This is a genomic window from Microbacterium sp. P5_E9 (assembly GCF_054049175.1).
Map to the genome: position 1 here is coordinate 1 of NZ_JBFUMV010000007.1, position 55162 is coordinate 55162.

A 55162-nucleotide genomic window follows, 5' to 3' on the forward strand; every position below is an offset into this window, starting at 1 on the left:
CCTCGAAGCACTCGACGCGATGATGGCTGAGGTCGTATCCGAGGCTGTGACGGGCGGCGCTTTGAGGATCGCCGACGAGGCTGATCTGGTGTCTCTGCTCTCGGCCGCGAGCCGCGTCGGCCGGCGGCTGGATGCGGTGCTGATCGACGCGGTGGGTGAGGTCGAGAAGCGTTCGTCTTCGGGTGATCGGGATGATCGGATGACGACCCGGTTCGGCTGCCATGACGTCAGCGAGTTGGTGGAGCGGGCGACGCTGTGTTCCCGGTCGTCGGTCTCGCGGCTGCGCCGCGCATCGACTGCGGTGCAGCGTGAGGTGTCGATCACCACCGGTGAACTGCTCGAGCCGGCGCTCCCGGGCATGCGCGCGGCAATGTGCGAAGGGCTCGTCGGCGTCGACGGGCTGGTCGCGGTCGCCGGTCCGCTGCTGTCCGCGGGGTCGCGGATCACCCGAGAGGCGCTGCTCGCCGCCGACGCGGCACTGGCCGCAGAAGTGCGCGGCGACGGTCCGGATGGTGGGCCGCCGATGGGTGCCGATCTGCTGCGGGTGCAGGCGCAGGCGTGGTCGATCGCGCTCGATCAGGACGGCGCCGAACCACGGGAGCGGATGACCGAGCGCAAACGCTCCTTCACGCTCGGCGCCCCGACCGACGGGGGCGTCCCGTGCCGGGGGAACCTCATGCCCGAGGTCGCCGCGCAACTGCAGATGATCTTCGACGCGCACAGCAACCCGGCCTACCACGGCGTCCGGTTCGCAGAAGAGTTCCCCGGCGGCGGGGAACCCGATGACGCGGTGGTTCCGCGCGACTTCCGGACGCGCGCGCAGCAGCAGCACGATGCGCTCGCGAGCGCCCTGTCGGTCGCGGCGTCCAGTGGGCTGCTGCCCACGATCGGCGGCGCCGCCCCCACCCTGATCGTGTCCGTCCGGGAAGAAGACGCCCAACGCGGGGAGGGGTACGCGCACGCGCAGGGCTGCGACCTGCCGCTCGGAATGGCCGCGGCGCAGCACATCGGGTGCGCCGGCACCATCCAGCGGATCACGTCCCGCGACGACGGCCGCATCGTCCGGATCGGCATCGAGGAACGCGTCTTCAACCGGCACCAGCGCCGCGCGATCGCCCTCCGCGACGGCGGGTGCATCATCCCCGGCTGCGGCATCCCCGCCGGCTGGTGCGAAATCCACCACGTTCTCGAGCACGTCAACGGCGGACCCACCCACACCGACAACGGGGTGCTGCTCTGCTGGTTCCACCACCGCTTCATCGACTGGCACGGATGGAAGATCCGGATGAACCACGGCGTCCCCGAAGTACGCGCACCCAGCTGGTGCGACGCCACCCTCCGATGGCGCCCCGTCACCAGCTCGAAAACCCGACTCCACGACGCCGTCCTCCGGCAATGAGCCCGGCCGGTGCTCCGATCGCCCTGGTCCGAACTCGCCGCGGAATGCGTCGCCGATTCCGCGGCCCCGGCCGGAATCCGCGCCTATCGAATGCGGCCGTGGCTGTCAGGGCTTTCGTGCAGCGGGCTCGGCGCCGTCCGGCCGTGTGGCGGCCGCGCCCGTCATCCGCAGCAGCGTCGTGGCGGTGAGCGCGCCGGCCGCCAGGATCCCGGCGAGCACCACGAGCTGGAACCGGCCCGCCTCGAAGGGCGACGCGCCCGCGAAGATCGCGCCGACGAACGCACCGGGCAGCACGACGATCCCGGTCGTGCGGGTCTGGTCGATCGAGGGCAGCAGCGAGGTGCGGATCGCCCCCCGGGCGAGGTCGCGCGTGGACTCCCATGGTGTCGCGCCGAGGGCCAGCCAGCCCTCGACCTCGTCCCAGTGATCGTGCACGGCTGCGCGGTGGATCCGCTGGGTGAGGATGGCGACGGTCATCGTGTTGCCGATGATGATCCCGCCGATCGCCAGGGCGTAGCGGGGCGAGAGCTCGATAGCCCCGCTGGCGAACGCGACAGTCATGACCACGAGCGGACCGAGGAGCATCGAGAGGGCGAGCGGGCCCACGGCCCGCAGCGGCGTCGCCGCCCGTCTGGCCGCGGTCCAGATGGCGGCGACGAGCATCACGACCAGCCCGAGCGCCACCCACAGCGGATCCTGGATGATCCCGGTCAGCACGAGGCTCAGTGCCGTGAGCTGCAGCGCCGCCCGCGCGACCGCCCACACCCCTGACCATGGACTCGGCACCCGCATGATCACGAGTGCCGTAGTGGCGATGCCCGAGAGCGCGGCGACGGCGATCAGCGTCGTCAGCCACGGCGGAAGGGCGTCCATGGACCCGACCTTAGATCACGCGCCGACCCCAGATCACCGTCGACGCTGTGCCGCGGCATCCGGTGTCAGTCGTCGATGAGGTGATAGACGACTGTGCGGTGGATGCTGTCGACCGACTCCACCTGGTACCCTCGCGCGATCAGGAACGCGACATCGTCGGGAACAGCGGATGTCGCGGGCAGCTCGATCGCCCACACATCGGTGGAGCCGAGTCGGGCGCCGATGTCCCGGTTCGGGTAGACGGCATCCCACAGTCCGCGGCGCTCCACATACGGCGTCTTGAGGGCGACATCATCAAGGCCGGCGAAGTCGGACGGGTACAGATTCAGCGCCAGCCGAGGATCGCGGGAGGGTTTGGTGGACTGGTCGAACAGCACCACGTCGCTGAGGGCCGCATGGTCGTGCACGAACGCCGCCGCGCCCCGCAGGTCGCTGCCGCCGTCCTTGGCCCACGGCGTGCGCTGGCCGACGTAGACCGGCAGGCAGAGCGCGATCAGCAGTACGACCAGTAGGCCGCCGACCAGCGTCTGGCGCGCCGGAGCGAAGAGGGCCATCACCGCAGAGATCCCGAGTGCGATGAGGATCGCAGCCGCGGGTGTGCTGAACGAGAGGTACCGCACGTTGTAGAGCGGAGCGACGAACGCGTTGCCGATCAGCACCAGCCCGGTCGGGACCACGAGCCAGAGGAGCGTGAGGATCGTCAGCGCTCCGCGGGCGCCCGCGTGCGTGCGGCGCCGGGTCGCCGTCGCGGCGAACCACAGTGCCGCGACGAGGATGAGCGCCCAGGCCAGGATCGCCGCGGGCGCTGCGCCGAACCACTGACTGGTGAGGACGTGGGCGACGGTCGCGTAGTCGCGGTGCTCGAGGAAGCGGATCTGTTTGCGCTCGAGGTAGGCGACCAGCACGATCGGGGCGGCGAGTGCAAGCGCCCGGGCGGCCGCGAGCGCCCAGCCCCGCACGTACGCCCTCGAACGCCGGTGCAGCAGTGCGACGTACCCGCCGTGCACGATCAGCAGCAGCCCGAGGTAGAGGAAGAGGTAGATGCCTGCGGCGATCGCCGCGGTGTAGGCCCACCACCACCGCGAGCCGCTGCCTTCTCGGAGGGCACGCACGAGCAGCACCGTCAGCCACACCGCCGCCGCGGCGGCGAAGGCGTACGAGCGGGCCTCCGTCGCCAGATAGGTCGAGCGGGGGAGCACGATGCAGACGATGCCGGCGAGGATCGCGAGCCGCGGTCCCGCGAACTCCCGCGCGAGCATCACGGTGCCCGCCACCATCAGCCCGACGGCGATCGCGCTCGGCAGTCGCGTCGCGAGCTCGGAGGTGCCGAACAGCGAGATCCAGACGTGCAGCAGGGCGTAGTAGACGCCGTGCACCGCATCGACCCTGGACAGTTCGGTCACCAGGCCGTCGAGCGGACGGGACGCCGACATGACGCTGGCCGCCTCGTCGCCCCAGTAGGAGGGGATCCACGAACCGGTGAAGCCGACGACCACTCCGATGGCCCCGAGGGTCAGCGCCGGATCTGCTTTCCGCATGCGGGATCGCGTGGTGGTGGGAGTGCGCGGGAGGTGAAGTTCCAGCATCCGTCCTCCTCCCCTCGGCCGAAGTCCTGCGCTCACGATGACCCCGAAAGTTATGAGCCTCCTGGAGGAGACACGTCGGGGGATGAGAAGAAGTTCAGGAACGCCGATTACCTCAACGAGGGCGTCGGGCTCGGCCTCACCGAGGACGAGACCCGCGAAGTGATGGACGGCGAGCCCGGCGTGCAGGCCGGGATCTTCGTCTACGACACGCATCCCACGCGCAGCTTCCCCGGCGACGCGCTTCCGGCGTAAAGCGGCACGTCGATCAGGCGTGCACGGCGGCGTCGTCGGCTCCTTCCTTGGCCCAGTCGGTGGCGCCGAACCAGTCGACCACCACGACGTTCTCGTCGCCGACCACCCAGGCGTCGTGACCCTGCGGCAGGCTCGTGACATCGCCCGGCCCGGCGATGAACTCGGTGCCGTCCGCCATCCGGATCCCCAGTCGGCCGTGCACGTGGTACTGGAAGTGCGCGGCCTCGCACAGATCGGTGCCGGCGATCGGCTTGACGTCGTTCGACCAGCGCCACCCGGGCTCGAGGACCAGGCGCCCGATGACGGAGTCGCCGACGTTCAGGATGTCGGCGTGTCCGTGCGGGAACTCCCGGACCTCCGATGGCGAGCGGAAGCTCTCGTGCTCCACTGTCTGCATGACTCCTCCTTGAATCAACTGTCTACCTACTAGTAGACAGAGAGATTGTCTACCTATCTGCAGGTAGGCGCAAGGGCGGGGTCGCGACTATCGTGGAGACGTGGCAGCGACAGCGACCGTCGACACGGCGACCAGGATCCTCGACGTGGCCGAGGAGCTCGTGCAGACGCGCGGCCTCAACGCCATGAGCTACGGGCACGTGTCGGCCCGGGTGGGCATCACCAACGCCTCGCTGCACTACCACTTCCCTGCGAAAGCGGATCTGACGACCGCCCTGGTCGTGCGCTACTCCGAGCGCTTCTTCGCGGCTCTCGACGAGATCGAGCGGACGAAGCCCGATGTCGGCGACCGCCTGCGCGCCTATGCCCACGTCTACGCCGCGGTGCTCGCCAGTGGGCGGATGTGCCTCTGCGGCATGCTCGCGTCCGACTTCGAGACGCTCTCGCCTACGGTTCGGGATCACGTGTCGGCGTTCTTCGAGCACAGCTACGCCTGGCTCGAGCGCATCATCGACGAGGGAGTGGCCGGAGGGGGGCTGCCGGCTCCGGTGTCGTCCCGGGCGACGGCCGAGGCGCTGGTCGCCGGGCTCGAAGGAGCAATGCTGGTCTCCCGCCCGTCCAGCGAGCCGGGCAGGTTCGAGGGGATCGCTGACGCGCTGCTTGCCTCGATCGGCGTTCCGGCGCGCAGCTGAGTCAAACGACAGAAGAGCCCACGCCGGCCGGCTGCGCCTTGGTCGGTGCCGCCCAGGTGTCCCCCTGGCCTGGCACGATCGCGATCTCATCCGGCTCGACGATGCGACCGTCCGCCCCGCGGAACGCCAGATCGAGAGCGGCGCCGTCGCTCGCATCGACGATCCTCGAGCCAGGGCCGGTGGGCGCGGCGTCGAACCGGTCGTTCCATTCGAGGATGGCCGCGATCACGACCTGCAGCCCACGCCCAGCCTCGGTCAGGTGATAGCTGGACCGCTCACGGCTGCCGGCCTCGCGGTAGGCGCGCTTCTCCAGGATCCCCGACTCGACGAGGGAGGCGAGGCGTGCCGTCAGGATGTCGGTGGGCGCGCCGAGCGACTCGCGGAATTCTGAGAAGCGCGTGCGGCCGCGCAGAGCGTCGCGCACGATCAGCAGCGCCCACTTCTCGCCCACGATGTCGAGCGTGCGCACGACCTGGCAGCGGGGCTCGGGGGTGATGTGGCGCGGACTCAGCCGCCCACCCTTCGCTCGCGTCCGGGGCGCCGGGCGCTTCTCGCGTCGCGGGGCACGTTCTGGTCGGCCGCTGCCGTGCTGGCGCTGTGCCTGTGGTCGAGCGGCGCGCCGAGCGTCCTTTACCCGCTGTACGCGCAGCGCTGGGCGCTCACTCCCACGGTCACGACCGCGGTCTTCGGCACTTACCCGCTCGCGCTGATCGTCACGCTCGTGCTCTTCGGCGGGATTTCGGATGTCGTCGGCCGGCGCCGCGCCATGATGTTCGGGGTGGCCCTGATCGCGGCATCCGCCGTCGTGTTCGCCTCGGCGAGCGGCGTGGGCTTCCTCTTCATCGGCCGTGTGCTGCAGGGCGCGGGCACCGGACTCGCGCTGAGCGCGGCCAGCGCAGCGCTCGTCGAGCACAACATCTCGAGCAACCCGAGGGTCGCCAGTTCGCTCGCGACGGCCTCGACCTCGACGGGCCTCACACTCGCACTCATCGTCTCGGGCATCCTGGCCCAGCTCACCCCGCTGCCGCTGGTCTGGAGCTATCTCGTGCTGCTCGGCCTCGGCCTCGTCGTGCTCGCCGCACTCTGGGCGACACCGGACGACCGGCCGAGTGACGCCGCCCCGTGGCGCCCCCAGCCTCTTCGGGTTCCCGCCGGCATCCGTCGAGTGTTCGTCATCGCCACCATCTCCGTGTCGATCGCCTACTGCGTCGGAGCGATCTTCCTCTCGCTCGGCGCGCTGATGGTGCGCCAGTTCGCGCACACCACCGACATGATCGTCATCGGCGGGCTCCTGGGCGTGTCATCGCTCGCGATCGGCGTCACCGCGCTCCTGCTCTCACGGGTGCCCGCCCACGTGGCGGTCTGGGTGGGGGCGGGGCTCTCGCTCGTGGGGCTCACGATCATGGCCGCCGTCGCCGCGACCGGGTCGATCGCACTCTTCCTGGTGTGGTGCCTCGTGGGCGGCGTCGCCTACTCCTTCGCGTTCACCGGGGGGCTCGGCTTGATCAACCGCTTCGCTCCGGCTCACCACCGTGGGGCGACGCTGTCGCTGCTCTACCTCTTCGCGTACCTCCTCCAAGCGCTCACCGCTATCGGAGCGGGCGCGCTCGCGACCGCCCTCGGCCTCGGGACTGCAGTGGACATCATGGCGCCCATGCTCGGCATGCTGTGCGTCGCCGCGCTCGTTCTGGCGACGGTCGACGTCGTGGTCGTGCGTCGCGTCGCCCGGGTCGGCTGAGCGACCGGCGGCCGATCGCGGTCAGTGCTCGGTGCGCGACGGTGCGGTGCCCCGGCCGCGTTCGGCAGCCCAGATCGCCAGCTCCACCCGGTTGCGGGCGCCGATCTTGGTCATGATGCTCGCGATGTGCGTCTTGACGGTGCTGAGCGAGATGTGCAGCTCTCGGCCGACCTCGGTGTTGCCGAGCCCGCGGGCGACTGCTGCCAGCACATCCTCCTCGCGGTCGGTGAGGGGCGTCGCAGGCGGCGCGCCGGCGGGCGCGGACCGGGTGAAGGCCGCGATGAGCCGCAGCGTGACATTCGGGTCGATGAGGGCGTCGCCGCGCGCGGCGGCATGGACCGCCTCGCGCAGGAGCGTCGCGCCGGCGTTCTTCAAGAGGAATCCGCGGGCCCCGGCGCGCAGCGCCTCGTACACGTACTCGTCGAGGTCGAAGGTCGTGATGACGACGACGGGAATCGGATCCGCCACGCCAGGGCCGGCGAGCATGCGCGTCGCCGCGAGGCCGTCGAGCACCGGCATCCGGATGTCCATGAGGCAGACGTCGGGTCTGAGTGTGCGCGCGAGCGCCACGGCCTCCGCCCCGTCGGCGGCCTCACCGGCCACTTCGATGTCGGGCTGCGCGTCGAGGATCATCCGCAGCCCCGTGCGCACGAGTTCCTGATCGTCGGCGATCAGCACGCGCACGCTCACGATGAGCGCACGACCAGGGGGAGCACCGCCGTGACCACCCACCCACCGCCTTCGAGGGGGCCGGCCTCGCAGGTGCCGCCGAGGAGTGCGGCGCGCTCGCGCATGCCGGTGGTGCCGTAGCCGGCTTTCGCGGATGCCGCCGGCCCGCCATCGTCGCGGACCTCGAGGCGCACCTGCTCGGCGTCGACCCGCACGAGCACATCCACCCGGGTGGCGTGGCGGGCGTGGCGACGCGCGTTGGTGACCGCCTCCTGGGCGAGCCGGAAGAGGGCCGTGGCAACCGACCGTGGCACGGCCGTGACATCGCCCTGAACCTGCACGTCGACGACGAGGTAGCCGTTCGGCTGCGCCAGCCCGCGCACATCGTCGATGCCCGGGCTCGGCATCCGCTCCGCCAGGTCGGTGTCATCGTCGCGGCGCAGGACGCGCACCATCGCCCGCATCTCGTCGAGCGTGCGGGATGCCTCGCTCTCGATGACCTGCAGCATCGCTGCGGCCGCAGCCGGGTCGTCGGGGGCCACCGCCGTGCCCGCCTGCGCCTGGATCGCGATCGCGGAGACGTGGTGGGCGACGGTGTCGTGCAGGTCGCGCGCGAACTGCTCGCGCTCGAGCAGGCGCATGCGGTCGAGCTCGCGGCCGCGGGCGCTCGCCCGCCACCGGAAGGTGAGGCCGAGGGTGCTCGTCGCGACCAGCACGGCGAGGCCGCCGATCACGTCGCCGGCCGTCGGGCTCTCGATGATGAAGGTGACCGCGGTCCCGGCGAGGAGGATCGCACCGCCGATCACCATCGCCCGGCCGTCGCCCCAGCGCATGAGCGCGTAGATCAGGATCAGGAAGTACGCAGTGGTGAACAGCTGCGGGTCGCCGCCGGTCACGAGACCCACGACCGATTCGGTCACGAAGGCGACCGCCAGCATCGTGAGCGGCCGGGTGCGACGCCACAGCAGGGTCGGCACGAGCACGATCAGCACCGCCGCCCACAGCCACCGCCATGGCACCTCCGCGCGACTGGCCGCCTCGAGCACGACGAGCGGGGGCAGCACCCCGACGAGCGCCCAGTCCCGCCACACCCGTCGGGGCGGCGCAGGGGACGCCGCCGGCGCATCCCACAGCGCGCGCACCGGGCTGGTCATGCCCTCATGATAGGCGCGCACGTCGGGCCGGCCGGGGGCTGCGGGCAAGCGCGGATCCGCCGCTGCGCCGGGCGCGACGCCGGATGACGACCTCGGCCACGGCGAGGTTGACGACCCAGCCCGCGCCCATGAGCACCGCATGCATCGCCTGGCCGGGCTCTCCGAAGAAGAGCGTCCATGGGAGGAAGGTGAAGACCTGGGTGCCTGCCCCCAGCCCGATCGCATAGGCGCGGGTCATCCAGGCGCTGTGCGTACGCACGTCGCCGCGCCGGATCGCCAGGACGGCGACCACGATGGCGATCGCCATGGTCGTGGCGAAGCCGATCCGCATGACGAACAGCGCGGGCCCGTTCGACGCCGGCAGCTGGTAGAAGAGGGTCATCCAGAGTGCGGACAAGGCGGATGCCAGCCCCGCCGGTGCGACGATCCGCCCGGCGATCCGGTGCCAGCGGCGCCGCCGCAGCGACGGTGCGAATTGGAGCGCGCCGAGCAGCAGGAACGTGCTCGAGCCGATGATGTGGATCACCACGGGGACGGGCGAATCGAAGAATCGGGCGTTCGCGGCGGTGACCGCAGCCCCACTGGCGAGCTCCGTGACGCGCATCGCGCCAGCCAGGATCGGCACGAGGCTGAGCGCGATCAGCCCGGCCGGCGCGAGCCATTCGGGGCGGCCCTTGCGTTGCACGGTGTCTGGGGACGCGGGCTCGAAGGGCGGTGCGGAGAGAGCGGATGCCTCGGTCATAGGCCCAGGCTCACGGCATCCGAATCCCGCCACATCGGCCGTTCGGCTCGATCTGCCTCGCCCGATCGGCCGACCCGCCGGCAGGTCAGAGGACACCCCCCGCGGAGTGCCATAATCGTGTCTGCCGCTCGGCATCTCATGTCGCGCTCAGGCGCCGGAACGGGGCCACGATGTCCGTATCTTCACTCGAGGCACTGCCGCCGGATCTGACCACCACGAGGGCCCAGCGCGCCAAGCGCTGGCTGCTGGATGGGCTCGTCGACGCCAAGGGAACCCATGAGGGCCCGCATGCGCGCGAGACGGGCAGAACGCATTCGTGGTGGCAGGTGATGTGCCTGACCGGTGTCGACTACTTCTCGACGCTCGGGTATCAGCCGGCGATCGCCGCCCTCGCGGCAGGGCTGCTTTCGCCGTTCGCTACGATCGTGCTCATTCTGCTGACCCTGTTCGGGGCGCTGCCGGTGTATCGCCGCGTGGCCCGCGAGAGCTTCAACGGGTCGGGGTCGATCGCCATGCTGGAGCACCTGCTGCCGTGGTGGGCGGGCAAGGTGTTCGTCCTCGTCCTGCTGGGGTTCGCGGCGACGGACTTCATGATCACCATCACGCTGTCGGCTGCGGACGCGACCGCGCATGCCGTCGAGAACCCGTTCGCTCCGGAATGGTTCGATGGTGCCCAGGTGCCCCTCACCCTGTTCCTGGTCGCACTGCTCGGAGCCGTCTTCCTGAAGGGATTCAAGGAGGCGATCGGCATCGCCGTGGTGCTGGTCGGGGTGTTCCTCGCGCTCAACCTCGTGGTGATCGTGGTGGCGCTCGTGCACGTGGGGGAGCATCCGATCGTGGCCGCCGACTGGTGGGGAGCGCTGAACACGCAGTACGGCAGTCCGTGGATGATGATCGGGATCTCGCTGATCGTGTTCCCGAAGCTCGCCCTGGGCCTGTCCGGCTTCGAGACCGGTGTCGCGGTGATGCCGCAGATCAAGGGGAGCGACACCGACACCCCGGCGAACCCCGCGGGACGGATCCGAGGCGCCAATCGGCTGCTGACGACGGCGGCGCTCATCATGAGCTCGTTCCTGATCACTTCCAGCATCGTCACCACCTTCCTCATCCCGCAGGAGGAGTTCCAGCCGGGGGGCAGCGCCAATGGACGAGCTCTTGCATACCTCGCTCACGAATATCTCGGGGAAGTGTTCGGGACGGTCTACGACATCAGCACGATCTGCATCCTCTGGTTCGCCGGAGCCTCCGCGATGGCGGGACTGCTGAACCTGGTGCCGCGGTACCTTCCCCGCTACGGCATGGCTCCGCACTGGGCGCGTGCGGTGCGTCCGCTGGTGCTCGTCTTCACCGCGATCGCCTTCCTCATCACTATCGTGTTCGACGCGGATGTCGATGCGCAGGGCGGCGCCTACGCGACGGGCGTGCTCGTCCTGATCACGTCGGCGTCGGTTGCGGTCGCTCTGTCGGCGCGCCGCAAGAAGGAGCGGGCACTCACTGTCGGCTTCGCGGTCATCACCCTCGTCTTCCTCTATACGACGGTGCTCAACGTGATCGAGCGGCCTGACGGGATTCGCATCGCAGCCCTGTTCATCGTCGGAATCATGACGATCTCAGCGGTGTCGCGCGTTCAGCGGTCGTTCCAGATCCGCGCGACGACCGTCACTCTCGACGCGACCGCACTGCGATTCGTCGACGAGGATGCCGAGCGTGGTGAGATCCGGATCGTCGCGAACGAGCCCGACGACGGAAGCCTCGCGGAGTACCGCGAGAAGGACGCCGACGAACGCCGTTACTCGCACATCCCCCGCAAGGCGAAGATCATCTTCCTCGAGGTGCATCCGACCGACTCGTCGGAATTCGAAGAGGACCTCGTCGTCGAAGGGGTCGAGAAGCATGGGTACCGCGTGCTCACGGTGCGCAGCGCGAACGTCCCGAACACCCTCGCGGCGGTCCTCCTCGAAATCCGCGATCGCACCGGCGTGATGCCCAGCGCCTACTTCGAATGGACCGAAGGCAACCCGGTCTCCAACATGCTGAAGTTCCTGCTCTTCGGCTCAGGCGAGGTCGCCCCCGTCACCCGCGAGGTGCTCCGCGAGGCGGAGCGGGACGCCAAACGGCGCCCGATCATCCACGTGAGCTGACTGCGGCAGCCCTCAGCGCTCGACGAGCGCGGCGAGCTGGCCGGTGACGGCACCCCACCCCTCGAAGAAGCCGAGCGTTTCGTGGCGGTCGCGCGACGCCTCGTCGGGGTGCCGCACGACCACTCGGTAATCGGTGCCGTCGGGGTGATCCAGCATCCGGATCTCCGCCGTCATCGCGACCGGCGCGGGCGTGGCCGGTCGCCACGTGCTGTCGATCGCATTCGTGAAGACGATGCGCTCGCCCCATTCCGCAGCGAGGAAGCAGGCGTCCATGTGCGGGACGAAGGCGACGCCGTCCTCGCTCATCGAGGTGACGAACGCGCCACCCCCCGCGACGACGAGGTGCTCGACCCGGCACACCAGGGGCGCGGGCAGCCACCACTTGGCGAGGCTCTTCGGGTCGGTCCATGCCGCCCACACGTCGGCGCGCGGGGCGCGGATGACGCGGTCGAAGCTGAGGTCCAGGTCGGTGTTCATTGCTCCTCCTTCAGAGCCTTCCGAGGCCCATCCCGACGATGACGACGCCGATCACTACCCCGATGATGCTCGTGATCGCCTCCCCGTTGCGGATCAGCCAGTCGCGCCCGGACACCAGCTTGGGCTCGGTGCGCTCGGGGGCCGCGATCGTTGCGATGATCGGCACGGCGACGGTGGATGCCGCGATCACGGTGTAGATGGCGAGGGCGATGAGCGCATCGGTCAGTGTGTCCGCGTCGGCCCGCACCGTCAGGCCGGCAGCCACGGCGATGAGCAGGGCCTTGGGGCGGATGTTCAAGACGAGCGCGAGACCGAGGGATGACCACGGACCGAGCGACCCGCTCGACTTCAGCCAGTTCGGAATCGGGGTGGCCGCCCGCTTGCGTGCGCGCCGGAACGAGAAGATCGCCAGGACGATCAGCGCCGCGCCGATGATGATCTCGAGGGCGCCGATGACGGTGTCGGGCCGCCGGGGCGAGCGCGCGGCGGGCACTGCCTGGGCGACGAGCGTGCAGAGCGCCGCCACGACGAAGATCCCCGCGACCCAGCCGATCAGGAAGGGCATGGCCGAGCGTGACCGGTTCGGCGAGAGCAGGATGAACAGGGTCGCGAGGATCGGCACCGCGCTGAGCGCGAGCGCCACCGCGAAGGGGAGCAGATGGCCGATGGCCTGCATCCGATCCTCCTCTCACGCTCTCGGCTAGTCTGCCMGATCGCGGCCTCAGCCGTGCGCGCGGCTAAGGGAGAAGGGGGATCCGCTTCCGTGCGGACTGGACGTGGTCGAGCATGTGGGCCGCCGCCGCGTTCTTCTGGCCCGCGATGATCGCCTCGGCGACGCGGGCGTGCTCGGCGATCGTGATCAGGCCGCGCTCCCGCTCCATCGCCACGCGGAGTTCGGTATCGCCGATATCAGACCCCTCCGCCGCGCGGAGGTGGGCGAGCCCCACCTGGGTCACGCGATAGACATGCAGCTGGAAGTGGGCGCGGGTGTACGCATCGCTGACGAAGGGGCTCCGCGCCATCTGCGCGATCATGTGGTGGAACCGCTCGTCGTGCCGGGAGAGCCCGCCGTACGTCTGGTCGAGGTCGAGGTCGAGGGAGTCTCGTCCACGCTCGATCTCGGCCATCAGTGCGGTGGAGTCGTCGTCGGTCCGCTGCTCCGCGGCCCGCGCCGACATCCAGGGTTCCAAGAGCTCGCGGAACCGGAAGAGGTCGTCGACCTCGTCGGCCGTCAGCAGCTCGGTGGCGCTGTAGCCGCGCAGTGGCTGCTTGACGACCAGAGCGTCAGACTCGAGTCGGGCGAGTGCCTCGCGAACCGGAGTCTGGGAGACATCGAGTTCGCGTGCGATGGAGTCGATGTTGATGCGCTGCCCGGGCGGAATCGTGTGATCGAGCAGCATGGCTCGAATCGAATCGTAGGTTCCGTCGGAGAGGACAGACCGCGCAGGACGTCTCGACCCGCTCTCCGCGGCGGATGCGGTGCTCGCCATCATCATCTCGATTCACTCTCGCGGGAGCGGCCGATTGACCCCCGGATAGATCGCCCCCAAAAGCGATGCCGTATTTCCCATAGTATTCGGCGGCTCTGAAACGGCGAGGCATCCGGCTTCGGAAGAATTACTTCCTATTTCGCTCGAATCCTATACTATAGGATCGTGCAGATCACCTCGGTCGAAGTTGTCAGAGTTCGCGTCCCGGCGCAGGACCCGCCGTTCTTGTGGCGGGACGGGCTGCCCGGTTCGGATCCGGCAGTCGAAGGCGCATGGCTCGTATTGCGCACCGACGATGGGATCGTCGGGTTGAGCTTCAGCAACCGCGGGGTGATCCTCGAAGACCTGGTCGACCGCCGGCTCCGCGCCGAGCTCATCGGACAGGACCCGCTGGCCCGCGAGTACCTCTGGCACCGGCTCTGGGAGCTCGACCGCATCGAGCGCTTCCCTGTGCACGTCATGGGTGTCGTCGATGTGGCGATCTGGGACATCGGCGCGAAGGCCGCGCGCCTCCCGCTGTTCCAGCTGCTCGGCTCCTTCCGCTCCGCCATCCCCGCCTACGCGTCGACTGTCACCTTCGGCTCCATCGAGGAGTACCTGGATGTCGCGGACCAGTGCCTCGAGCTGGGATTCCCCGCGATCAAGCTGCATGCCTGGGGTGACGCTCGCCGCGACGCACGCCTCTCGGAGGCGCTCCGGGAGCACGTCGGCCCTGATATTCCGCTGATGTACGACGGTTCGGCGGGATTCGACCTGCTCGATGCGACCTACCTCGGCCGCGCACTGACCGACGCGGACTACCTCTGGTACGAGGAGCCGATGAAGGAGTTCAACATCGGCGCCTACAAGGCGCTCGGCGAGCGGGTCGGCATTCCCCTCCTCGTCTGCGAGGTGGCCGAAGGCGCGCACATGACCGCCGCGGACTTCATCGCGAGCGGGTGCGCCTCGGCCGTCCGCACGAGCGCCGCCCTGCGCGGGGGCGTGACCGGCGCGATGCGCATCGCCCACCTCGCCGACGCGCACCTGCTGCGTGCCGAGGTGCACGGCGGCGGCGTCGTCGCACAGCACCTGTGCATGGCCATCAAGAACAACACGTACTACGAGGCGCTCGTGGTCTCGAACCCGGTGACCCGGCCGCGCGAAGTCGGGCCGGATGGCCTCGTCCACGCGCCGCTCACGCCGGGCGTCGGATGGGAGAGCGAGTGGGAGCTGGACGGCCCCCCGCGCGAGCTCCTGGACATCGATGCGGTCGCAGCTTCGTGGTCCGACACTGTCAGCGAGGAGGAAATCGCCCATAGGATATAGGAAACGGTAGTCCCAGGCATCCGTCCCACAGTCCCTTCAACGACGAAGGCGCTCGACCTTCGTCGTCCACAGCCCAGCATGAATGGAACGACATGAAGAAACGACTTGCAATCTCGATGGCGCTCATCGCGGCCATCGGTCTGACCGGATGCGCGGCCGGCGATGACGCCCCCGCCGCCGGCGAAACCCCCAAGCTCCTGGTCTGGGTGGACTCCGTCCGCGAGCCCGCCGGCAAGGCCTACCAGGAATCGGTGAAGGGTGACGTCGATGTCACCGTCGAGGTGTTCGACACCGCGGAGCTCCTCACCAAGATCGCCCTGTTCAACACGACCGGAAGCGGCTGGCCCGACGTGGTGTTCGCCGGGGCGCCCAACGATGTGGCCATCCTCGCCGAGCCGAACAACGGCTACGCGGCCAACCTCTCCAAGACCGTCGACAAGTCCGTCTTCGACGACTACAACGGCGCCAACGACTGGTGCCTCATCGACGGCAGCTACTACTGCCTGAAGAACGACCTGGCGCAGACCGTGCTCTGGTACGACAAGCCCGTGTTCGAGGAGCTCGGACTCACCGTGCCCACGACGATGGAGGAGTTCGCCACCGAGGCGATGAAGCTCAAGGGCACCGGGTACGTCGCCGGCGCCATCGGCGACGCGAACTACTACGCCTCGTACCTCTGGCCGAGTGGCTGCCCGATGACTTCCACGGAGGACAGCACCACGGTGCGCATCGATCCCGATGCGGAGGAGTGCACGCGGGTGTCCGAGCTGGTGCAGCCGCTCGTCGATGCGGGAGTCCTCGACATCCGCTCGTCATTCGACGCCGGCTTCCTCGCCGACGTGGCGCAGAAGGGCAAGGTCGCCATGACCTTCGGTCCGTCCTGGTTCGGTGAGTTCGTCCTCCGTCCCGAGAGCTCGTGGGCGATCCCCGCGGGTCACGTCGCCGCGGCGCCGATGCCCAAGTGGGACGGCAACGACAAGGCGTACTCGGGCGAATGGGGCGGCGGCGTCTGGATGGCGTCCTCGCACTCGAAGTTCCCGGAGGCAGCGGCCGAGGCGGTCACCTTCCTCGCGACCGACCCCACGATGATGACCGACTCGGTCACGTTCCCGGGCTCGGAGCCGGCGTTCAAGGCATGGTCGGGCCGCGTCAGCGGTGACGAGTACTACGCCGAAGACCCGATCCCCGCGATGGTGCAGCAGGCCACGCTGATCAACCCGGGCGAGAACGCGGTCCGGTACGACATCCAGGGCCAGATCGGCTCGGTGCTGCAGACGGAGATCAACGCCGGTACGCCGCTCGCCGATGCCGTGCGCAAGTTCCAGGAGTCGCTCATCCAGCTCGCACCCGGTGCCGGCTACAAGGTCGTCCAGTAACACGCTGGTCACCGTATCCGCCCCTGCAGGGCCGGCGCCGCAAGGTGCCGGCCCTGCATGGGCAACGTAGAAAGGCTCGGTAACGCAATGGCGCGTTCGCGCATACAACGGAGAGGTGCCCTGGCGGGGGCCCTCATGTTCGCCCCGTATCTCGTCCTGCTCATCGCCTTCGGCATCGTCCCGGTGGTGATGGCGTTCTTCACCGCACTCAAGCCATCGCTCGCCAACCCGGCCGGCGGCTTCCTGAACTACCTCCTCGTGATCCAGGACTTCCGGTTCCTGCCGGCGCTGACGAACGTCGCCACGTTCCTGGTGATCTACGTTCCGCTCATGGTCTTCGCCGTCGCCGCGATGTCGCTGCTGCTCGACGCGATCCGCTCGAAGTGGACAGTCTCGCTGCGCGCCGCGTACATCGTGCCCGCCTCGATCTCCGGCGCGGTCGCGATCCTCGTCTGGTACTTCATGCTCGAGCCGACCTACAGCCCCTACTCCGACCTGCTGGCCGCGCTCGGGATCACCTCGGGCAGCCAGATCTGGAACACCGGCAACCTGGTCTGGATCTTCGTGCTGATGGCGTTCTTCACCGGTGCGGGCAACTGGATCATCGTGCAGTACGGGTCGCTGCAGTCGATCCCGGACGAGATCCTCGAGGCCGCGCGCATCGACGGGGCGAACGCCTTCCAGATCGGCGTGCAGATCAAGCTGCCGCTCATCCGGCGCTACCTCATCTACATGGCGATCCTGACCTTCGCGGCCGGACTCCAGATCTTCGTCGAGCCGTACCTGATCTCTTCCACGGTCTATCCCGGACTCGCCGACAACTGGTCGCTCAACCAGCTGAGCTACTCCTTCGCCTTCCAATCCGCGAACCTCGGGGCATCCGCCGCGCTGTCGCTCATGCTGCTGGTCGTGTGCATCATCGCGGCGCTCGTCGCGATCTTCCGCACCGACTTCTTCGACGAAGGCCGAACCGCGACCAAGAGACCGAACCGAGCTGAACGGCGTGCCGCCGTGCAGGTGGGGAGCGCGATATGACCATCACCCGCACCATCGTCACGCCCAAGACCGGCGGCGACCCCGTGGCCAGGCGACGCTCGCCGGCGGTGAACGTCCGTGGACTGCCTGGGCGGATCATCACGTGGCTCCTGCTCATCGCGTTCGCCGTGTTCAGCGTGGTTCCGATGATCTGGCTGATCCTCGCTCCCTCCAAGAGCGCCGACCAGCTGACCTCGATGTCGCCGTTCGCGTTCGGATCCTTCGAGCAGTACGCCATCGCCTGGAACAACCTCATGCTGTTCCAGGACGGCCGACTCTTGACCTGGGTCTGGAACTCGGTCTGGTACACCGCGCTGATCGTCCTGTTCTCGTGCGCGACGGCGATCCTCGCGGGCTACGCCCTGGCCGCCACCCCGATCCCATTCCGCCGGTCCCTGCTGATCACGACCCTCGTCGCGATGATCGTGCCGCCGGTCGCGCTCGTGCTGCCGCTGTTCATCGAGGTCAACGCGCTCCGGATCTACAACACGCCGTGGGCGATCATCCTGACGAGCTCGTTCTATCCGTTCGGCGTCTTCCTCGCGTACATCTACTTCTCGACCTCGATTCCCAAGGAGCTGTACGAGGCCGCGCGCATCGATGGATCGGGGGAGTTCGGCACCTTCTGGCGCGTGGCGCTCCCGCTGTCGAAGGGGCTGCTCGGCATGCTCGCGTTCTTCAGCTTCACGGCGACGTGGGTGAACTACTTCCTCCCCTATGTCATGGTGAACTCCGGCGAGCTGCTGACACTTCCGGTGGGGCTCGGGGTGCTGTTCAGCGCGACGCCGGCGCTGAACCCCGGCATCGGCGCCAGCATCCTGCCCATCCGTCAACCCGAGATCGCGCTCGCCGGTTTGATCGTCGCGATCCCGATCCTGATCGTCTTCATCGCGTCATCGAGGCTGCTGGTGCGCGGTGTGCTCGCCGGGTCGGTGAAGAGTTAACGATCCGGCCGGAGTCGTCGCGGTCGACCTGGGCAAGACCACCTGCCGGGTGCGCATCGTCGCCGGCGGCTCGCAGAGCGAGCTGTCCGGCCCGGGCGCGCCCGGCTTCGGCTCCCACCTCGGCAGTGAGCGCGCGTTCGAGGCCATCACGAAGGTGCTGGCGGATGCCGATCCCGGCCGGCTCGCCGGGGTGGGCGTGCTGGGAATCGGGGCGGCAGGTGCCGACGGCGACGACGCCGGCATCCGGCGCCTGGCCGCGCTCGTGCGCGAGCGATGGGGCTGGGATGCCGCGATCACGAGCGATGTGGTCACCGCGCACATCGGCGCGTTCGCCGGCGGAGCCGGCACGATCCTCGTCGCGGGCACCGGAGCGGTGGCGGGCCGCGTGGACCCGGACGGCTCCTGGACCCGCTCCGACGGGTGGGGCCCCTGGCTCGGCGATGAGGGCAGCGGCCGCTGGCTCGGGCAGACGGGGCTCATCGCCGCAGTGCGCAGCGCCGACGGTCGTGGCCCGAGCACCCTGCTCGAGGACGACGCGCGCGGTATCGCGTCCGACCTGGTGAATCTTCCTCGCGCGGTGGCGTCGGGCACGGATGTCGCCCGTTCGCTGGCGGGCTTCGCGCCCGTCGTCCTTACCCGCGCCTTCGAGGGCGACCGAGTGGCCGGGCGAATCGTCGACCGGGCCGTGCGCCGCCTCGCGCGCACTGCCGCGTCCGTGGCGCCGGCCGGCGGCGCGGTGAGCGTCGTCGGCGGGCTGGCGCAGCATCCGTCCTTCCTCGCCCTGCTCGTCGCTCGCCTCACCGCGCTGGGGCTCGCGCCTCGGCGGCCGGCCGGGTCGGCGCTCGACGGCGCGGTGCTGCTCGCCCAGCGGCTCGATCTTCTCCACGAAAGGAACGTCCTCCGTGACTCCACCAGCTGACTTTGACGACCACGCCCTCGCGAGCGAGCTCGCCGGCCTGACCACGGAATCGGGACGCCCCGAGCTGATCGACCTGGACACGCTGCCCACCGACCAGATCGCGGCCCTCATGAACGGGCTGGACCACGATGTCCCTGCTGCGGTGGCTGCGGCGCTCCCGGAGATCTCGGCCGCGATCGACGCGATAGCCGACCGCATGCGCGCGGGCGGCCGACTCGTCTACGTGGGGGCGGGTACGCCGGGACGGCTCGGGATCGTCGACGCGAGCGAGTGCGCACCGACGTTCAACACGGCGCCGGGGCTGGTGGTCGCGATCACCGCAGGCGGCGACGCGGCGATCCGGGACGAGATCGATGGGGCGGAGGATGACGCGGCCGCCGGTGCGGTCGATCTCGCCGAGCTCGGCCTGACGAGTGCCGACTCCGTGGTCGGCATCTCCGCCTCCGGGCGGACGCCGTATGTGGTGGGCGCGCTCGAATTCGCACGTGCGGAGGGTGCGCTCACCGTCGCGCTGGCGTGCAACCCCGGCTCGCGGATCGGCCAGGTCGCCGACCATGCGATCGAGACCGTCATCGGCCCGGAGTTCATCGCCGGCTCGACTCGGCTGCGGTCGGGGACGGCGCAGAAGCTCGTGCTGAACATGATTTCAACGATCGTCATGGTGCGGCTGGGCAAGACCTACGGCAACCTCATGGTCGACGTGCAGGCATCGAACGAGAAGCTGCGCGATCGCGCCCGGCGCGTGGTCGAGCAGGTCACCGGGGCCACGCCTGAGCGCGCGGCCGGGACGCTGGAAGACGCGGGCGGGTCGGCGAAGACCGCGATCCTGATGCTCGAGGCCGGCCGGTCGGCGGAGGAGGCCGCGGCCCTCCTCGCCGAGGCCACGAGCCTGCGAGAAGCGCTCCGGCGGGCGCGCGGCTGACACCGCGGCCTCAACCGGCGGGGTGCGCCTCCAGCTCGACCCACCAGGTCAGCGGCACGCCGGGCTCGAGCACGGGTGCACGCTGGAGCCGCACCGCCAGCTCCAGCGAGTCGTAGTACGCGGTCGCCGGCTCCAGTGCGATCACGGGCACTGCACTGTAGGCCCCGGCGTCGAACCAGATTCCGAGGTACGGGCACTCCGGCGACCAGCGGATGTCGAGGGTCGACCCGTCCGGGCGCACCAGGCGGGCCCGCTCCACTCGGGTCTCCGGCGCGACATAGACCTTGCGGCATCCGCCCTCCGGCACGGTGTCGATGCTCGCGAGGGCCGGCGTCCACGGCTGGCGGGGCGTTGCGGCGTCCATCACATCCACGACCTCCTCGACGGACGAAGGCAGCTCGACGCGCGTTTCCGGCGGCGCCGCGAACTGCGGATGCGCGGCCCAGAGGAACGGGAGGGCGGACTCGAGCGCCTCGGCCGAGTAGTCGAGCCGCAGCCCGGTCGCCGTGGCGGAGATGCGCCGTTCGAACCGGTAGGGCACGGAGGGACCCGTAGCGCTCACGCGGTCGCCCTCCGCCTCGAACTCGATGTCCCACAGGTCGCCGTGATCGGGGAGGGCGCGCCCGTCCACGACGCACGCGTTGATCGTGGGGGCGCATTCGTCCCAGCCCCGCATCTCGGCCTCGACGAAGGGCAGCCCCGGCCCGGTCGAGGCATCCGCTGCCCCCTGCGAGAGCCACTCCGTGCCCGCCACGTCGATCAGTGAGGTGATCTTCGCCCCGCGCCGCGGATCGATGGTCGCCGCGAGACCGGCGCCGGCGACCCGCATCAGGAGGTTCCGGCGGCCCGCGCCGCGGCGATGGCGTCCAGCAGGGCGCGGACGGTGACGCCGGGGTTCTCGGCACGGGTGAGGGTCGAGCCCACCCCGACGGCCAGGGCGCCGGCGCGGATCCACTCCGGTGCGCTGGTCAGCGACACGCCCCCGGTCGGCACCACCTGCAGCCACGGGAGCGCGGTGCGCACCTCGCGCAGGACGTCCGGCCGCCACAGGCTGGCCGGGAAGAGCTTGACCGCCGGCGCACCGGCGGCTGCGGCATCCACCGCCTCGGTCGGTGTCGCGACTCCGGGCAGGACGAGCATCCCGAGGGCGGCGGCCTCCGCGACGACGCCCCGGTCGAACGCCGGCGAGACGATGAAGCGGGCTCCGGCATCCGCCGACGCCTTGGCCTGCGCCACAGTCAGCACCGTGCCGACGCCGATGACGGCATCCTGCGGCGCATGCGCTGCCGCGTCGCGGACGACGTCGAGCGCCCCGGGGGTGACGAGCGACACCTCGACCGCGCGCAGCCCGGCGTCCAGGAGCGTCGCGACAGCGGTCGCGGCCTCCTCGGGAGTCGCCGATCGCACGATCGCGACGACGCCCTGAGCGCCGATGATCTGCAGTGCGTTCATCGCACGCCCTCCGTGGTCGGGATGTCGCCGCGGGTGCGGACGACGGTGGCGGCGCGGCGCGAGCCGCGAGCGAGCGCGGCATCGGGGGACTGACCGTCGAGGATCGAGGCGATCAGCCCCGCGGTGAAGGCGTCGCCCGCTCCGATGGTGTCCACGACCTCAGCCGGACCGACCAGAGAGACCGTTTGGTAGGCGTTTCCGAGGTTGTCGACGGCGGTCGCGCCGGCCGCACCGAGCTTGGTGACGACGAGCCGGCACCCGGCATCCAGCAGGGCCGCCACCGCATCGGCAGTGTCGGTACCCGCCAGCACGGCGAGCTCCTCCGGGTCGCCGACGGCGATGTCGATGCGGCCGCGCAGCGGAGCGAGGGCCGTTGCGAAGGCGGCGCGATCTGCCAGCGCGGGGCGAAGGTTGGGGTCGACCACGACGAGCGCCCCGGTCGCGCGGGCACGTGCGACGGTGTGCTCCACGGCGGCGGCCGCGGACGCCGATCGCACCATGGTGATGCCGGTCGCGAAGACGGCGGCGATGTCGTCCGACCAGGCGGCGTCGACGTCGCCCGCGGTCAGTCCCTCGATGGCCGCGCCCCGGCGCAGGTGCACCGCCTCGCCGCGATCCGCTCCCCCGACGGTGCGCACGAGCACCCCGGTCGGCCGGGTCTCGTCGCGCGTCATGCGGGCATCGACGCCCCAGTCCGTCAGCTGCCGGACGATGCCGCGACCGAGCGCGTCATCACCCACCCGGCCGGCGAGCCGCGCGCGGTGACCCTCCTGGACCAGTCCGACGGCGACGTTGACCTCGGCCCCCGACACGATGCGGTCGAACTCGACCGAGGAATCGAGAGGACCGTCGTCCCTGGCCAGGAACACCGCGAGGGCCTCGCCCAGCGTCAGGACGAGCCGGCTCATCTCGCCACCGTCGTGGTCAGGCCGCCGTCGACCGGCAGCGCGACGCCGGTCACGTACGAGGCGCCCGCGCTTGCGAGGAACACGATGACGGATGCCACCTCCTCCGCGCGCCCCAAGCGCCCGAGCGTGGTCTTCCGCCGCGCCGCCTCATGCCCTTCGGCGTCGACGCCGTCCCAGACGCGCGTCTCGATCGACCCGGGCAGCACCGCGTTGACCCGCACGTGCGGGGCGTACTCGAGCGAAAGCTGGCGGGTCAGGGCGACGACGCCGCCCTTCGCTGCGGCATAGGCGGGATGCCCCGGCCACGCCAGCAGCGCGTGGACGCTCGCGACGTTGACGACGGCTCCGCGGGCCTCGGTGAGGGTGTCGTGGAAGGTGCGGATCGAGCGGTACACGCTCCCCAGCGTGACGTCGAGGATCCCGGCCCACGCAGCCTCCTCGAGCAGATGGGCGGGCGCGACGGTGTTGCGGAACGCGTTGTTCACGATCACAGCCGGCGGCCGGCCTTGCGCCCGGAGCGCTGTCGACAGCGCCTCCCACTCCGCGTCGGAGGAGACGTCGAGGCGATGCGCCGTCGCCGTCAACCCGGCGGCGCGGAGCGCGTCGACGGTCTGTGCCGCCGCGTCGGCATCGACATCCGTCACGACGACGTCGTCTCCGCCCCGCGCGAAGGCCTCCGCCGTCGCGGCGCCGATCCCGTGGCCCGCGCCGGTGATGAGGACGACTCGACTCACGCGTGAACCCCTTCGGACAGGAGGGCCAGCAGGGCCGGACCCTGCCCCCACGGTACGACGTATCCGCGCGGCACCGCCGCATAGTGCGCAGGCACCGTGCTGGCGTAGACCGCCGCGGACACTCCGCGCAGCTGTGCGTCGGCATCCAGCGACTGCACCACCGCGGTGCGGGCCGCATGCGCGGCAGGCGCCAGGCGCGACGCATCGCCGATCCCCGCGTGCACGGCCTCGGACATCGCCCAGGCCATGAACGCGGCCGTGGAGTTCTCGTCGCCGGTGCCGGGGCGATCGACGACGACCTCCCAGTGACCGTCCGGCCGCTGCAGCTGCGTCATCCGCGTCAAGAGCCGATCGACGGATGCCGCGAGCTCGCCGCGCCGCGCAGCGAAACGCTCATCGCCCAGCCGGTCGAGCTCTGCGATCACCTCGAGCAGGCCGAGAGCCGCCCAGCCCTGGCCGCGGCCCCAGCCCGGCCCGAAGGTCTCGGGCTCGCCGCGGAGTGCGAAATGGTCGAACAGACCATCCGCGCGCTGCAGCAGCTCGACGTACCCGAGGGCCTGGGCGACAGCATCCTGAATCAGCTCGTCGTTCGCCGTGACGCGTCCGAGGGCGGCGAAGAAGGGCGGATCGAAGTGCAGGCAGTCGACGAACACCCCGGACGGCGGATCGGCGAGCAGGCTCCGATCGCGCTCGGTCATCGGCGGGTCGCCGTACGGGGCGAGAAGGGGCGACGCCTCCCAGGTCTCGTAGACCCCGGCGAAGGTCGGCCGCTTCCGCAGGAACGCGGCCAGGTCGGTGAGGGCGGCCAGGAGGATCCGGTCATCCAGGCGCTCGGCGAGGAGGGTGAGAGCACGCCCTGGGACGGTGCAGTCCAGCCGCGCGAATGGACGTGACCGAGTCGCCCACGCCCTGCCCCAGCCGTGCGCGAAACGCTCCCAGCGGTCGAGGCGGAGTCTCTCGCTGGCGCAGAGCAGCGCCTCGAAGGCGACCGAGTCGCCGAAGTCCCAGGTGCGGAACGGGAGGCGCAGCAGGGCGTCGGCGACCTTCTCGGCGAGGGCGGGAGTGTCCTCGTGCGCGACGGCCGCCCCCGATCGTGGGGAGTTCCGCAGTGCCTCATCGGCATGCTCGTCGGCGACGTAGTCGACGCCCCAGGCGACACCGGTCATCGCAGCGTCCAGACGGCGGCACCGTCCCGGGCGCCGATCGCCGTGACCCGGCCTTGCGCGACGAGCCGCTCGAGGTGGCCGGCGACCGGGAAGGCCAGAGCGCCTTCGGTGCCTTCAGCCGGCCAGGCGCCGGCGCTCGGGTTGAGGCGGGCCAGCAGCTCGGCGAGCGTCAGCCCGGCCGGTTCCGCCGCGAGCTCGGCGACGACGAGGCCGTCGAGGCGCTCCACGAACGCGGCGCTCTGTGCGAGGAACGCTCGTGCGTCGTCGCCCTGCAGCTGGGGGTAGTGCGCGGTGAGCAGCAGGTCGTGATCCCAGGCGGAGAGGCGCGCGATCGTCGCGAGGTACTCGTCGACATAGCGGTACGTCGGGGGAAACGCGGGCGTGCCGTCGGCGAGGTTGACCGAGGCGCCGAGCACCGCGTCGGCGACGAGCACGGCATCCGCCCAGGGCGCTTCGACGGCAAGATGACCGTGGGAGTGGCCGGGCACTGCGCGGATGACCGCGGTTCGCCCGCCCCCGAGTTCGACGACGTCGCCGTCGACGGCGGCGCCGTCCAGACGGCCCTCGCGGGTGACCGAGCGACACCACGCCAGCACGTCGGGATCCTCGTCCCAGCCGTACACCTCGACGAAGCCTCGGGCGCGCTCGGCGACGTAGCGCTCGTAGTCCTCGATCAGCGGCACATCGCCGGCCCCGGCGACGATCCGGGCGTTCCGGAACGCGGCTCGGGCGTCGGCCACGCCGCCGAAGTGGTCGACATCCGCGTGCGACACCACGACGGTCGAGACGGCATCGGGGCTGACGCCGAGCTGCGCAAGCGCAGGCAGCGCGTGGGCAGGGATCGTGCCGTCCACCCCCGTGTCGAACAGCAGGGCGGCGTCGTCGCCGATGAGCAGGTACAGGCTCGCGAAGCGGTCGCCGAGCGGCGTGTCGATGCGATGGACCCCTGGTGCGACCTCGACAGCCGGTGCGGCACCCATGCTCAGCGCCCCTTGAAGACGGGTGCGCGCTTCTCGGCGAACGCCGCCTGGCCCTCCGCGGCATCCTCGGTCATCATGAGGTACGCGAAGGAGTCGTTCTCGACCATGAGGGCGGTGTCGAGCGGCAGGCTCTGGGCGAGGCGGACCATGTGCTTGGTGCGCTGGGTGGCGATCGGTCCTCGTTCGGAGATCGTGACGGCGAGCTGCTCGGCGGTTTCGAGGAGCTGCTCGTGAGGGACCAGCTGCTGCACGAGGCCGATCCGATGCGCCTCTTCGGCGTCGATCCGGTCGCCGGTGAGGAGTATCCGCGAGGCGTGGCCCGGGCCGATGAGGTGGGTGAGGAGCTGGGTCTGTCCTGAGCCGCCGTGCCAGCCCCAGCGGATCTCGCCGGCGCCGAAGGATGCGTCCGGGCTCGCGATGCGGATGTCGCAGGCGCTGGCCATCTCGAGTCCCCCGCCGATGCAGTAGCCCTGCACGGCGGCGACCGCCGGCTTGCGGATGAGCCACACCGCGCGCGCATAGTCGGTCCGGTTGTCGAACCTGTTGCGGTAGCTCCAGTTGTCGCCGTACTCACCGAGGTCGGTGATGTCGCTGCCGGCGCTGAAGGCCCGGTCGCCCGCGCCGTAGAGCAGGACAGAGCKGATTTCGGGATCGTTGTTGATCTCGAAGACCAGGTCGTTCATGGTGTGGTCCATGGCGACGGTCATGGCGTTGAGTTTCGCCGGGCGATCGAGGATGAGGTGGCCGACGTGGCCGTGGCGCTCGAGGCGCACGGCGCCGTCCGTGTGTCCGCTCATGGTGATGCTCCAGAGTTTCAGGGGTTGAGGGGGGATCAGGCCGGCAGGCCGACGGCGCGCTGGCCGCTGCGACGCTGCTGGATGACGATGGCGACGACGAGGAGGGCGCCCTTGGCGACGTTCTGCCAGAACGGATTGACCCCGAGAACCGTGAGGCCGTTGGACAGCACGCCGAGGAGGATGACGGCGAGCACCGTGCCGGTGATCGTGCCCTTGCCGCCGGTCAGCGCTGCGCCACCGAGCGCAGCGGCCGTGATGGCCTCGAGCTCGAGACCCTCGCTGCCGGAGACGGGCTGGCCGCTGCCGGTGCGTGCGGTCAGCAGCACGCCGGCGAGACCGGCGACCGTGCCCACGATGAGGTAGACGCCGATGATGTACCGGTTGAGGTTCATGCCGGACAGGCGCGCCGCGGTCGGGTTGCCGCCGATGGCGTAGATGTTCCGGCCGATGTCGGTGTACTTCAGCACCAGACCGGTGACGAGCGCGACGCCCGCGAAGATCCAGATCAGCACCGGGATGCCGATGAACGTGCCGCGGGCGAGGGCGGTGAAGACCGAGTCGTTGCCCGTGTAGCCCTGGGATCGCCCGCCGGAGAGGATCTGCGCGAGCCCCTTGTACGCGGCAAGGGTCGCGAGCGTCGCGATGACGGCGTTGACGCGACCGTAGATGATGATGACGCCGTTGAGCAGACCGCACGCGAGCCCGGCCACGAGGGCGGCGATGATGCCGGCACCGGACGACCCCGTCGCGGTGAAGACCATCGCGGTGACGACAGAGGTGAGGCCCGCCACGCTGCCGACCGAGATGTCGAGCGCGCCCAGCAGGATCACCAGCGTCTGCACGATGGCGAGGATGCCGAAGACCGTGATCGAGGTGCCGATCGCGATCAGGTTCTGCACCCGGAAGAAGTTCGGGTCCTGGCTGCCGATGATCGCGACGAGAACGATCAGCGCGATGATCAGGCTGAGATTCTGCACCCCGATCCAGGCGATGAACCGGCGCCAGGCGCTCGGACGCTTGGGGGTGGCGGGCGCCGGTTCTTCGACGCGCGCGGGCTGGGTGGTGGTGGACACGCGGGGCTCCTTCGCTGCGGTCATGCTGTGTGAAGTGGTTCGGACTGGGGCAGTGCGAGGGCGAGGACGGCTTCCTCGGTGGCCTTCGCGTGGTCGAGTTCGCCGACGAGGCGACCTCCCTGCATGACGAGGATGCGATCGGCGAGGCCGATCACCTCCGGAAGCTCCGAGGAGATGACGAGGACCGCAACGCCGGACTGTGCGAGCTCGTCGATGAGGGCGTAGATCTCCGCCTTGGCGCCGACGTCGACGCCGCGGGTCGGCTCATCGAGGATCAGCACCTTCGGGCGGCGGGCGAGCCACCGCGCGAGGACGACCTTCTGCTGGTTGCCGCCGGACAGGGTGCGCACCTCGGTCTCGATGCTCGGAGTGCGCACCCGCATGCGCTCGACGAGCGCGTTCACGATCTTGCGCTCCTCGCTGCGTCGCACGACTCGCAGCCGTGAGATGCGACGGAGGATGGCGAGACTCACGTTGTCGCGGACGGTCCGCTGCATCAGCAGGGCCTGGGCCTTGCGCTCTTCGGGGGCGAGGCCGATCCCGGCGCGGATCGCGTCGGCGGGGCTGCGCAGCACCACCGGCTGACCGTCCACCGAGACCGTGCCGGCGCGGTGGGGCAGGTCTCCGATGATCGTGCGAGCGAGTTCAGAGCGTCCGGCGCCGATGAGCCCGGCGATCGCGACGACCTCGCCGGCGCGCACGGTGAGCGAGGCGTCGTGGACGTGGTCGTTCTCGAGACCCTCGACGCGCAGCATCACCGGTCCGCCCGGCACGCGGTTGCGCGCGAAGAGGCTGCCGAGGTCGCGCCCGACCATCAGTCGCACGAGTTCGGACTCGTCGGTCTCGGCGAGTGTGCGCACCCCGGCGAGCGCGCCGTCGCGGAGCACCGCCACGCGATCGGCGATCTCGAAGATCTCGTGCATGCGGTGCGAGACGTAGACGATCGCGACGCCGTCGGCGCGGAGGCGCCGGATGAGCCGGAACACCGCTGCCACCTCGTTCTCGGTGAGCGAGGAGGTCGGCTCGTCGAAGGCGATGACCTTCGGCCGGGCGACGAGCCCGCGCATGATCTCCACGACCTGCCGCTGGGCAGGGGAGAGCGTGGAGCCGAGGGCTGCGGCATCCAGGACTTCGTCGAAGCCGAACTCGACGAGCGCCGCGCGCGCGGCCTTGATCACGGCCGACGCGGAGTAGAGGCGGCCGCGGTGCGGCAGGCTGCCGACGAAGATGTTCTCGGCGACCGACACGTGGGTGAGGATCTCGGGCTCCTGTGCGATGACACGCATGCCGCGGCGGCGGGCGTCGGTCGCCGAATGGAATTCGACCGCCTCGCCGTTGAGCTCGATCGTGCCGTCATCCGGGGCGTAATCGCCGCTGAGGATCTTCAGGAACGTGGACTTGCCTGCGCCGTTCTCACCCAGCAGGGCGAGCACTTCGCCGGCGCGGACCTCCACATCGATGCCGCGCAGCGCGCGGACGCCGGTGAAGGACTTCGTGAGTCCGGTGACCGTGACCGTCGTGGTCATGTGACGACTCCTCGTCGAATCGTGTCGGGGATGTGGGGCTTTCGGGCGAGATGTGGGGCGGGCCGCGACCGGCCCGCCCCACATCAGAGATGGATCAGGTGCAGACGACGCCTTCGGCTTCCCAGTTGTCGGGTCCGACGATCTTCGTGTCCGCGATCGTGTTCGCCGGCAGCTCCTTGCCATCCTTCACGTTGTCGACGAGCACCTGGACGGCGGCCTTGCCGACATCGACGCCGCTGATGAACAGCGCGGCCTTGTTGCCGGACTCGATGCCCGCCTTCCAGTCCTTGCACGTCAGGTATGCGCCGAGGCCCACGCCGAGGATGTGGTCGGGGGTGTAGCCGGCGTTCTGCAGTGCGGTGACGGCACCGGTCTCGGACTCGTCGTTGCAGCCCCAGACCACCCAGTTCGTCACACCGGGGTTGGCCGTGACGACAGCAGCAGTCTTGTCCTGGGCGTCGATCGTGCTGGCGTCGGTGCCGACCTTGACCACGTCGAGCGTCACACCGGTGTCCTTGGTGAAGACATCGAGGGCACCCTCGTTGCGGTCTTCACAGGTCTGGAGGTCTTCCTTCGAGACGCGGATGATCTTGGTGTCCGCGTCGGTCCAGGTGGTCTCCCCGAAGAGGCGGGCGGCTTCGCCGCCGACCTTCTCGCCCATCGCCGTGCCGTTGAAGCCGACGAACGGGGCGGGGTTGCCGTCGGCGTCCGAGATGGCGTCGTCGGTCGCGACGAGCGGGATTCCGGCCTTCTTGGCGGCGTCGATGACCTGCGGACCGATCTTCTGGTCGGGGACGACGATCGCGACGGCGTCGTAGCCCTGCGCGATGACGGTGTCGAGCTGGCTGATGGCCTCGTTCGCGTCGTCGCCGACGTTGATCGCGGTGACCTCGGCGCCCAGCTCCTTCGCCATGTCGGCTGCACCTTGCGCCTGGTCGATGAAGTACTGCTGGTCGCCCTGCTTCTGGATGTAGGCGATGCGGATCACGCCGTCATCTGAGCCGCTGTCGGCGGACGACGTGTCGTCGACCGACCCGCAGCCGGCGAGCGCGACGCTCAGGCCGAGAATGGTGGTGGCCGCGAGGATCGACGTCCTCCGCGCGACCTTGTGCTGTGACTTCATGGTGCTCCTTTGCGACATGGGATCTGGCAGGCGGATCTTCGCTCCGCCGAGCCATTCATACTATAAACATATAATATGGCTCATATCAACCCCGCACGCCATCGCGTGGTTGCTCGACGAATTCAGCGTCGAGCTGGCAGTCGCTCACCATTCCGCGAATGACCCGTCGTCGTGACGCCAGCGCGGAGAGCGCCACGAATGACCGCGACGGTCGGCCGCGCGCACCGCGGCCTCGTCGACGTCGACCCCGAGGCCGGGAGCGGCGCTGCGGCGGAAGTGCCCGTCGACGATGTCGAAGGGCGCGGGGTCGACGACGTAGTCGAGGAGGTCGGCGCCCTCGTTGTAGTGGATCCCCATGCTGTGCTCCTGGATGAGCATGTTCGGACTGGCGAAGCCGACCTGCAGGCTCGAGGCGAGCGCCAGGGGACCGAGGGGGCAGTGCGGAGCCAGGTGCGCGTCGAAGGTCTCGGCGAGGGCGGCGATCCGTCGCATCTCGGACACGCCGCCCGCGTGGGAGACGTCGGGCTGCACGATGGCGATGCCCTGCTGCAGCACCGGCAGGAACTCCTGTCGCGAGTAGAGGCGCTCGCCGGTGGCGATCGGCACCGTCGTGGCGTCGACGACGCGGTGCAGATGAGCGGATGCCTCGGGCACCACGGGCTCCTCCACGAAGAGCGGGTGCGAGGGCTCGAGCAGCGGAAGCACCCGGCGGCTGGCGGCGAGCGAGAGCCGGCCGTGGAAGTCGAGGGCGAAATCGCGCTCCTGGCCGAGGATGGTGCGCGCCGCCTCGGCCCGCGCCACGATCGCGGCGGTGTCCGCGGCGGATCCCAGCGGTGGCGTCTTCCCGGAGGCGTTGAGCTTGACCGCGGTCAAGCCCTGCCCGATCCTGGCGAGGATCCCGTCCTCGAGCTCCGCGGGGTCGTCGCCGCCGACCCACGCGTACGCGCGCACCCGATCGCGGACGTGCCCGCCGAGGAGCTCGTGCACCGGGACGCCGAGGCGCTTGCCGGCGATGTCCCAGAGTGCCTGGTCGATGCCGGCCACCGCGCTGCCGAACACCGGCCCGCCGCGATAGAAGCCGCCCTTGGTCATCGTGAGCCACAGATCCTCGATCCGGCGCTCGTCGGCGCCGATCAGGAATTCGGCGAAGGACTCCACCGCGGAGCGCACGACTTCGGCGTGCCCTTCCAGCAGCGGCTCGCCCCAGCCCACGATCCCGTCCGCCGTCTCGATCCGTACGAACTGCCATCGAGGCGGAAGGAGAAACGTCTCGATCCGCGCAATCGTCATCGACTTGCCTTTCGTCCGTTCGTAGTCTAATAGTATTATCGTACTTATCAAAGGAGATGCACGTGGTCGATGAGAACACCGCTGGGGCGCTGGATGGGATCCGGGTCCTTGACGCTACGCAGATGCTCGCCGGACCCCTCGCCGCCACGCGGCTCGGCGACCTCGGCGCGGATGTCATCAAGATCGAGTCCCCGAAGGGCGGTGAGTTCAACCGCACCCACGGGTTCGACGACATCCGCGTGCACGGCGAGATGACGACGTTCATGGCGGTCAATCGCAACAAGCGGTCGCTCGCCGTCGACCTGAAGGACCCCGCGTCCCGCGAGGTCATCGAGGACCTCGTCCGCAGCGCCGACGTCTTCATCCAGAACTTCCGCCACGGCACCGCTGAGCGGCTCGGCGTCGGGTACGAGCAGCTGCGCGAAATCAACCCGCGCCTGGTCTACTGCTCGATCTCCGGCTACGGCTCGACCGGACCGTACCGGGATCGGCCGGGGCAGGACCTCGTCGTGCAGGGCTACTCCGGATCGATGTTCTCGGTGGGCAGCGCCGGGGACGCCCCGGAACCCGGAGCCCTCTGGGCGGCCGACGTCATGACCGGCTACCAGGCGGCGATCGGGATCCTCGCGGCGCTCACCGCCCGCGACCGGATCGGCCAAGGGCAGAAGGTGGAGGTCGACATGTTCTCCATCGTGCTCGATGCCCAGCTGCAGGAGGTGGTGACCTACCTCAACACCGGCCGCCAGCCCGAGCGATCGGTCGAAGCATCCGCTCATGCGTTCATTCCGGCGCCGTACGGCGTCTACCGGACGAGCGACGGGTGGCTCACCCTGGCGATGGCGCCGCTGTCCTCCCTGGGCGAGGTGCTCGACGACGACTGGCTGCGATCACTGACGGATTACAACGACGGACACACCTATCGCGACGAGGTCTACGCGCATATCCGCCCGGCGTTCGAAGGCGAGACCACCGCACACTGGCTCGCACGCTGCGATGCGGTGAACGTCTGGGCCGGCCCCGTCTACGACTACGAGGATGTCGCGAACGATCCGCACGTGCTCGCGACGGGCATGATCGTCGAGCAGCCCTATGGGAGCGACGGCGCGAGCGTGCGAACGGTGCGGCCGCCGCTGACGCTCTCCGAGACGCCGCCGGCCATCCGTCGCGGAGCGCCCCAGCTCGGCGCGGACACCGCCCAGATCCTCGCCGACCTGGGCTGGACCGACGAGCGCGTCGCCGCGGCAGCCGCGAGCGGTGCGATCGGTGTGTCGGATGCCTCGTCCGCAGTGGGCGCGCAGGCGCAGGACGGGACGGCCGTCGGCGCGGAGCCGGACGCACTCGCGCGGGCCTGACTAGGCTCGGCGTCGTGAGCACCTTCAAAGGGCGCGGCCTGCACGGCCAGGTCGTCAACGAGCTTGGCACGCGCATCATGCGCGGCGAGCTGCCCCCGGGCACGCTCCTCGACCCGGACGGCCTCGCTCACGAGATGGAGGTCAGCCGCACGGTGATGCGCGAAGCGCTCAAGGTGCTGACGGCCAAGGGCTTCATCGACGCGCGCCCCCGGGTCGGCACGTCCATCACCGACCGCTCGCATTGGCAGCTCCTCGACGCCGAGGTCATGTCGTGGCGCGCCGCCGGCCGGCCCGACCCCCGGCTCGTCCTCGAGCTCGACGAAGTGCGGCTCGTCATCGAGCCCGCCGCGGCGCGCATGGCCGCCCTCCGGCACACGAAGGAGCAGGCCGAGCGCCTCCGGGTGGCGATCGACGAACTCGAGCGCTCCTACAAGAGCGACGACCCCGGTCGGCCCGACCATGCGATCGCCGACGTCGATTTCCACCGTGCCGTGCTCGCGGCATCCGGCAATGAGCTGCTGGAACGGTTCGAGGTTGTGCTCGCCCCCGCGCTCCAGGCCCGCGACAAGCTCACGCACGGGCACATGACGAGCCTGGACTTCCTCGATGACCATCGCGCCGTGTACGACGCGATCATCGCGCGCGATCCCGGTCTCGCCGAGCAGCGCATGCTGGCGCTCATGCGGCTCTCGGCCGTGGACTCCGCGGTCGCGCTCGGCATGCGCGACGAGTAGCCGCGCGCCGGCGTCTCAGACTGCTGGCCGACGGATGCCGCGGCCGCGTCGGTCGCGATTCCGGCGCTGAGCGGGCCCTGTGCCGAGACCACCCACCTCGCGCCAGACCACTTAGTTCTGCGCGCCGAAGTCGGTGGACTGGCGCAGAGTCGGTGGATTCGAGGAGGCGGCCCGGCTGCCGCCGATGTGGTGCAGCCGGCTCAGGTGCCGGACAGTCGCGCCACCAGCGGAGTGAGTCGGGCAGTGAGCTCGCCGGGGACCGTGAGGTAGGACACGCCGGTCACATCCCGCAGGTGCTCGAGCGCTTCGGCGTCGCGCTCGACGTCGCCGGAGAGCATGGCGGCCGCGCCCGCGTCCCGCAGACCGTCCGGCGTGAGGCCCTGCCGATGCCGCAGCCAGTCCGGGATGTCGTCACCGATGCCGGTGATCTGCAGGGCGAGCTCGAGATCGCCCGCGATGCCGTGCGCGCGGTCCGCGAGCTCGGTGATGGCCGCGAGATCGGCGTCGGGTCCGATCGGGAGCGCAAGCGTATCGGCCAGACGGCCGGCGATCCGCAGCATCCGATCTCCACTTCCGGCGAGCACGATCCCGGGGACCGGGTCGACGCCGGTGCGCACCGCGATGAGCGCCGCTTCGACCTGGCTCACCCGCTCGCCGGCCGTACCCCACTCGAGGCCGAGGGCCTCCGCATCGCGCTCGCCGCCGGGTCGCCCTGCCCCGATGCCGAGTTCGAACCGGCCGCCGGAGAGCTCCTGCAGCGTCTTCACCTCGCGGACCACCTCGGCGGGCCGCCGGAGCGGAGACGCGATGACCCAGGTACCGAGTCTGAGCGTCGTCGTGCCTGCCGCGACGGCGGCGAGGGCGAGGAACGGCGACGGCGTCCAGAGTGTGTCGGGGGTCACGAGCGTGGCGTAGCCGTCGCCTTCGAGGCGTCGGGCGGCCTCGGTCCATACCGCCGCGGGGCCGCGCAGAGCCTCGACGGCGCCGAAGCGGAAGGGGCGTCGTGTGATCGTCATCCGTCCATCGTCCTCACCCGGCGGCACCAGCGCATCCCCCCGGCGGAGGCATCCGCGCTACCCCCGCAGGCGTAGCGCGAACGGGCTGCGATGTAGGTGGGTCCGCGTACCGTTCCGTGCATGGCAGAGCGGGTGCAGGCGTGGTGGGCGCGTCGCCAGTTCTCCCGCGGCATGCAGATTCCGTACCCCGTCGGCACCTACCGGGAGGCGTGGGCGCCCTATCCGATGCTCATCCGGCAGTACCACCCCGAGCTCAACGCGGGGATCACGCTGACCCAGATCCCGCCAGCCGCCGATGTGCTGCTGCTGTGGCAATGCGAGGCCGGTCACCTGTTCGCGGCGACGCCGAGCGAGCAGCGGGACCGGCCAGGACGCGAACGCCGCCGCTCGGCCTGGTGCCCGGAGTGCTCGTCGCTCGCCAATCCGCCGCGGATCCGGCCCGCCGCCCTCCAGGCTGTGGTGGTTGAAGCCCCGGCGGAGCCGTCGCGGGCGCTGCTCGGCGTGGTGCGGGCATCGAACGAGCCTTGCCCTGAGCGAGACGAGCGGCCGCTCCGCGTCGCAGCCGAGAGTCCGCCGCTCGCCGCGGGGCCGCCTCGAGCATCGCCCCGATCGCGCACGCCGAAGTCCGTCCGAAAGCTCTGTCCGAAGACGCCGGCGCTGCCCGTCGGCGAGCCGTTCGCGAGCAGCTGCGCCCCGAAGCCCGCGTCCGCGGTCGAGGCGCGGCTGCGCGCCGACCTCTTCGCCCGCCTCGCTGTGACCCCGCGGTTCAACGCCGTGCGGGTCGGCCGGCCCTTCTTCGAGCATGTCGAGGTGTGGCCCGACATCCTGCTGCCCGAACTGCGGATCGCCGTCGAGTACGACAGCACGGGACGCTTCGGGCTCGAGCACGTCGGCCCGCGGGAGGACGCCGACCGGCGCAAGGACCGGCTGCTGCGGCAGGCGGGCTGGGAGGTCGTGCGGATCCGCACCGGCAAGCTCGAGAAGCTCGGCCCGCACGACCTGCAGCTCCCCTCCCTCGGCAGGAAAGGCCTCGACCGACTGCTCGACGCGTTCCGCGACATCCGCGGCAGCCTCTTCGTCGACGCCTACCTGCGGTGAGGGAAGCGCCGCCGGAGCGACCTAGACTCGCCGAGGCGGCACCACCGCTGCCGTCCACGCTGGGAGAGCCCATGTATGACGTCCCCGATCAGACAGGTCGGCGCTTCGTCGTCACCGGCGCCAACTCCGGGCTGGGCCTCGAGGCGACCAAGCGCCTCGCCGGCGCCGGTGCCTCCGTCGTCATGGCGGTGCGCGACACCGGCAAGGGTGAGACGGCGCGCCGCGACATCCTGGGCGTGCATCCGGATGCCGAGCTCGAGGTGCGCGCGCTGGACCTCGCCGATCTGACGAGCGTGCGCGCCTTCGCCGACTCGGTCCTGACCGACGGGCGCCTGGACGTGCTCGTGAACAACGCGGGCGTGATGGCTCCGCCGAAGCGGCTGACGACGGCCGACGGGTTCGAGCTGCAGTTCGGCACGAACTACCTCGGGCCGTTCGCGCTCACCGTGCGCCTGCTGCCGCTGCTGAATCAGAGTGCGGCGCCGCGGGTCGTGACTATGAGCAGCCTCGTCGCGAACTTCGGTCGGATCCACTTCGACGACCCCCAGCTCGTGAAGGGGTACAGCCCGTGGAAGGCCTATGGGCAGTCCAAACTCGCCGACCTGCTCCTCGGCCTGCAGCTCGCGGCGGTCGCGAACGACCGGGGATGGGAGCTCGTGAGCACGATCGCGCACCCCGGCTACACGCACACCAACCTGCAGACGGCCGGCCGCAACCTCGGCCGCGAGACGCCGCTCCCACCCAGCAGCCGCACGATCATGCCGTCCCAGCTGCCGGACCAGGGCGCCGAGCCGCTGCTGTTCGCCGCCGCGGACCCTGCCGCCGAGCAGGGCGCCTATTACGGCCCGAGCAAGATGGGCGGCGCTGTCGGACCGTCCGTCCGCGTCGGCCTGCCGCGCAGCGCGCGCAAACCTGGCCTCGCCGAGAAGCTCTGGCCGCTCGCCGAGTCGCTCACCGGGGAGCGACTTCCCGCCTGACGACCGCGCGGTCAGCGGCGAGCCGCCCGGTGAGGGTGAAGCCCTCGTCGAGGAACGTCGACAGCACCCCGGTGTAGCGGTTTCGGGTGGCCCCAGGCACATCGGCGTCGATCGGATAGGCCTCGATCGGCATGCCCGCAGCGCGAGCGTGGTCGGCTCCCGCCCGGATGAGCGTCTGCATCACACCCTCCCCGCGCGCGCTGCGCGCGATGAAGAAGCACGGCAGCGCCCAGGCGTCATCGCCCTCGAACTCGAACGTCGAGAAGCGGGACGTGAGCCAGGACAGCTCGGAGCGCGGGGTGAGGCGTGCCCAGCCGACCGGGAGGCCGTCGCGGTAGGCGAGCAGCCCGGCGTCTCCGGCACGAGCCTGAGCCTCGAGGTCACGACGGTTCTCGGCGCGGTCGCGGCGGTGGTACTCGGCGCCGATCAGCCAGTACTGGCACCAGCATCCGTTGTCGGCGCCCGCGCGCCCGAACAGGGCGGCGAGGTCGGCCCAGCGATCGGCGTCGACGGCCTCGACCGTGAACTCGGACACGCGCACCTCCGATCGGACGCCGACGACCGGCATCCCGTCTCACGTCACGCTAGGCACGGTCGCCGACGTCCGCAACGGCCACGCTGAGCCCTGCCGTCGCAGGGGCTCGGGAGCTATCGTGACGACATGACCGACTATCAGGTGCTGGAGATGGGTGCACTCGACGACTGGCGGGCGCACTACGGTGGCTTCCGCCCGGAGAGCTCCCGCGACGGGCGGCGGGTCATCGACCACGACATCACGATGCAGTTCATCGGCATGACCGCCAACGCCTTCGAGCCGGGCGAAGAGGCGGGCTACTGGCACGCGCACGCGCGGGTCGAGGAGCTGTACGTGTTCCTCGCCGGGCGTGGTCAGATGGGGCTCGACGACGAGGTCGTGGACGTCGGACCGGGCACGGTGGTGCGCGTCGGGCAAGGGGTCTGGCGCACGTGGCGGTGCGTGCCCGACAGCCCGGAGCAGCTGCGCTGGCTGTGCATCCGTGCCGGGGGCTACGAGCTGCCGCACTTCCCGGACGACTCGCAGCGCGACAACGACCGCGCTCAGCCCTGGTAAGTCCCGGCCGCGGACTCGGTGCGCAGCGCCACCGCGATCGGTGCGGCATGACGCTGACGGAACTGCCAGACCACATCCCGCCCGAAGGATTCGACGAGCAGCCCGAGGCAGATCAGGACCGCGGCGGCGCCGACCCACTGCGGCGCGAGCCCCGAGGCCGCGAACGCCAGTGAAATGCCGGTGGCGGCGGCCACGACCTTGCGCCAGTAGCGGGGCGGCACCGTGATCCGGAGCCAGGGGAGCGCCCAGCCGGCGACGACGTACGCGTAGCGCATGAGCCCGAGCGTGAGCGTCCACCAGCCGAGGTCCGGGGCGACGACCGCGCCCAGCACGAGGATGAGGAAGGCGTCCACCTCCATGTCGAACCGCGCGCCCAGTTCGCTCACCGTGCTCGTACGGCGCGCGATCCAGCCGTCCACCGCGTCCAGCGCCAGTGCAGGCACGGTCAGCCCCATCAGGAGCGGCACGGAAACGGGAGCGGTGAAGGATGTCGCGACCAGCGCTGTGATGATCCCCACGAGCGTGGATCGCACCGACGTCGCCACGTTCGCCGGACCGAAGCGCACTGCGGCACCTCGGCGCAACCCCCTCGCCAGGAGCGCGTTCGAGACGACAAGGTAGAGGAACCCGGCGAGCCAACCGGCCGCCGAGAGCACATCGAACCAGGCGACGAAGGCCAGTCCGATCAGGCCACCGGCGACCGACCAGAGTGGAGCGAGTTGAACCTTTCGCACAGTGCCATCCGTTCTCTCCACATGGGTACCACTCATGACACGTATGTCGCGCCCCCGTTGGTTCAATCCCGGAGTGCGCGGTCGTGACGCGGGCGACGGCCTTCTGGGTGGACTCGCCGGGCACCGGCACCCTGCGGGCCGAGGACGTCCGCGCTCCGGAGGACGGTGAGGTGCTCGTCCGCACCCTGTTCACCGGCATCAGCCGCGGCACCGAATCGGTGGTCTTCCGTGGCGAGGTGCCGGCGGGGGAGCGCGACCGCATGCGCGCACCGTTCCAGGCCGGCGACTTCCCCGGCCCGGTCAAATACGGCTACCTCAACGTCGGCCTCGTCGAGGCGGGGGCGCCGGGCCTCGCCGGCCGCACGGTGTTCACCCTGTTCCCCCACCAGTCCGCGTTCGTGGTGCCGGTGTCGGCGATCGCGACGGTGCCCGACGGCGTACCCGCTCGGCGTGCGGTGCTCGCCGGGGCCGTCGAGACGGCGATCAACGTGCTGTGGGATGCCGCTCCCCTCGTCGGCGATCGCGTCAGCGTCATCGGGGCCGGGATGATCGGCTGCGCGATCGCGCGGCTGATGCGCGACATCCCCGGCATCGACGTCGTCGTCGTGGACGTCGACCGCTCGAAGGCGGCGGTATGCGGGATCCTCGGCCTGGACTACGCCCACCCCGACGATGCGCCGCACCACCGCGACATCGTCGTGGACACCAGCGGCTCCGAGGAAGGGCTGGAGCTCGCCCTCCGCTCGGCCGCGACCGAGGGCGAGATCATCGAGGCGAGTTGGTTCGGCGACCGGCCGGTGCGGCTGAACCTCGGCGGCGACTTCCACTCCCGGCGCCTGACGATCCGCTCCAGCCAGGTGGGGATGGTCTCGCCGCGCCGCCGGCACAGCCGCACCACCCAGGACCGCCTCACCCTGGCCCTCGACCTCCTCCGCGATCCTGCGTTCGACGTGCTGGTGACCCGCACCTCGTCGTGGCGGGAGCTGCCGACCGTGATGGCGGCGATCGCGTMCGGGTCATCGCCCGGGCTCTGCCACACCATCGACTGGAGGGACGCCGAATGACCTATTCCGTCACCGTGCGCGACCACATCATGATCGCGCACAGCTTCACCGGCGACATGTTCGGTCCGGCGCAGCGCCTCCACGGGGCGACCTTCGTGGTGGACGCGACCTTCCGGGCGGCGGCGCTCGACGGTGACGGCGTGGTGGTCGACATCGGGCGTGCGTCCGACGCGCTGCGCGGCATCCTGGCGCCGCTGTCGTATCGCAACCTCGACGACGACCCTGACTTCCACGGGGTCAACACGACGACCGAGCGGCTGTGCGGGGTGATCGCCGACCGGCTCGTGGCGGCGGTGCGCGCGGGGGAGCTGGGCGCCGGCGGAGCCTCCCTCACCGGGATCGCCGTGACGCTGCACGAATCGCACATCGCGTGGGCGACGTACGAGGTCGCGCTGTGAGCGGGGCGGAATCGTGAGCGGGGCACCGGGGCGCGTGCACTTCCTGGTCCCCACGGGCATCGACGACCCCGATCGGGTGAGCGGCGGCAACATCTTCGACCGGCACATCCGCGACGGACTCGCCGGGACAGGGTGGGACGTGCAGCTGACGGAGGTGGAGACGGATGCCGCGCCCGAGGCCGATGCGGTGCTCTCCGGTCTGCCGGACGGGGCGCTCGTGCTCATCGACGGCCTCGTCGCGACCGGCTCCCCAGAGGCGGTCGAGTCCGCCGCCGGACGCCTGCGCATCGTCGTGCTCGCCCACATGGTGTCGGCGGCGTTCCCCGACGCCGACCCGCAGGGGATCGACCGGGAGCGCAGGGCGCTGCGGGCGGCGCACCGGGTGATCGCGACGAGCGAGTGGACCAAGCGCGAACTCGTGCGCCGCGGGCTCGCGCCGGCCGACCGGATCGATGTCGCGACCCCCGGCGCCGATGCCGCCGTCTTCTCCCCTGGCACTCCGAGCGGCCGCGCGCTGCTGTGCGTCGGCGTCGTCGCCCCGCACAAGGGACAGGACACGCTGGTCGAGGCGCTCGCGGCACTCGCCGCCCAGCCGGAGTGGACCTGCACGATCGCGGGGTCGCTCGACGCGCGGCCGGACTTCGCGGAGCGGATCACGGCGCGCGCGAACGAGGCCGGTGTGGCCCACCGGATCACGATGGCGGGCGTGCTCGGCCGGGACGACCTCGACGCCGCCTACCGCCGGGCCGACCTGCTCGTCGCGCCCTCTCGCGCCGAGAGCTACGGCATGGCGATCGGCGAGGCCCTGCGCCGCGGCATCCCGATCGTCGCGAGCAGTGTGGGCGGGGTGCCCCAGACCGTCTCCCCTGCCGCGGCGGTGCTCGTGCCGCCGGACCAGCCTGCTGCGCTGCGGCAGGCGCTGGAGTACTGGATGATCGACCCCGGCCTGCGCTCGCGGATGAAGGCCGGAGCCCAGCGAGCCGGGGCGCGGCTCCCGCAGTGGAGCGACACCGTCGCCCGGATCGGCGCGAGCCTCGAGGAGGCCCGGTGACCCTCCTGGTGCGGGCGACCGGCGTAGCGCCGAAGACCGGCGTCCGGTCGGTGACCGGCGCCTCATCGGTGACCGAGGCTCGGCCGCCGACCGGCGTGCGGGCGGTCCTCGCGTCGCCGCGGCTGAGCGTGTGGGTGCGGGTCGCGGTCGGCGGCGGCATCCTCCTCGCGCTCGCGCTCGCGGTGGGCGCGGAGCCGTTCCTGCGAGGCCTCGCCTCGGTGTCGCTGCCCGCGGTCGCGGCGGCGCTTGCGCTCGCCGCGCTGGCCACGACCGCCGCGGCCTGGCGGTGGCGCGTGCTCGCCGGGCGGCTCGGTCTGACGCTGGGGCGTCGAGAGGCGATGGGGGCGTACTACCGCTCGCAATTCCTCAACACGGTCCTGCCGGGCGGGGTCGTGGGCGATGTGCACCGGGCCGTCGCGCATGGCCTCGACCAGGGTCGCGTCGCGCAGGCGTCGCGCGCGGTCGCGGCGGAGCGCTCAGCAGGTCAGGCGGTGCAGCTCGTCCTGGCAGCGGTGGTGCTGGCGGTTCTCGGAATGTCGGCCTACGCTCCCGCTGTGGGCACCGCGCTTCTCGTGGTCGTCGTCGCCTGCGCCGCCATCGTCATCGCGGCGACGACGAGTCGGCGCGCCCGGGCCGCGATCAGGCGCGAGCTGGCCGCGCTGCGGCAGGCGTTCGGAACCGTCCGCACCGTGCTCATCGTGGTGGTCGCGTCGATCGTGGTCGTCCTGTGCCATGTGGCCACGTTCGTCGTCGCCTGCATCGCCGTCGGCATCGACGCGTCGCCGGAGCGGCTGACCGCCGGTGCGCTCATCGTGGTGCTCGCCGGATCGATCCCGCTGAACCTCGGCGGCTGGGGCCCGCGCGAAGGCATCGCGGCGTGGGCGTTCGGGACGGCCGGCCTGGGAGCTGCCACCGGCGTCGCGGCCTCGACGGCGTTCGGGGTGCTGGCGATGATCGCCGTGCTGCCCGGCGCGGCCGTGGTCGCGGCATCCGCTCTCCGTCGCCGCCGGCTGGTCGCCCGGAACGGGGGGAGGGCATCGTGACCCGGCCCTATGTGCTGCTCAGCTGTGCGATGTCGATCGACGGATACCTCGACCGCGCGACCCCGTGCAAGCTCGCCATGTCGAACGCGGCGGACTTCGATCGGGTCGACCAGCTGCGGGCTGAGAGCGACGCGATCATGGTCGGCGCGTCGACCGTTCGGCGCGACGACCCGCACCTGATGGTGCGCAGCGAGGAGCGCCGGCTCCTGCGCCTCGCCGCGGGCAGGTCGTGCTCGCCGATCAAGGTCACAGTGACGGCGACCGGCGACCTCTCGCCGCACGCCGCCTTCTTTGCGGACGAGGACGTCGAGAAGCTCGTGTACTGCCCGCAGGCGACCGCGCGCCGCATCGCGGCGAAGCTGGGCGGCGCGGCGACCGTCATCGGCGTCGGCGGGGACGTGTCGATGGGCGCCGTGGTGCGCGACCTCGGCGACCGGGGCGTCCGCCGGCTCATGGTCGAGGGCGGCGGGCACCTGCACACGCAGTTCATCGTGGACGAGCTCGCCGACGAGCTGCAGCTCGTGATCGCCCCGTTCTTCGTCGGGGAGCCGGGGGCGCCGCGCTTCGTCGAGGCGGGCCGATTCCCGTGGACGGCATCTCGGCGCGCGCGGCTCGCTGAGTCGCGGGCGATCGCGGACGTCGTGCTGCTGCGCTACGCGCTCTCGGACCGGTTCGATGGCCGGTCGCTGCCGGCCGGGTCGGACTCCGAGTCCGCCTCGGCGGGGTCCCTCCGCCAGCCGTGAGCGGGCCGATGTTCGAGGGAATGGGGCAGAATCGCCGGGAATCGGCGACCTTTCTCCCGCGCAGCCGGGCATCGGCTGCGACGATCGTCGCGTTCGCGGCGCTCCTCGTTGTGCCGCTGCTTCCCGGTGCGCTCGCCGCGGGCACACCGGCCGCGCTGCTGGCGCTGCCCGTCGAGTCGATCGCGGTCGTCGTGCTGCTCGTGGCGCTGCCGACCCGGTGGCTGCGCGGGGTCGTGGCCGGCGTCTTCGCCGCGCTGGTGATCGCCGCGACCGTGCTGACGGCGCTCGACCTCGGCTTCGAGGCGACCGTCGACCGGGCGTTCAGCCTCACCGATGACGCGTCCAGCCTCGTCAGCGCCTTCGGGGTCGTGAGTGACGCGACCGGAACCGGCAACGCCTTCCTGCTCGTCGCTCTCCTGGTCGCGCTGGTGACCGCCGCCGTGGTGGCTCTCGCGCGTGCGGCCCTGCGCGCGGGGCGCGTGACCCGCGCCTCGGAGCGCAGCGGGCGGGTCGCGACCGTCGCGGTCGCGGGCATCTGGATCCTCGGCGCCGCCGTCGGGGCGCAGCTGATCCCGGGGGTCCCCTTGGCAGGAGCGGATGCCTCGACCGAGCTCGCCGCCACCTCGGTGCGCACCGCTCAGGGCATCCGGGACCAGCAGCAGTTCCAGCGCGCGGTCGCGACGGACGCGATGCGCGGCATCCCTTCCGATCAGCTCCTCGCGGCGCTGCGGGGCAAGGACGTCGTCTTCGCATTCCTGGAGAGCTACGGCAGGGTCGCCGTCGAGGACTCGACCTTCTCGCCCGGGGTTCTTCGCGTGCTGCGCGCTGGCGGGGCGCTGCTCGCCCAGGACGGGTATTCGGCGCAGAGCGCGTTCCTCACGTCGCCCACGTTCGGCGGGGTCAGCTGGCTCGCGCACTCGACGCTGCAGACCGGCGTCTGGGTCGACTCGAAGCAGAACTACAGCCGGCTGCTCACCGAAGACCGGCTCTCGCTCACGCGCGCGTTCCACGATGCGGGCTGGCGCACCGTCTCGGTGGTGCCGTCCAACAAGGAGCCGTGGGACGAGGGGAAGAGCTTCTACGGCTACGACTCGATGGTGAACTCCCTGAACATGGGCTATGCGGGGCCCACGTTCAGCTACGCCCGGATCCCCGACCAGTTCACCTGGCAGCACTTCTACGACACCGAGCTCGCCCAGCCGCACGCTCCGGTCATGGCCGAGATCGACTTCGTGTCATCGCACACGCCGTGGACGCCGCTGCCCCAGCCTGTGCCCTGGTCGCAGCTCGGCGACGGGTCGGTGTTCGACCCGCAGCCTGCCCAGGGCATCGCGCCGGTCGTCGCCTGGCAGGACCCGAAGCGGGTGCAGCAGCTGTACGGGCAGTCGGTGCAGTACACGCTCGGCACGATGTTCTCGTTCCTGCACACCTACGACCAGCCGAACCTCGTCCTCGTCGTGCTCGGCGACCATCAGCCGTCGAGGGTGGTGAGCGGCCAGGATGCCGACTACGACGTGCCGATCTCGATCATCTCCAAGGACCCGGCCGTGCTCGCGGCGCTGGCCGAGTGGCACTGGGAGCCGGGCGTGCTGCCGTCTCCGGACGCTCCGGTCTGGCGGATGGACCGCTTCCGCGACCGCTTCCTGGACGCGTTCACCCCCTGAGGTCAGTCGAAGACGACCACGACCTTGTCGGCCGCGCCGGGGGTCGACGCGAGGGTCATCGCGCGCTCGGCCTCGGCGAACGGAACGATGTCGCTGATGATGTGCTGGTACTTGTCCCAGTGCTCGATGATCGAGTCGGTCACCTCGAAGATCTCGGTCGGGTACCCCATCGCCAGACGGATGTCGGGCTCCGTGGTGAGCAGCTCCTGCAGGTCGAGCTCGACCGGCTTCTTGTGCACGGCCACGATCGTGAGCACGCCGCGGTTGCGCATGGCCTTGAGCGCCGTGTCGATCACGATCGGCGCACCAGCCGCGTCGAAGTAGACGTCGGTGGCGGCCTTCGAGCCCCGGCCCATGAATCCTGGAACCTCGCCGTGCAGCTCCTTGAGCCGCTCGGCCACATCCTCCTCGGCGGAATTGATGACGGCATCCGCTCCGATCAGGAGCGCACGCTCGAGGCGGCTCGGCTGGATGTCGACGACGACGACGTGTGCCGCACCCTTGGACTTGAAGCCGATCGCGGCGCCGAGGCCGACCGGTCCCGCGCCGAAGACGACGACCTTCGAGCCTTCGCCCGCGCCAGAGCGATTGACGCCGTGGTACGCGACCGCCATCGGCTCGTTCAGCGCCGCGACCGCCCACGGCACCTCGTCGGGGATCACCCGGAAGTGCACGCCGGCCTCGGCATCGAAGAGCACGACCTCGTCCGACAGGGCGCCCTGCGCACCGCCGTTGCCGATGATGCCGTCGCGGTTCGCCATCGGGTTGATGACGACGTGGTCGCCGACGGCGGCGCCGGTCACCTCGGCCCCGACCTCGACGATCTCGCCGGCGGGCTCGTGGCCGAGCGGAGTGTGGCTGTCGCGGGGAGGGATGCCGCCGCGCTGCACGTAGAAGACGTCCGAGCCGCAGATGCCGCACGCCTTGATCTTCACCGCGACATCGCGGGGACCGACCGGCGGGCGCTCGGTCTCGACGAACTCGGCCACTCCAGGGCCGGTGACGGTCAGTGACTTCATGGTGGTCAGGGTCTGCATGGGATGCTCCATCGGATCGGGAACTAATTCGGATTAGTGTCTAGACTAGCAGCGGAGTCTGAACGCAGCATCCGAAGATTCGGGCCCAGGGGGAGACTCATGGAGCGTCGCAGGGCGACCATGCGAGATGTCGCCCGCGCGAGCGGGGTCTCTCCGGCCACGGTGAGCTTCGTCATGAACGACACCCCTGGGCAGACCATCTCGCCCGAGACCCGCACCAAGGTGCGTCGCGCCGCGGCCGAACTGGGCTACACCGCCCACCCGATCGCGCGGGCCCTGCGCGAGGGGGCGTCGCGCATCATCGTTCTCGACCTCGGCGGGCTTCCGCGCACTCCGGTGCTCGACGGCTTCATCCAGGGGATGGACGAAGAGCTCGTAGCGGCGGGGTTCGGCCTGTTCGTCACGTTCGCCGGGGCCGGGCATGCGTCGACCCAGGCGGCCGTCGCCGCCGTGAACCCGCGTGCCACGGTTGATCTCGCCGGCATCTACGCCCACCCCGAGGCTGGCGTCCCAGACGGGGGCTGGAATGACGGGATGGCCGCGCACTACCTGGCGCAGGTCCGCTATCTGCAGAGCCGCGGGCATGACCGGATCGCCATCGCCTCCCCTTCCGGCGAAGGGCTGATGTACCCGTTGATGGTCGACTTCATCCGGTCCGCGGCATCCCGACTCGAGATGGCGGAGCCCATCGTGCTGACGGTCGGAGCCGGATCGGAAGGAGTGCGGGCCCGGATCGGCGACGCCACCGCGATCGCGGCGCTCACGGATGCGATCGCGTTCGAGGTGCTCGCTGCGCTCCACGACGAGGGCGTCACCGTGCCGGACGAGGTCGCGGTGATCGGCTGGGGCGACACCGCGGAGGCGGCGCTGTGGCGCCCGGCGCTCACGACCATCCGCATCGATGCGCGCACCTACGGACGGCGCACCGCACGACAGGTGCTCGGGCTTCCGGTCGGCGACGCGAGCCCGGCGCCGACCCAGATCATCCAGCGCGAGTCGGCCTAGGAAGATGAGAGTCGGCATCATCGGCGGCGGGGCCGCGGGCCTGGCGAGCGCGTGGCTGCTCGAGCATGAGCACGACGTCACGCTCTTCGAGCAGGACGACCGCTTCGGCGGCCACGCGCACACGATCACGATCGAGGCGGACGGCCACCGCCTCGACATCGATGCCGGGTTCCAGTTCTTCGCGCCGGGCGCGGCCTATGCGACGTTCAACCGGCTGCTCGACATCCTCGACGTGCCGCGGCGGTCGTATCCGGCGACGCTGACGGTCTACGGCACGGCGCGCGAGCGCCCCGTCGTGATGCCGCCGCTGCGGGCGGGCCGGCCGGTATGGGCCTCGTTCACCCCCCGGGCGCTGCGCACCCTGATCCGGTTCCGCCGGTTCCTCGTCGACGTGCCCGCGTTCCTCGCGCAGCACGACCGAACCCTGACGATCGGCGAATACCTCGAGCGGCAGCGCCTGCCGCGGGAGTTCGTCGACAGCTTCCTGCTTCCTCTCCTGCTCGCGTTCTGGTGCGTCGAGCCATCCGACTTCCAGCGGTTCACGGCCTACAACGCCCTGTACTACCTGGGCGCGAACATGCCGACGGGCCTGCGCGCCCCCGACCAGAGCGAGATCGACGGCGGTCTCAGGGTCTACGTCGACGCGCTCGTCGGGTCGCTGGAGCGAGCGACGCTCCGCCGGGACTCCGCGGTGCGCAGCCTCACCCGCGACCCCGACGGCTGGACCATCGAGGACGCCGACGGTCGGCGCCAGTCCTTCGATCAGGTGGTTGTGGCGACGAACGCGCGTCAGGCGCTGCACCTCCTCGGATCATCCCCCGAGGCGGACGAGCTCTGCGCGCAGCTGCGGCGCCTCAAGTACTTCGACACCACCATCGCGATCCACGGGGATCGGCGGCTCATGCCGCGGAGCGAGTCGGCATGGTCGGTCGTCAATGCCCGGTGGGACGGATGCCACAGCTCGCTGTCGATCTGGAATCCCGAGCGCGGCCTGCCGGTGTTCAAGAGCTGGGTCACGTTCGACCAGGAGCTTCCCGAGCCGCTGTACGCCGTCGCGAAGTATGAGCACGGCATGGTCGATGCGGACTACTTCGACGCCCAGGGCCGACTCAAGGCGCTGCACGGAGCGCACGGCCTGTGGCTCGCCGGACTCTACATGGACGACGCCGACTCGCATGAGAGCGCCATCCGCTCCGCCGTCAACGTCGCGCAGCGACTCGCCCCCGCATCCGCGCGCTTGGGCCGGCTCGCGGCAGCGGAATAGGCCGCGCGGCCGCGCGCTACGGCGTGGCGCCTGGCCTCGGGCGTCGCACCAGCAGGTAGACGACGGCGCCGATGATTCCGAGGCCCAGGAGGATCACCCACGGCAGCCATGCCCCGGTGGCCTCGTCCGTAGGCGCGCCCGCCTCCGGGCTCGGTGACGTGCTCGCGGTCGGGGTTGGGGTCGCGGTCGGGGTTGGGGTCGGCGTGGGAGTCGCTGTCGGGGTAGGCGTCGGCGTCGCGCTCGGCTCGACCGTCGGAGCCACCGAGGGGGCGACAGTCGGTGCCGTGGTGGGGGCGACGGTCGGTGCCGTGGTGGGGGCGACGGTCGGCTCCGTCGTCGGGGCCACGGTCGGCGCGATGCTGGGTGTGAGGCTGGGGCGCACGATGGGCGTCCGCGTCGGGCGGGGCGTCGGGGTCGGCAGCTCGAGGGTGATCGTCGGGGTCGGCAGCTCGATCGTCGCGGTCGGCGTCGGGAGGGTGCCGGTCGGACTGGGCAGGGTGATGCCGCTGCCGCAGGCCGCGAGCAGCGCCCCCGCCGCGGCGATCGCCACGATCGCCATGCCGCGCCGCACGCGCTCCGCCGTCCGATTGCCCGACATGAAACCTCCTCCGGAGGGCGCGAGGCCCGCGGTCCGTCATCCGCCCGCTCAAAGCCGGCTCCGACCTGAATCGTCGCAGGCCGCGCTCGGGAACGGAAGCGCAACCCACCACTCCGGGTGATCCTTCGCCGCGTGCGCGCCGGGGGTCCGGCGACACGCCGTGGATGCCCCTTCCGGAGACCCCCGAGCAGTCGGTCAGGCGCGCTTGCGTGCCGCGTTCCGGTCGCCGGCCGATTTCGGCGGCGCGGCGCCGACGTCGAGACGCTCCTGTCCGCCGTGCGACGACCAGGCGCTCTCGAGCCCCCGCTCCGCGTGCTGCGAGGCTCGGACCGCGCGCTCGTCGGCCCACTCGTTCAGCACGTGACCCGAGTGCCCGCGCACATGCTCGAGCACGGCATCCGGGAGTCCTACGGCACGGCGAGCGTCGCGCTGCTCGATGAGCTGCTCGAGGATCTCGCGGTTCTTGACCGGGGATCCGGATGCCGTCTTCCAGCCGCGCCGCGCATGGCCCGACATCCACTTCGTATAAGTGTCGATCGCGTACCGGGAGTCAGCCTGGATCGTGAGATCCGCCACCGCGGCGTGGTCGCGCAGCGCGTTGAGCAGGCCGAGGAGCTCGCCGATGTTGTTGGTTCCCTCGACCACCGAGCCGGCAGCCCAGTGTCCATCCTCGGCGACCCACGCCCAGCCGGCCGGGCCGGGGTTGCCCTTGCATGCGCCGTCGGTTGCGACCGTGTAGGTGTCGGTCATCGTCCATCCCGTCGTCGCCCTATGCCGGCTTCCATCGTGCCCCACACCGGCTCCTCCGCGAAAAGGGACTCACACGCGGCAGCGGCTCACCGCTGCAGGGCGGCTCTCACGCGTTCCGCCTCGCGCCGCCCCTGCGCACGCCCGGCTGCCACGAGCTCGGGCGCGACCGAGCGATCCATGACGTCGCGTCCGGCGGCGCGCCGGGAGTCGGCGTCGTGCACCAGAATCTCGACGCGGCGATCGGGAGCGAGAAGTGCTCGCTGTCTGGCGATGCGCGCCCACGGCACGCCGGCTTCCTGTCGTGCATAGAGCTCCGCCAGCGGAATGCCGCTGGTGACCTGGGCTCCGACGACTGCGCCGGCGCTCGTGCCGAGCACCACCGCGTCCGGGGCGACCACCGCACCCTCGTCGGCGAGACCGGTGAGGATGCCGATCTCCCACGCGATCCCCGCAACACCGCCGCCGCCGAGCACCCAGATGGGCTGGATCACGCGGGCGGGCTCGCTGGACGCGGATGGTGGATGCCGCGGTGCAGCTCGAAGACCCGCGAATGCCCTTTCCCTCCGGGAAGATCCGTGATCGGCTGATCGGCCATGAAGAGCCGGATCAGGTGGGCGAGCTCCCTCGGGTGGCTGAAGTTGATCGCGTGCGCCGCGCCCTCGAGCATGACGAGCAGCACGTGGCTCTCGGTCTGCTCGGCGATCTCCGAGACGCGCGAGGGCCCCGGAATGAGCGGATCCTTCGTCCCCACCACGACCAGAGTCGGGATGCGCAGCTCGAGCAGCCGCGCCAGCGTGGGGTACTTGGTGAGCGCGCGGAACATCTGGAACGTGCTGGGGACGCCGAAGCGCACGTAGTCGGGGGTGGCGACCGTGACCAGCTTGGGGGGCTCGCGGCCGCCGTCACGGGCGAGCTGACCCATGGCGCGGCCCAGCGGCTGGTTGTAGAGGCCGCCGGCAGGGGAGACGAGGACAGCCCGTTCGATGCGCTCGGGAAAAGTGTGGGCGAACTCGACGATGACGGGACACCCCATCGAATTGCCCACGAGGGTGGCGCGCTCGACTCCGCGATCGTCGAGGAACCGCATCGCGTCATGCGCGAGGTCCGGCACGTCGAGTCCGCCGCGGGTCTTGCCGCTGCGTCCGAATCCCGGGAGATCGGGCACGAGGGTGTGGAAGTCGTCGCGCAGCAGTTCGGCGGTGGGCAGCAGGTATCGTCCCGACAGCCCGAAGCCGTGCACGTGCATCATGGCCGGGGCGTCCGGCTTCTCGGGCGACTCGCGGTAGAAGATCGGGACCCCGTCGACGACCGTCCAGCGTTCAGCGAGAGCGGATGCCGGGTGCCGCGGTGTGCGCCGCTCGATGTGCTTCGCCTGTCGAGCATTGCGGGTTGAGTCCGGCATTCCTCCCCCTTCCGAGCGGCGCCCACCGGTGATGTTCCGGGCGTGCGCTCCCCCTTCGCACGGTGCCAGATGCAGGGCCCGCCGTCAAGGAACCCGCCGCCCGCCGATACAGTGGGCACCGCGAGCAGCCGGCTCGCGATCGCGGGCACCCTGCCCGGTTCGCACTCGCATCGGAGCCACGATGAGCACTGCACCGCGGCCCAGCCGGGCAGCGCCGGAGGGCACGGTCGGCGAAGTCTTCCTCGCCTTCCTCCGCCTCGGATTGACGTCGTTCGGTGGGCCGATCGCCCACCTCGGCTACTTCCGCGACGATCTCGTGGTGCGCCGCAAGTGGGTCGACGACAAGGCGTACGCCGACTTGGTCGCACTCTGCCAGTTCCTCCCGGGGCCGGCGTCGAGCCAGGTCGGATTCGGGCTCGGACTCCTCCGGGCGGGTCCGCTGGGCGCGCTCGCGGCCTTCCTGGCATTCACGCTGCCATCGGCGGTGCTCATGGTCGGCTTCGCCTACGGCGCCTCGCTCTTCCGCGGGGTGATCGGCTCCGGCATCCTGATCGGTCTGAAGATCGTCGCCGTCGCGATCGTCGCCCAGGCGGTGGCCGGGATGGCCCGGACCCTCACCCCCGACCCGCAGCGGGCCACGATCGCCGTCGTCGCCGCGGGATTCGCCGTGCTGATGGCGGGCTCGGCCGGTCAGGTCGTCGCGATCATCGTCGGTGCGCTCGCCGGCCTGGTCTTCTGCCGGGACACCGCCGCGCCGCCGGTGGGGCGGGTCGATTTCCCGGTCAGCCGCCTGGCCGGCTGGCTGTCGCTCGGAGTGTTCACGGTGCTCCTCATCGGCGTCCCGATCGCGGCGGCGGCGGTCTCATCGGGCGCCCTCAGCCTGTTCGACGCGTTCTACCGCGCCGGGGCCCTCGTATTCGGCGGCGGACACGTCGTACTTCCCCTGCTCGACGCCGAGGTCGTCCAGACCGGATGGGTCACCCCCACCGAGTTCCTCTCCGGGTATGCCGCGGCCCAGGCCGTGCCCGGGCCGCTGTTCAGCTTCGCGGCCTATCTGGGGGTGCTCGCCCTTGTCGGTCCAGGAGGCATCGTCGGCGCGGCGGTCGCCCTCGTGGCCGTGTTCCTGCCCGGGTTCCTGCTGCTGGTCGGCGTGCTCCCGTTCTGGAACGCCTTCCGCACCAGCACGCTCGCGCAGGCGGTCATGCGCGGGGCGAACGCCGCGGTCGTCGGGATCCTCGCGGCTGCACTCTACGACCCGGTCTTCGTCGGCGCCATCATCGACCCGGCGTCGTTCCTGCTCGCGCTCCTGTGCTTCGTGCTGCTGATGGCATGGCGGATGCCGGCATGGGGCGTCGTCATCGTGGGTGCGGTGGGCGGCATCCTGGTCGGCCTCGCCTGACCCCGGCGACGTCCGGGCAGAACCACTACGCCGCGGCGGCCTCGACCACGAGCCGGATCGTCTCGGGCTGCCCGATCACCCGGAAATGCCCGCCGGTGTCGATCGTGTGGTTGGTGCCGCCCTCGAGCTCCCAGAGCCCCGGGATGTGCGGATCGAAGACCCCCGAGATGCTGGTGATCCGGGAATTGACGTCGATGATCTTCTGCAGATGCAGGGTGGTCGGGTCGGTCGGCGAGAACGACCGCAGGCTCGGGCTGAGCATGAAGCGGGCGTAGATCGAACCGGCGAACGGCGTGGCCAGGGCGACCATGCTGTGGATGCGCTGCTGCGGGTCGAGCTCGGTCATCAGGTACTTGCCGATGAGCCCGCCCTTGCTGTGCGCCACGATGACGACATCGCGCAGGTCGTGCTCTTCGAGGTACCCGGCGACGAGCCGCGCCGTGTCGGCGACCGGCCGGCCGTTGCGACGCAGCGCCGGGAGCACGTGCACGGGGTGTCCGGCGGCATGCAGGGGCTCGATGAGCGGCCGAAGGAAACCCCAGGTCTCCCAGATCCCCGGGAGCATGAGCACCGGCCGTCCCGTGCCGGTGCGGAACTTCTCGCCGTCGCGGGAACCGAGGAACGACTGGATCTGCCAGTGCGCGGCGAAGGCGTAGTCCTTCACCCACCACGACAGCACTCTCCGCCGGTCAGCCACCCCCTGAGGATACGGCCTGTCCGGCCAGGAGTCCGGGTTCGCACCTGTCGGAGACCTGCGTGGCTACGCTGAACGCCATGGACCAGATCACCGTGGACCCGATCGCCGCGACCCTCGTCATCCTGGTCCTGGCGATCGTCGCCTTCGTGAGCAATCGGCTCCCGCTCGGCATCGTGGCGATCGGCGTCTCGCTCGCGCTCTTCCTCACCGGCGTGCTCACGCTCCAGCAGACCCTCGCGGGGTTCGGCGATCCGACGGTCATCTTCATCGCGACACTGTTCGTGGTGAGCGAGTCCCTGGATGCGACCGGCGTGACGGCGTGGGCCGGCCATAAGGTGATCGCACGAGCGGGCACGAAGCGGATGCCGCTGCTCATCGTGATCTGCAGCCTCGTCGCGGCGACCTCGGCGCTGATCAGCATCAACGGCGCCGTGGCCGCGCTGCTTCCGCTGGTCGTGGTGGTCGCGGCACGCGCCGGGATCAAGACCTCCCAGCTGCTCATGCCGCTCGCGTTCGCGGCATCCGCGGGTTCTCTGCTGCTCCTCACCGGGACGCCGGTCAACATCATCGTCTCGGACATGGCCGCCGCGAGCGGCGGACGGGCGTTCGGCTTCTTCGAGTTCGCCCTCGTCGGCGTGCCCATCGTCATCGTCACTGTCGCGTTCATCGTCCTGTTCGGTGCGCCGCTGCTGCCCAAGCGCAACGGGGCGTCGATGCCGATGGACCTGGTGCGTCACGCGCGGCTGCTGCGGGACCAGTACTCGCTGAGCCTCGACACCGGCATGATCATGGGTCCGCAGAACGGCGTGACCGAGGTCGTGATCCCGCCGCGCTCGCCGCTCATCGGCACGAAGGTCTACCCCGGGATGGCGACGCCCGACGGCGAGCTCGCGATCCTCGCCGCGCGCCGAGGCGACCAGCAGCTCAAGGGCCAGGAGATCTCGGTGCACGCCGGCGACGCTCTGCTGCTGCAGGGCACGTGGGACGAGCTCACGCGCCACACCGACGCCCCCGGAGTCCTCGTCGTCGATGCGCCGAGCCTGATGCGCCGGGCGGTGCCCCTCGGGAAGGGCGCGAAGCGCGCGCTCGTCATCCTCGCGGCCATGGTGCTGCTCCTGGCCACCGGGTTCGTTCCTCCGGCGATCGCCGGTCTGCTCACCGCCGGTGCCATCGTGGTGACGCGCACGGTCAGTCCTGCGCAGGCCTATCGCTCCATCTCGTGGACGACGGTCGTGCTCATCGCGGGGATGATCCCGCTGTCCACCGCGTTCACCGTGACCGGCACCGCCGACCTCGTCGCGGGCTGGCTGCTCACGGTGATCGGCGACTCGGGCGCCTACGTCGCGCTGGCGCTGCTGTGCGTGCTGACGCTCGTGCTCAGCCAGCTGATCAGCAACACGGCGACGGTGCTCATCGTCGCTCCCATCGCGGTCTCGCTCGCGAGCGCCATGGGCGTCTCCGTGCAGCCGTTCATGATGGCGCTGACCGTGGTCGCCGCCGCCGCCTTCCTCACGCCCATCGCCACGCCGGTGAACCTCATGGTGATGGAGGCCGGCGGGTACCGGTTCGGCGACTACTGGAAGCTGGGGCTGCCGCTCGCGATCATCTACCTGCTCTTCGCGGTCTTCTACGTGCCGCTCGTCTGGCCCTTCTGACGCCCCTGCCGCGGCATCCGCCCCGAACGAGACTGCGGCCCCGGAGCGGATGCTCCGGGGCCGCAGTCTGCGGTCTCGCAGGGGCTACGCGACCGACCAGCCGTTGTCGCTGGCGAGCACGATGCCGTTGACGTTGACGCCGTCATCGCTCAGCAGGAACGTGATCGACGCGGCCAGGGCCTCGGCCTCGGCGGCGTCCGGCAGGATCTGCATGCCGAACTGGACGCGCTCGGCGCCCAGGGGCGAGCCGAACTTCGCCTCGATGTTGGTGATGGTGGGTCCCGGGGCGACCGCGTTGACGCGGATGCCGCTCGGGCCGTACATGAAGGCGCTCGACTTGGTGAGCCCGACGACGGCGTGCTTGGACGCCGTGTAGGCGGCACCGGCTGCCGAACCGCGGAGAGCCGCCTCCGAGGCGGTGTTGACGATCGACCCGCCGCCCTGAGCCAGCATCGTGGGGATGACGGCGCGGGTGAGCTTCATGGTGCCGGTGACGTTGACGCGCATGACGCGCTCCCAGACGGCATCGGACAGGTCGCCGACCGGGGTCATGTCGTCCATGATCCCGGCGATGTTCGCGAGGCCGTCGATCGTGTCGCCGGCGGCCTCGACGATGGCGGCCACGCCGGCGTCGTCGGTGATGTCCGCGGTGAGCGAGACGATGTCGGCTCCGGCGTGCTCGGCGACGAACTCGTCGAGGCGCTCCTGGCTGACGTCGACCGCGATGACGCGGCCACCCTCACGGGCGACGCGCGAGGCGGTGGCGCGGCCGATGCCGGAGCCGGCGCCGGTCACGATGACGGTCTGGCCGGTGAAGCGGCCCTCGTTGATGCGTTCGGTCCACTCGCGCAGCGGGACGGCGGACACGGATGCCTCGTCGTCGCCCTCGGTGTTGATGGCCGGCGCGGCAGCGGCGCCTGCGGGCACGTCGCCGGCGGCGGCGCGCGCGACGAGGCCGTCGAGCATGTCCTGGGTGAAGGCACCCTGGCTCAGCTTCACGAGCCGCTTGATCGCGAGTCGGCGGACGGGCTTGAACGCGTCCGGGGTCTGACCGCTCTGGGCCAGCATGTCGGTCAGGATCGCGTTGCCCGCAGGATCTGCGAGCCAGTCAGCGATCGAGGTGTCGCCCGAGAGGGCCTTGGTGGTAGCCATGATGCTTCTCTTTCCTTTTCGACCGGACAGCAGTGTCCGGTACTAGGCTACACCCGTGCTCACCCAGCAGAATCCCCCGA

Annotated in this window: 58 protein-coding genes (1 of these 58 cut by a window edge); 27 read left to right on the forward strand and 31 right to left on the reverse strand. The window is 70.6% G+C overall.

Features of this window, described 5'->3' with window-relative positions; translation table 11 throughout:
• Nucleotides 1-1399: DUF222 domain-containing protein (locus ACXJ3V_RS10915; RefSeq protein WP_457100329.1), on the forward strand; the 1399-nt coding region annotated here is incomplete at its 5' end.
• A 105-nt stretch (nucleotides 1400-1504) separates the two neighbouring features.
• Here the strand turns inward: ACXJ3V_RS10915 and ACXJ3V_RS10920 are convergent.
• Both ACXJ3V_RS10920 and ACXJ3V_RS10925 read right to left on the reverse strand, forming a co-directional pair.
• On the reverse strand, nucleotides 1505-2272 hold the full coding sequence (locus ACXJ3V_RS10920; protein ID WP_457100330.1) for an ABC transporter permease: 768 nt from the start codon (nucleotides 2270-2272) through the stop codon (nucleotides 1505-1507).
• Nucleotides 2273-2337: 65 nt separating this feature from the next.
• The gene (locus tag ACXJ3V_RS10925; RefSeq protein ID WP_457100331.1) at nucleotides 2338-3858 is read right to left on the reverse strand and encodes a glycosyltransferase family 39 protein; all 1521 of its coding nucleotides are present in this window, start codon (nucleotides 3856-3858) and stop codon (nucleotides 2338-2340) included.
• Here ACXJ3V_RS10925 and ACXJ3V_RS10930 point away from each other — a divergent pair.
• Nucleotides 3844-4110, forward strand: coding sequence for a hypothetical protein (locus tag ACXJ3V_RS10930; protein ID WP_457100332.1), 267 nt, complete (start codon nucleotides 3844-3846; stop codon nucleotides 4108-4110). The two genes, ACXJ3V_RS10925 and ACXJ3V_RS10930, sit on opposite strands and share 15 nt — an antisense overlap.
• A gap of 13 nt (nucleotides 4111-4123) precedes the next feature.
• On the opposite strand, the gene ACXJ3V_RS10935 is transcribed toward ACXJ3V_RS10930, so the two are convergent.
• Nucleotides 4124-4507 carry a cupin domain-containing protein gene (locus ACXJ3V_RS10935; RefSeq protein ID WP_457100333.1) on the reverse strand — a complete coding sequence of 128 codons (384 nt, stop codon included), beginning with the start codon at nucleotides 4505-4507 and terminating at the stop codon, nucleotides 4124-4126.
• A 100-nt stretch (nucleotides 4508-4607) separates the two neighbouring features.
• On the opposite strand from ACXJ3V_RS10935, the gene ACXJ3V_RS10940 reads away from it, so the two are divergent.
• Nucleotides 4608-5198 (forward strand): TetR/AcrR family transcriptional regulator, encoded by a 591-nt coding sequence (locus tag ACXJ3V_RS10940; protein WP_457100334.1) that lies wholly within the window; start codon nucleotides 4608-4610, stop codon nucleotides 5196-5198.
• A 1-nt stretch (nucleotide 5199) separates the two neighbouring features.
• Here ACXJ3V_RS10940 and ACXJ3V_RS10945 read toward each other — a convergent pair whose 3' ends face one another.
• Nucleotides 5200-5667 (reverse strand): winged helix-turn-helix transcriptional regulator, encoded by a 468-nt coding sequence (locus tag ACXJ3V_RS10945; protein WP_457100335.1) that lies wholly within the window; start codon nucleotides 5665-5667, stop codon nucleotides 5200-5202.
• 27 nt (nucleotides 5668-5694) lie between these two features.
• Between ACXJ3V_RS10945 and ACXJ3V_RS10950 the strand changes: the two genes are divergently transcribed.
• Complete coding sequence (locus tag ACXJ3V_RS10950) at nucleotides 5695-6936, forward strand: MFS transporter (protein ID WP_457100336.1); 1242 nt, start codon at nucleotides 5695-5697, stop codon at nucleotides 6934-6936.
• 21 nt (nucleotides 6937-6957) lie between these two features.
• Here the strand turns inward: ACXJ3V_RS10950 and ACXJ3V_RS10955 are convergent, their stop codons facing one another.
• Genes ACXJ3V_RS10955 through ACXJ3V_RS10965 form a run of 3 tightly spaced genes read right to left on the reverse strand, consistent with a single transcriptional unit; the run spans nucleotide 6958 to nucleotide 9501 of the window.
• Nucleotides 6958-7626, reverse strand: a complete 669-nt coding sequence (locus tag ACXJ3V_RS10955; RefSeq protein ID WP_457100337.1) for a response regulator — start codon at nucleotides 7624-7626, stop codon at nucleotides 6958-6960.
• Complete coding sequence (locus ACXJ3V_RS10960) at nucleotides 7623-8759, reverse strand: histidine kinase (RefSeq protein WP_457100338.1); 1137 nt, start codon at nucleotides 8757-8759, stop codon at nucleotides 7623-7625. Before ACXJ3V_RS10960 ends, ACXJ3V_RS10955 begins: the two co-directional genes overlap by 4 nt.
• Nucleotides 8760-8763: 4 nt before the next feature.
• Nucleotides 8764-9501 (reverse strand): DUF2306 domain-containing protein, encoded by a 738-nt coding sequence (locus ACXJ3V_RS10965; RefSeq protein WP_457100339.1) that lies wholly within the window; start codon nucleotides 9499-9501, stop codon nucleotides 8764-8766.
• Between the two features lie 170 nt (nucleotides 9502-9671).
• Between ACXJ3V_RS10965 and ACXJ3V_RS10970 the strand changes: the two genes are divergently transcribed.
• Complete coding sequence (locus ACXJ3V_RS10970; RefSeq protein WP_457100340.1) at nucleotides 9672-11642, forward strand: amino acid transporter; 1971 nt, start codon at nucleotides 9672-9674, stop codon at nucleotides 11640-11642.
• A gap of 12 nt (nucleotides 11643-11654) precedes the next feature.
• Here the strand turns inward: ACXJ3V_RS10970 and ACXJ3V_RS10975 are convergent, their stop codons facing one another.
• The 3 genes from ACXJ3V_RS10975 to ACXJ3V_RS10985 all read right to left on the reverse strand — a co-directional run bounded on the left by ACXJ3V_RS10975 (nucleotide 11655) and on the right by ACXJ3V_RS10985 (nucleotide 13615).
• Nucleotides 11655-12119: an SRPBCC domain-containing protein gene (locus tag ACXJ3V_RS10975; RefSeq protein WP_457100341.1), complete on the reverse strand. Its 465-nt coding sequence runs from the start codon at nucleotides 12117-12119 to the stop codon at nucleotides 11655-11657.
• A gap of 10 nt (nucleotides 12120-12129) precedes the next feature.
• On the reverse strand, nucleotides 12130-12795 hold the full coding sequence (locus tag ACXJ3V_RS10980) for a GAP family protein (RefSeq protein ID WP_457100342.1): 666 nt from the start codon (nucleotides 12793-12795) through the stop codon (nucleotides 12130-12132).
• Nucleotides 12796-12856: 61 nt separating this feature from the next.
• Nucleotides 12857-13615: a GntR family transcriptional regulator gene (locus ACXJ3V_RS10985; protein ID WP_457100343.1), complete on the reverse strand. Its 759-nt coding sequence runs from the start codon at nucleotides 13613-13615 to the stop codon at nucleotides 12857-12859.
• A gap of 159 nt (nucleotides 13616-13774) precedes the next feature.
• On the opposite strand from ACXJ3V_RS10985, the gene ACXJ3V_RS10990 reads away from it, so the two are divergent.
• From ACXJ3V_RS10990 to murQ, 6 genes are all read left to right on the forward strand, one after another.
• Nucleotides 13775-14914, forward strand: coding sequence for an enolase C-terminal domain-like protein (locus ACXJ3V_RS10990; protein ID WP_457100344.1), 1140 nt, complete (start codon nucleotides 13775-13777; stop codon nucleotides 14912-14914).
• A gap of 92 nt (nucleotides 14915-15006) precedes the next feature.
• Nucleotides 15007-16290 carry an ABC transporter substrate-binding protein gene (locus ACXJ3V_RS10995; RefSeq protein WP_457100345.1) on the forward strand — a complete coding sequence of 428 codons (1284 nt, stop codon included), beginning with the start codon at nucleotides 15007-15009 and terminating at the stop codon, nucleotides 16288-16290.
• A 135-nt stretch (nucleotides 16291-16425) separates the two neighbouring features.
• Nucleotides 16426-17325 (forward strand): carbohydrate ABC transporter permease, encoded by a 900-nt coding sequence (locus tag ACXJ3V_RS11000; protein ID WP_457100346.1) that lies wholly within the window; start codon nucleotides 16426-16428, stop codon nucleotides 17323-17325.
• Complete coding sequence (locus ACXJ3V_RS11005) at nucleotides 17322-18269, forward strand: carbohydrate ABC transporter permease (RefSeq protein ID WP_457100347.1); 948 nt, start codon at nucleotides 17322-17324, stop codon at nucleotides 18267-18269. Before ACXJ3V_RS11000 ends, ACXJ3V_RS11005 begins: the two co-directional genes overlap by 4 nt.
• Before the next feature lie 28 nt (nucleotides 18270-18297).
• Nucleotides 18298-19188 carry an N-acetylglucosamine kinase gene (locus ACXJ3V_RS11010; RefSeq protein WP_457100464.1) on the forward strand — a complete coding sequence of 297 codons (891 nt, stop codon included), beginning with the start codon at nucleotides 18298-18300 and terminating at the stop codon, nucleotides 19186-19188.
• Entirely contained in the window at nucleotides 19172-20110 is a 939-nt protein-coding gene (gene murQ, locus ACXJ3V_RS11015) for an N-acetylmuramic acid 6-phosphate etherase (RefSeq protein ID WP_457100348.1), read from the forward strand. Before ACXJ3V_RS11010 ends, murQ begins: the two co-directional genes overlap by 17 nt.
• A gap of 10 nt (nucleotides 20111-20120) precedes the next feature.
• Here murQ and ACXJ3V_RS11020 read toward each other — a convergent pair whose 3' ends face one another.
• From ACXJ3V_RS11020 to dgoD, 11 genes are all read right to left on the reverse strand, one after another.
• The gene (locus ACXJ3V_RS11020; protein WP_457100349.1) at nucleotides 20121-20939 is read right to left on the reverse strand and encodes a hypothetical protein; all 819 of its coding nucleotides are present in this window, start codon (nucleotides 20937-20939) and stop codon (nucleotides 20121-20123) included.
• The gene (locus tag ACXJ3V_RS11025) at nucleotides 20939-21562 is read right to left on the reverse strand and encodes a bifunctional 4-hydroxy-2-oxoglutarate aldolase/2-dehydro-3-deoxy-phosphogluconate aldolase (RefSeq protein ID WP_457100350.1); all 624 of its coding nucleotides are present in this window, start codon (nucleotides 21560-21562) and stop codon (nucleotides 20939-20941) included. Before ACXJ3V_RS11025 ends, ACXJ3V_RS11020 begins: the two co-directional genes overlap by 1 nt.
• Nucleotides 21559-22470 (reverse strand): sugar kinase, encoded by a 912-nt coding sequence (locus tag ACXJ3V_RS11030; RefSeq protein ID WP_457100351.1) that lies wholly within the window; start codon nucleotides 22468-22470, stop codon nucleotides 21559-21561. Before ACXJ3V_RS11030 ends, ACXJ3V_RS11025 begins: the two co-directional genes overlap by 4 nt.
• Nucleotides 22467-23204: an SDR family NAD(P)-dependent oxidoreductase gene (locus ACXJ3V_RS11035; protein ID WP_457100352.1), complete on the reverse strand. Its 738-nt coding sequence runs from the start codon at nucleotides 23202-23204 to the stop codon at nucleotides 22467-22469. Before ACXJ3V_RS11035 ends, ACXJ3V_RS11030 begins: the two co-directional genes overlap by 4 nt.
• The gene (locus ACXJ3V_RS11040) at nucleotides 23201-24370 is read right to left on the reverse strand and encodes a glycoside hydrolase family 88 protein (protein WP_457100353.1); all 1170 of its coding nucleotides are present in this window, start codon (nucleotides 24368-24370) and stop codon (nucleotides 23201-23203) included. Before ACXJ3V_RS11040 ends, ACXJ3V_RS11035 begins: the two co-directional genes overlap by 4 nt.
• Nucleotides 24367-25350 carry an MBL fold metallo-hydrolase gene (locus ACXJ3V_RS11045; protein WP_457100354.1) on the reverse strand — a complete coding sequence of 328 codons (984 nt, stop codon included), beginning with the start codon at nucleotides 25348-25350 and terminating at the stop codon, nucleotides 24367-24369. The genes ACXJ3V_RS11040 and ACXJ3V_RS11045 overlap by 4 nt, the downstream gene beginning before the upstream one ends.
• A gap of 2 nt (nucleotides 25351-25352) precedes the next feature.
• Entirely contained in the window at nucleotides 25353-26147 is a 795-nt protein-coding gene (locus tag ACXJ3V_RS11050; RefSeq protein WP_457100355.1) for an enoyl-CoA hydratase/isomerase family protein, read from the reverse strand.
• A 35-nt stretch (nucleotides 26148-26182) separates the two neighbouring features.
• Nucleotides 26183-27220 (reverse strand): ABC transporter permease, encoded by a 1038-nt coding sequence (locus ACXJ3V_RS11055; RefSeq protein ID WP_457100356.1) that lies wholly within the window; start codon nucleotides 27218-27220, stop codon nucleotides 26183-26185.
• A 20-nt stretch (nucleotides 27221-27240) separates the two neighbouring features.
• Nucleotides 27241-28746 carry a sugar ABC transporter ATP-binding protein gene (locus tag ACXJ3V_RS11060; protein WP_457100357.1) on the reverse strand — a complete coding sequence of 502 codons (1506 nt, stop codon included), beginning with the start codon at nucleotides 28744-28746 and terminating at the stop codon, nucleotides 27241-27243.
• A gap of 94 nt (nucleotides 28747-28840) precedes the next feature.
• Entirely contained in the window at nucleotides 28841-29869 is a 1029-nt protein-coding gene (locus ACXJ3V_RS11065) for a substrate-binding domain-containing protein (protein ID WP_457100358.1), read from the reverse strand.
• A gap of 144 nt (nucleotides 29870-30013) precedes the next feature.
• Nucleotides 30014-31159, reverse strand: coding sequence for a galactonate dehydratase (dgoD, locus tag ACXJ3V_RS11070; RefSeq protein ID WP_457100359.1), 1146 nt, complete (start codon nucleotides 31157-31159; stop codon nucleotides 30014-30016).
• A 62-nt stretch (nucleotides 31160-31221) separates the two neighbouring features.
• Here dgoD and ACXJ3V_RS11075 point away from each other — a divergent pair, with 62 nt between their 5' ends.
• Nucleotides 31222-32511 (forward strand): CaiB/BaiF CoA transferase family protein, encoded by a 1290-nt coding sequence (locus tag ACXJ3V_RS11075; RefSeq protein WP_457100360.1) that lies wholly within the window; start codon nucleotides 31222-31224, stop codon nucleotides 32509-32511.
• Nucleotides 32512-32525: 14 nt separating this feature from the next.
• A complete protein-coding gene (locus ACXJ3V_RS11080; RefSeq protein ID WP_457100361.1) occupies nucleotides 32526-33245 on the forward strand; it encodes a FadR/GntR family transcriptional regulator in 720 nt (239 codons plus the stop codon).
• A gap of 200 nt (nucleotides 33246-33445) precedes the next feature.
• Here the strand turns inward: ACXJ3V_RS11080 and ACXJ3V_RS11085 are convergent, their stop codons facing one another.
• Nucleotides 33446-34261, reverse strand: a complete 816-nt coding sequence (locus tag ACXJ3V_RS11085; RefSeq protein ID WP_457100362.1) for an LLM class flavin-dependent oxidoreductase — start codon at nucleotides 34259-34261, stop codon at nucleotides 33446-33448.
• A gap of 120 nt (nucleotides 34262-34381) precedes the next feature.
• On the opposite strand from ACXJ3V_RS11085, the gene ACXJ3V_RS11090 reads away from it, so the two are divergent.
• Nucleotides 34382-35359: a zinc-ribbon domain-containing protein gene (locus tag ACXJ3V_RS11090; RefSeq protein ID WP_457100363.1), complete on the forward strand. Its 978-nt coding sequence runs from the start codon at nucleotides 34382-34384 to the stop codon at nucleotides 35357-35359.
• A 71-nt stretch (nucleotides 35360-35430) separates the two neighbouring features.
• On the forward strand, nucleotides 35431-36336 hold the full coding sequence (locus ACXJ3V_RS11095) for an SDR family oxidoreductase (protein WP_457100364.1): 906 nt from the start codon (nucleotides 35431-35433) through the stop codon (nucleotides 36334-36336).
• Here ACXJ3V_RS11095 and ACXJ3V_RS11100 read toward each other — a convergent pair.
• Nucleotides 36311-36871 (reverse strand): GNAT family N-acetyltransferase, encoded by a 561-nt coding sequence (locus tag ACXJ3V_RS11100; protein ID WP_457100365.1) that lies wholly within the window; start codon nucleotides 36869-36871, stop codon nucleotides 36311-36313. The genes ACXJ3V_RS11095 and ACXJ3V_RS11100 overlap by 26 nt on opposite strands.
• A gap of 126 nt (nucleotides 36872-36997) precedes the next feature.
• On the opposite strand from ACXJ3V_RS11100, the gene ACXJ3V_RS11105 reads away from it, so the two are divergent.
• Nucleotides 36998-37426: a cupin domain-containing protein gene (locus ACXJ3V_RS11105; protein WP_457100366.1), complete on the forward strand. Its 429-nt coding sequence runs from the start codon at nucleotides 36998-37000 to the stop codon at nucleotides 37424-37426.
• On the opposite strand, the gene ACXJ3V_RS11110 is transcribed toward ACXJ3V_RS11105, so the two are convergent.
• Nucleotides 37414-38160 carry a CDP-alcohol phosphatidyltransferase family protein gene (locus tag ACXJ3V_RS11110; RefSeq protein WP_457100367.1) on the reverse strand — a complete coding sequence of 249 codons (747 nt, stop codon included), beginning with the start codon at nucleotides 38158-38160 and terminating at the stop codon, nucleotides 37414-37416. The two genes, ACXJ3V_RS11105 and ACXJ3V_RS11110, sit on opposite strands and share 13 nt — an antisense overlap.
• A gap of 83 nt (nucleotides 38161-38243) precedes the next feature.
• Here ACXJ3V_RS11110 and ACXJ3V_RS11115 point away from each other — a divergent pair, with 83 nt between their 5' ends.
• Genes ACXJ3V_RS11115 through ACXJ3V_RS11140 form a run of 6 tightly spaced genes read left to right on the forward strand, consistent with a single transcriptional unit; the run spans nucleotide 38244 to nucleotide 44123 of the window.
• A complete protein-coding gene (locus ACXJ3V_RS11115; protein ID WP_457100368.1) occupies nucleotides 38244-39224 on the forward strand; it encodes a zinc-dependent alcohol dehydrogenase in 981 nt (326 codons plus the stop codon).
• The gene (locus ACXJ3V_RS11120; RefSeq protein WP_457100369.1) at nucleotides 39221-39622 is read left to right on the forward strand and encodes a 6-pyruvoyl trahydropterin synthase family protein; all 402 of its coding nucleotides are present in this window, start codon (nucleotides 39221-39223) and stop codon (nucleotides 39620-39622) included. Before ACXJ3V_RS11115 ends, ACXJ3V_RS11120 begins: the two co-directional genes overlap by 4 nt.
• 13 nt (nucleotides 39623-39635) lie before the next feature.
• Entirely contained in the window at nucleotides 39636-40673 is a 1038-nt protein-coding gene (locus ACXJ3V_RS11125) for a glycosyltransferase family 4 protein (protein WP_457100370.1), read from the forward strand.
• Nucleotides 40670-41716 carry a lysylphosphatidylglycerol synthase domain-containing protein gene (locus tag ACXJ3V_RS11130; RefSeq protein WP_457100371.1) on the forward strand — a complete coding sequence of 349 codons (1047 nt, stop codon included), beginning with the start codon at nucleotides 40670-40672 and terminating at the stop codon, nucleotides 41714-41716. The genes ACXJ3V_RS11125 and ACXJ3V_RS11130 overlap by 4 nt, the downstream gene beginning before the upstream one ends.
• Nucleotides 41713-42459: a RibD family protein gene (locus ACXJ3V_RS11135; protein WP_457100372.1), complete on the forward strand. Its 747-nt coding sequence runs from the start codon at nucleotides 41713-41715 to the stop codon at nucleotides 42457-42459. Before ACXJ3V_RS11130 ends, ACXJ3V_RS11135 begins: the two co-directional genes overlap by 4 nt.
• Nucleotides 42460-42479: 20 nt before the next feature.
• Entirely contained in the window at nucleotides 42480-44123 is a 1644-nt protein-coding gene (locus ACXJ3V_RS11140; RefSeq protein WP_457100373.1) for a CDP-alcohol phosphatidyltransferase, read from the forward strand.
• Between the two features lie 2 nt (nucleotides 44124-44125).
• On the opposite strand, the gene ACXJ3V_RS11145 is transcribed toward ACXJ3V_RS11140, so the two are convergent.
• A complete protein-coding gene (locus tag ACXJ3V_RS11145; RefSeq protein WP_457100374.1) occupies nucleotides 44126-45160 on the reverse strand; it encodes a zinc-dependent alcohol dehydrogenase in 1035 nt (344 codons plus the stop codon).
• A 99-nt stretch (nucleotides 45161-45259) separates the two neighbouring features.
• Here ACXJ3V_RS11145 and ACXJ3V_RS11150 point away from each other — a divergent pair, with 99 nt between their 5' ends.
• Both ACXJ3V_RS11150 and ACXJ3V_RS11155 read left to right on the forward strand, forming a co-directional pair.
• Nucleotides 45260-46165 (forward strand): LacI family DNA-binding transcriptional regulator, encoded by a 906-nt coding sequence (locus tag ACXJ3V_RS11150; protein ID WP_457100375.1) that lies wholly within the window; start codon nucleotides 45260-45262, stop codon nucleotides 46163-46165.
• 4 nt (nucleotides 46166-46169) lie between these two features.
• Entirely contained in the window at nucleotides 46170-47429 is a 1260-nt protein-coding gene (locus ACXJ3V_RS11155) for an FAD-dependent oxidoreductase (protein WP_457100376.1), read from the forward strand.
• A gap of 16 nt (nucleotides 47430-47445) precedes the next feature.
• Here the strand turns inward: ACXJ3V_RS11155 and ACXJ3V_RS11160 are convergent, their stop codons facing one another.
• The 4 genes from ACXJ3V_RS11160 to ACXJ3V_RS11175 form a co-directional block, all read right to left on the reverse strand.
• Entirely contained in the window at nucleotides 47446-48027 is a 582-nt protein-coding gene (locus tag ACXJ3V_RS11160; RefSeq protein ID WP_457100377.1) for a hypothetical protein, read from the reverse strand.
• 195 nt (nucleotides 48028-48222) lie between these two features.
• Nucleotides 48223-48777, reverse strand: coding sequence for a ribonuclease H family protein (locus ACXJ3V_RS11165; protein WP_457100378.1), 555 nt, complete (start codon nucleotides 48775-48777; stop codon nucleotides 48223-48225).
• Nucleotides 48778-48863: 86 nt separating this feature from the next.
• The gene (locus tag ACXJ3V_RS11170; protein WP_457100379.1) at nucleotides 48864-49268 is read right to left on the reverse strand and encodes a patatin-like phospholipase family protein; all 405 of its coding nucleotides are present in this window, start codon (nucleotides 49266-49268) and stop codon (nucleotides 48864-48866) included.
• Nucleotides 49265-50179: an alpha/beta fold hydrolase gene (locus ACXJ3V_RS11175; protein WP_457100380.1), complete on the reverse strand. Its 915-nt coding sequence runs from the start codon at nucleotides 50177-50179 to the stop codon at nucleotides 49265-49267. Before ACXJ3V_RS11175 ends, ACXJ3V_RS11170 begins: the two co-directional genes overlap by 4 nt.
• Nucleotides 50180-50360: 181 nt before the next feature.
• Between ACXJ3V_RS11175 and chrA the strand changes: the two genes are divergently transcribed.
• Nucleotides 50361-51578 carry a chromate efflux transporter gene (gene chrA / locus ACXJ3V_RS11180; RefSeq protein ID WP_457100381.1) on the forward strand — a complete coding sequence of 406 codons (1218 nt, stop codon included), beginning with the start codon at nucleotides 50361-50363 and terminating at the stop codon, nucleotides 51576-51578.
• A gap of 25 nt (nucleotides 51579-51603) precedes the next feature.
• On the opposite strand, the gene ACXJ3V_RS11185 is transcribed toward chrA, so the two are convergent.
• Nucleotides 51604-52275 carry an esterase/lipase family protein gene (locus ACXJ3V_RS11185; RefSeq protein WP_457100382.1) on the reverse strand — a complete coding sequence of 224 codons (672 nt, stop codon included), beginning with the start codon at nucleotides 52273-52275 and terminating at the stop codon, nucleotides 51604-51606.
• A 77-nt stretch (nucleotides 52276-52352) separates the two neighbouring features.
• Here ACXJ3V_RS11185 and ACXJ3V_RS11190 point away from each other — a divergent pair, with 77 nt between their 5' ends.
• A complete protein-coding gene (locus ACXJ3V_RS11190) occupies nucleotides 52353-53930 on the forward strand; it encodes an SLC13 family permease (RefSeq protein ID WP_457100383.1) in 1578 nt (525 codons plus the stop codon).
• Nucleotides 53931-54014: 84 nt separating this feature from the next.
• On the opposite strand, the gene ACXJ3V_RS11195 is transcribed toward ACXJ3V_RS11190, so the two are convergent.
• A complete protein-coding gene (locus ACXJ3V_RS11195; RefSeq protein ID WP_457100384.1) occupies nucleotides 54015-55082 on the reverse strand; it encodes an SDR family NAD(P)-dependent oxidoreductase in 1068 nt (355 codons plus the stop codon).
• A 55-nt stretch (nucleotides 55083-55137) separates the two neighbouring features.
• Between ACXJ3V_RS11195 and ACXJ3V_RS11200 the strand changes: the two genes are divergently transcribed.
• On the forward strand, nucleotides 55138-55162 hold the beginning of the coding sequence (locus ACXJ3V_RS11200; protein ID WP_457100385.1) for a TetR/AcrR family transcriptional regulator. 545 nt of this gene lie beyond the right edge of the window; the window shows 25 of its 570 coding nt (coding positions 1-25); it begins with the start codon at nucleotides 55138-55140; its stop codon lies beyond the right edge, outside the window.

Coding starts and splice junctions, on each gene's coding strand:
- ACXJ3V_RS11060 (WP_457100357.1), bottom strand. CDS start 28,746: ATGACCACGACGGTCACGGTCACCGGACTCACGAAGTCCTTCACCGGC.
- ACXJ3V_RS10995 (WP_457100345.1), top strand. CDS start 15,007: ATGAAGAAACGACTTGCAATCTCGATGGCGCTCATCGCGGCCATCGGT.
- ACXJ3V_RS11065 (WP_457100358.1), bottom strand. CDS start 29,869: ATGAAGTCACAGCACAAGGTCGCGCGGAGGACGTCGATCCTCGCGGCC.
- ACXJ3V_RS11160 (WP_457100377.1), bottom strand. CDS start 48,027: ATGTCGGGCAATCGGACGGCGGAGCGCGTGCGGCGCGGCATGGCGATC.
- ACXJ3V_RS10935 (WP_457100333.1), bottom strand. CDS start 4,507: ATGCAGACAGTGGAGCACGAGAGCTTCCGCTCGCCATCGGAGGTCCGG.
- ACXJ3V_RS11090 (WP_457100363.1), top strand. CDS start 34,382: ATGGCAGAGCGGGTGCAGGCGTGGTGGGCGCGTCGCCAGTTCTCCCGC.
- ACXJ3V_RS11025 (WP_457100350.1), bottom strand. CDS start 21,562: ATGAACGCACTGCAGATCATCGGCGCTCAGGGCGTCGTCGCGATCGTG.
- ACXJ3V_RS11165 (WP_457100378.1), bottom strand. CDS start 48,777: ATGACCGACACCTACACGGTCGCAACCGACGGCGCATGCAAGGGCAAC.
- ACXJ3V_RS11095 (WP_457100364.1), top strand. CDS start 35,431: ATGTATGACGTCCCCGATCAGACAGGTCGGCGCTTCGTCGTCACCGGC.
- ACXJ3V_RS10975 (WP_457100341.1), bottom strand. CDS start 12,119: ATGAACACCGACCTGGACCTCAGCTTCGACCGCGTCATCCGCGCCCCG.
- ACXJ3V_RS11150 (WP_457100375.1), top strand. CDS start 45,260: ATGGAGCGTCGCAGGGCGACCATGCGAGATGTCGCCCGCGCGAGCGGG.
- ACXJ3V_RS11145 (WP_457100374.1), bottom strand. CDS start 45,160: ATGCAGACCCTGACCACCATGAAGTCACTGACCGTCACCGGCCCTGGA.
- ACXJ3V_RS11175 (WP_457100380.1), bottom strand. CDS start 50,179: ATGCCGGACTCAACCCGCAATGCTCGACAGGCGAAGCACATCGAGCGG.
- ACXJ3V_RS11190 (WP_457100383.1), top strand. CDS start 52,353: ATGGACCAGATCACCGTGGACCCGATCGCCGCGACCCTCGTCATCCTG.
- ACXJ3V_RS10980 (WP_457100342.1), bottom strand. CDS start 12,795: ATGCAGGCCATCGGCCATCTGCTCCCCTTCGCGGTGGCGCTCGCGCTC.
- ACXJ3V_RS10960 (WP_457100338.1), bottom strand. CDS start 8,759: ATGACCAGCCCGGTGCGCGCGCTGTGGGATGCGCCGGCGGCGTCCCCT.
- ACXJ3V_RS11120 (WP_457100369.1), top strand. CDS start 39,221: ATGACCTATTCCGTCACCGTGCGCGACCACATCATGATCGCGCACAGC.
- ACXJ3V_RS10920 (WP_457100330.1), bottom strand. CDS start 2,272: ATGGACGCCCTTCCGCCGTGGCTGACGACGCTGATCGCCGTCGCCGCG.
- chrA (WP_457100381.1), top strand. CDS start 50,361: ATGAGCACTGCACCGCGGCCCAGCCGGGCAGCGCCGGAGGGCACGGTC.
- ACXJ3V_RS10985 (WP_457100343.1), bottom strand. CDS start 13,615: ATGATGATGGCGAGCACCGCATCCGCCGCGGAGAGCGGGTCGAGACGT.
- ACXJ3V_RS11045 (WP_457100354.1), bottom strand. CDS start 25,350: ATGGGTGCCGCACCGGCTGTCGAGGTCGCACCAGGGGTCCATCGCATC.
- ACXJ3V_RS11030 (WP_457100351.1), bottom strand. CDS start 22,470: ATGAGCCGGCTCGTCCTGACGCTGGGCGAGGCCCTCGCGGTGTTCCTG.
- ACXJ3V_RS10965 (WP_457100339.1), bottom strand. CDS start 9,501: ATGACCGAGGCATCCGCTCTCTCCGCACCGCCCTTCGAGCCCGCGTCC.
- ACXJ3V_RS11195 (WP_457100384.1), bottom strand. CDS start 55,082: ATGGCTACCACCAAGGCCCTCTCGGGCGACACCTCGATCGCTGACTGG.
- ACXJ3V_RS11085 (WP_457100362.1), bottom strand. CDS start 34,261: ATGACGATCACACGACGCCCCTTCCGCTTCGGCGCCGTCGAGGCTCTG.
- dgoD (WP_457100359.1), bottom strand. CDS start 31,159: ATGACGATTGCGCGGATCGAGACGTTTCTCCTTCCGCCTCGATGGCAG.
- ACXJ3V_RS11000 (WP_457100346.1), top strand. CDS start 16,426: ATGTTCGCCCCGTATCTCGTCCTGCTCATCGCCTTCGGCATCGTCCCG.
- ACXJ3V_RS11005 (WP_457100347.1), top strand. CDS start 17,322: ATGACCATCACCCGCACCATCGTCACGCCCAAGACCGGCGGCGACCCC.
- ACXJ3V_RS11140 (WP_457100373.1), top strand. CDS start 42,480: ATGGGGCAGAATCGCCGGGAATCGGCGACCTTTCTCCCGCGCAGCCGG.
- ACXJ3V_RS11040 (WP_457100353.1), bottom strand. CDS start 24,370: ATGACCGGTGTCGCCTGGGGCGTCGACTACGTCGCCGACGAGCATGCC.
- ACXJ3V_RS10970 (WP_457100340.1), top strand. CDS start 9,672: ATGTCCGTATCTTCACTCGAGGCACTGCCGCCGGATCTGACCACCACG.
- ACXJ3V_RS10925 (WP_457100331.1), bottom strand. CDS start 3,858: ATGCTGGAACTTCACCTCCCGCGCACTCCCACCACCACGCGATCCCGC.
- ACXJ3V_RS11155 (WP_457100376.1), top strand. CDS start 46,170: ATGAGAGTCGGCATCATCGGCGGCGGGGCCGCGGGCCTGGCGAGCGCG.
- ACXJ3V_RS11105 (WP_457100366.1), top strand. CDS start 36,998: ATGACCGACTATCAGGTGCTGGAGATGGGTGCACTCGACGACTGGCGG.
- ACXJ3V_RS11020 (WP_457100349.1), bottom strand. CDS start 20,939: ATGCGGGTCGCCGGCGCCGGTCTCGCGGCGACCATCGATCCGCGGCGC.